A 57,671-nucleotide genomic window follows, 5' to 3' on the forward strand; every position below is an offset into this window, starting at 1 on the left:
ACTATCACCGCTACCGCGACGACGTGCGCCTGATGCGCGAGCTCGGCACCGACTCGTACCGGCTGTCCGTGTCGTGGCCGCGGATCCAGCCCGACGGCAAGGGCGAAGTCAATCCCGCCGGCCTCGACTTCTACGACCGGCTCGTCGACGAACTGTGTGCGGCCGGAATCACGCCGGCGGTCACGCTGTTCCACTGGGATCTGCCGCAGGCCCTCCAGGACGACGGGGGATGGCTGAACCGGGCGACGGCGCAGCGCCTGGCCGAGTACGCCGCCATCGTGGGGGAGCGACTCGGTGACCGGGTCGGAATGTGGATGCCGCTCAACGAGCCCGTCGTACATACGCTCTACGGTCACGCCCTCGGAGTCCACGCGCCCGGGCTGTCGCTCGGCTTCGGCGCACTGCAGGCCGCGCACCATCAGCTGCTCGGCCACGGCCTGTCGGTGCAGGCACTGCGTTCGGCGGGCTGCGGCAACATCGGAATCGCGTCCAACCACGCGCCCGTCCATGCAGCGAGCGACTCCGAGGCCGACATCGAGGCCGCCGACATCTACGACCACATCGTCAACTGGACGTTCGCCGACCCGGTCCTGCTCGGCAAGTATCCGGCCGACGAACTCGCGGCCCTGCTCACCGGACCCGTCGACGACGACCTGGCGATCATCGCCCAGCCACTCGACTGGTTCGGTATCAACTACTACGAGCCCACGATCATCGCCGCGCCCCGGGACGGCGAGGGAACGGAGGGGGTGCTCGAGGTCGATCTGCCGCCAGGGATGCCGTTCGCGCCGGTGCCGCTGGAAGGCTATCCGAAGACCGACTTCGGCTGGCCGATCGTCCCGGACGGCCTGCGGGAGATCCTCACGATCTTCCGGGACCGGTTCGGAGCGGCTCTGCCGCCGGTGTACATCACCGAGAGCGGGTGCTCGTTCCACGACCCGGATCCGGACTCGTCGGGTCGTGTGCGCGATGATCGTCGAATCGCGTATCACGCGGACCACCTGGCCGCAGTTCGCGAGGCGATGGATGCCGGCGTGGACGTCCGTGGCTATTTCGTGTGGTCGATCCTCGACAACTTCGAATGGGCCGCCGGGTACCGCGAACGCTTCGGGCTCGTTCATGTGGACTACGACACTTTGGAGCGGACGCCCAAGGATTCTTACTACTGGTTCCGCGATCTGCTCGCGAAGCGGCACGGCGGGTAGGCGCGACGGGCGGGTGGCGGGAGGCTGCCCGCCCGGAAATGAGTGAGCCCCAGCCGTGGATGGGGGGTCAGGGCTGGGGCTCCGCACCATCGGGGGGGATGGCACGCCCGACGATACATGAGGAATCCCTCAGGTTCGAATCGAGCGGGCGCCCCGGAACTCGATGGGGATCGAACGCAAGAAGGGCACCTCCAGTGGAGGTGCCCTTCTCGGTGGTGCGCGATACTGGGATTGAACCAGTGACCTCTTCCGTGTCAGGGAAGCGCTCTCCCGCTGAGCTAATCGCGCGGGTCAAAGATCGGAAGCCCGGAAAACCGGGCTCCCTTGGCCGGCTACCAGGGCCGACCGTGGAGCGGATGACGGGATTCGAACCCGCGACCCTCACCTTGGCAAGGTGATGCGCTACCAGCTGCGCTACATCCGCATGTTGTAACACTCAAGATTCTCAGCAGCATACTGCCTCGAAACTTGGTGCGCGATACTGGGATTGAACCAGTGACCTCTTCCGTGTCAGGGAAGCGCTCTCCCGCTGAGCTAATCGCGCGAGGTGGAGACGGGAATCGAACCCGTGTGCACGGCTTTGCAGGCCGTTGCCTCACCACTCGGCCACTCCACCATAAAAGGTCGAGTCCAACCTCTCGAGCGGATGACGGGATTCGAACCCGCGACCCTCACCTTGGCAAGGTGATGCGCTACCAGCTGCGCTACATCCGCATTCGCACCGGCGGGGCGTTTCCGCTTCCCCGGTGCGGTGAGAACATTAGCGGACCATTCGAGAAAGGCACAAATCAGCAGGTCAGCGGCGAAATATGGCAGACCTTCGGGTCGAGTGCGCTGGTGAACGCCCGATGAATACCGGACCGACAGGCACGAACGGTTCTTTCCGGCGTCGGCGAAGCGGGCGGAAGCGAGGCGAAGTGGCGCGCCCATCGAGGCGCTCCTGGAAGTGATTCACCCACGTGCGCGCGTGCGCGCGAGCGCATACCTGGGAGCGTGGCTGCTAGCGCCGTCCTGAGGACCTGGGTCGCGCGGTGACCGGCGCGCGGTCGGGTGCGATCGGTGAGCTTCGGTCCTACGTCGAGGCGTCGCGGGCCCGAAAACGAATAACAACCAGGGGATTCGTGTTCGCGACAAGTGCGTGTTAGTGTTTCGTCTCGTTCGACCGCGAGTGGTTAGCGCGGTTCGGTCCCGTGGCTCAGTGGAAGAGCGTCCCGTTCACACCGGGAAGGTCGCTGGTTCGATCCCAGCCGGGACCACAGAAGATAACCAAGGTCGGGGTTCGCCACGGCTGATTGCAGAATCGCCCCTCTCCGAGGGGCGATTTTTGCGTTCGGGCGGAAATCGTGGATCTGGTCACCGCTACACCCATGTCGTGGGTCTGATTGCGTTCGCCAGGTCGACCAGCGTGTATCGGTGTGTGCGCTCGGCGGTGTTCCGGGCGAGCGTTCGCAGCGCCTCCTCGGCGCCGGCGCGCAGGCTGCGCTGGGTGAACTGGGCCCCCAGGATCAGAGGCAGCGCCGCCGACCGGCCGGACTCGAGCCAGTCCACTGCCACGCCGAGCACGTGCGCGCGCATCTGCAGTGCGCGAGGTTCCGTCTCCGGTAGCCGCTCGACCCGATCGGCCGCTTCCTTGAGATCCCGTTCGCTGATCTCGGCCACCGGTAGGCGACCGACCAGGACCAATACGGTCGTCAGCCGGGCCTCGCCGAAGTGTCGGGAGTCGGGCGGTACCTGGTCGAGTATCCGTACTGCGCCCTGCCGATCGCCGCGGGCCTCGAGCTGCCGCGCGAGACCGAACGCGGCACTGACCAGGCTGTGGTCCGTCTGCCATACGGTCCCGTAGTACCGCTCGGCCACCGTGCGCCACTGCTCGTCGACCACAGCCGGGGAGTCGGTGGACAGGCGGTTGTCGGTACGTCGGTCCAGGATCAGTTCGACGGTCCCGGCCAGTGCCAGCTTCGGTGCCAATTCGCCGGGCAACGCCGAGAGCACCGTGTCGAAACGGGAGAACGCCGCCTCGTACTCCCCGCGGAGCAGGTCGCACAGGCCCTGATACCAGCTGATCCGCCAGCGGCGCGGGTGTTCCCGGGCGAGCTCGGCCAGCCGATCAGCGGCCCGTTGCGCGTCGCCCAGATCGAGGTGCGCGCGAACCTCCATCAGGGGCAGTTCCAGGCTGTCCCCGAGCCGGCCGCGGGGAGCGGCGGCACTGCGTTCACGCGCCACGCGGAGGGTGCCGAGGAGTTCGCGCGGCGTGCTGTGCATCGCTGCGGTGAGTAGCGCGGCCCCGGGATCGGCGGGATCCGCCAGCGGAACAGGCAACGCTCGACCCATTGCGAGCGCGCTCGGGCGCCCGTGGTGGGGCCGGCCGTCGACGAACACATCCGTCCGACGGATAGTCAGGTCGGTGCCGAAGCTCCCGCGTGGGGGGCTGAACTGCTGCGACAGTCCCGGTCGTGGCCGGCCGGACTCCCTGGACGTTATCTCGCGCAGGAGCGCGGTCAACTGGGTGGACATCTCGTCGATCGACGAGAAGCGTTGGGCCGGGTCCGGATTCGTGGCCCGCCGCAGCATGCGGTAGTACGCCTCGTACTGCTGGAACAGTGGTTCGTGGGCTGGATCGGGCAGGCCGTCGAGGTAGCGGCCCTGCTTCGTCGGCAGCGCAACGGTGAGCGACGCGAGGGTGCGCCCGACGGTGTAGATGTCGCTCGCCACGGTGGGCCCGGTCGCCACGATCTCGGGCGCCTGGAAGCCGGGGGTTCCGTAGATGAATCCGCAGTCCTCGAACCCGGCGACGGCGCCCATGTCGATCAGTTTGACCTGCCCCTCGCTGACCATGATGTTGTCGGGCTTGAGGTCGTTGTAGATCAGCCCGATCGAGTGCAGGTAGCTCAATGCCGGCAGGATCTCCAGGATGTAGCCGAGGGTCAGGTCGAGCGGCAGCATCCGTGCCGGTCCGACCTCGTCCGCGCTGGTGCGGAGCAGGTCCTTGAGTGTGGTGCCGCCGATGTACTCCATCACGATGTACCCGACGGGGGAGCCGTCCGCGTCGGGATGCTCGACGAAATTGAAGATCTTGACGATGCTCGGATGGGTGACCTCGGCGAGGAAGCGCCGTTCGGCGACCGTCACCGCCTGGGCCTTCGGATCGGCCGCATGCAGCAGTCCTTTGAGTACCACCCAGCGATCGTCGACATTTCGGTCGATGGCGATATAGATCCAGCCGACACCGCCGTGGGCGATGCAGCCCTGCACCTCGTACTGTCCGGCCACCAATTCGCCTGGTTCGAGCCGCGGACCGAACGAGAAACCGGTGCCGCAATTCGCGCACACACCCCGGGTCGGCGCCGTAGCGTCTGCCTGCGTGCGTCCGACAGGGTTGCGGCACTTGGTGCAGTAGCGTTTGTCCTCCGCCAGCACCGGATTGCTGAGCACCGCGGACGAGGGATCGAGCGCCGCGATGACGGGGATCTCGACCAGTCCGTCGCCGATGGTTCGGTGACCCGAGGTGACCCGGGGCCCGCCACGTTGTCCGGCTCGTCTCGACCTGGGGGGCGGCGGCACAGCACCTGTCGCGCCAGCGGTGGTGGCGGCGTCACGGGCGGTCGCCGCAGTGTCGGGAGTGGTCGCAGCAGTATCGGCGGCGGTGGTGTCCGGGGGTTCGGCGCGATCGGTGGCGGCGCTGTCGGCTGTGCCTTCCGTTGGCGGAGTCATCCGGTCAGTCCTGATAGTGGGGTGCGGGGGGACCGGGCGACGGCCCGAGCGCAGTGAGCCAACGGTTGTAGATCTGCGTCCACGTTCCGTCCTTCCCGATGCGCTCGAGCGTGCCGTTGACAGAGCGCACCAGGTCGTCGTCGTTCTTGTTCATGCCGATGCCGTACGGCGCGACCTCCATGACGGGGCCGACGATCTCCAGCGTCGGATCCTGCACCGCCATACCGAGCAGGAGGCCGTCGTCGGTGCTCACCGCATCTACCTGCCCTTGCTGGATGGCGACCAGGCAGTCACCCCAGTCGACCACGCTGACGATTTCGACGTCGGGCACTTCCCGCTGCACGGCGTACACCGCGGGGGTGTCGGCCACGGAACACACCCGCTTGCCCGCCAGGTCCGCCGGTTCGCTGATCCCGGAGTTCCGCGGCACGAGCAACCGCTGATGGGCCTCGAAATACTGGGTGGAGAAGGCGATCTGTTCAGCCCTGGCACAGGTCATCGTCGTGGACATGATGAACATGTCGACATCGGAAGTCTGTACCGACTTGATCCGGTCGGCCGGGTTGATCAGCCGGAACTCGACCTTCGCGGGGTCGCCGAGCAGATCACGGGCGACTTCGTGTGCAATGTCCACGTCGAAGCCCTCGAGCGTGCCGGTGGCGGGGTCGCGGTTGCTGAACAGGTAGTTGCGCTGGTCGACTCCGATGATCACCTTCCCCCGCGCGACGATCTCAGACACGGTGCCTCCGGGAGGAATGACGCCGGGCGGACTCGGGCGCAGGCTGGCGGTGGCATCGCAGTCCGCGACCCCGGGGACGGTCGTCGTCGGGGGAGGGACGATCGTCGCCGCGCTCGGCAGGGGCAGCGTGGTGTAGGTGCCGACAGGCGTCGGCGGCGGGGGGTGGGCGTCGGCGCATCCGACCAGCACACTTGCGCCGACCGCGCAGGCAACCGTCAACCAGCGACGTCCTTTCGGCCGCCGCGCGATGTTCGCGATGCTTCGTGCCGTCATGCTCATCATGTGGCCCCTGAAACCGTGGCCTTCTTCATCAGTTGTACTCGCTTTGTCACTGGTACTCGCTCAAACGGGGCCAGATGCCGGCGCCGACGGCGAATCCGCACAGCACGCCGAGCGTCGCACCGCCGACGTCGAGGTGGCTCAGCGACGAGGAGGAGCGCGCGATGTACTCGCTGGACTGCCCCCGCAGGCTCGCAATCCCACTTTCCAACGTGTCGTCGAGCCGGGTGAACTGCGCCGCCGCATCGTGCGGCCCGCCGCCCACTGCGACGTCGACCGCGCCGACGTAGTCTCCCGCGCCGAGTCGTTGGCGCTGGTCCCGGTGGGCGCTCTCCCAGCCGTCGAGCGCGGCGATGGCGTCGTTCAGCTGGGCATCCGCCGCATCGTTCTGTGCGGTCGTGGCCCGGAAACCGTCGAGTATCCGGGCGAGTTCCGCGGTGTGTTGGGCATATTCCTGTTCGCTCTGAGTGTCGGAATCCCGACGGAGCAGACCCAAGGTCTCGTCGGCGCGGGCCTGCTGGGCCAGGATTCGCGCCCGAACGAGCGCGTCCATCGACTCGGCGGACGCCATCTCGTTTGCGCTGGCGTTGGCCGAGAGCAGTCCGGCGATCGACAGCCAGATCGCCAGCAGGGCCATCAACGCCGAGGCCACGATCAGGCCCGGATTGAAACGGCGATGGCTGAGCCTGGTCAAATACATCTGGGCGCCGATCAGCGCGACCAGCGTGAACATACACAGCGCGATCGTGGTCCACGGCGGCCGAGCAAGGCTCTGTTGGGTGTTCGCTTGGGCGTCGGCCTGTTTGGTGTACAGATGCTGCGCCGCCGGCAGCATGGTGTCGTGCATCAGCGCGGAAGACTCGTTGATGTACGAGACCCCGACCGCGTTTCCGACCCGGCTGTTCGCACGTGCAGTAGAGGCGATTCCGGTGTACGTGGACAGGCCTCTGGAGATCTCCGCGAGCAACTCCTGCGACTGCGTGTCGTTCGCCGAGATGCCGTTCGCCGCCGAGATCAGTGCGGTCGACGCCTCGCCGATCGCCTGACGGTAGCGGTATCGGATGGCCTGCGGTGCCACTCTGCCCGAGAGGAACCCTGCCGTGGCGGCCGCATCCGCGATCGACAGCGAGCTGTAGAGCTCCTGGGCGGAGTTGGTGAGTGGCCCTGTCTCCAGATGCAGGGTGTCGATCCGCTTCTCGCGGGCGACGATCGCGACGGAAGTCAGGGCGCCCGCGAGGAGCACGATCGTGATCAACCCCACCCCGATGAGCGCCAGCTTGCCGGGCGTGGAGGAGACCAACCCGCGCGCCGACCGAGGACTGGGCTCGGGATCGATGAGACGCGTTTCGTCGAGAGTTGGGCCTGGACCGGCCGTGCCGGAACCGCGGCGGAGAAACACCGGCGTCACTCCTCCCGGGCGGTGAGGGTTCGACTTCCGACGGTGGCGATCCAATCCGCGTGATTCACCGCCGACGGTCGGGAGATGCGACAACGAATACGTGGCCGGGTCTGCCCGTACCCATCTTCCTACCGTCGGCGCCGTGGCGGGTGGATCCGGTCGACCATCGCCGTCGGTACGCTGGATCTGTCGGTAGGTCGACTGGCAGAAAACTCGAAGCGACGGTGGGTGTGGACGTGTGGGTGACCGAACTGTGAACGACCGAACGGTCGGCGGGAAGGCCGGCGCCGGGTCGGGCCACGACGGCTTCCATCCGATCGAGGCACTCGAAGAAGTCGAGAACCGCTGGCGCCGTCGACGCCGGCGGATCGCCGCGAACACCTCACTGAATCTCGCCTACCGGATCGGTGTCGGGATCGTCGGTCTCCTCGTTCTCTCGGCCGGAATCGTGGCAATTCCGTACCCCGGGCCGGGTTGGCTGATCGTCTTCGCCGGGCTGGGCATCCTCGCGTCCGAATTCGCGTGGGCGCACCGATTGCTGCACTGGGTACGCGCTCGCTACGACCGCTTCATGGTGTGGTTCTCGCGCCAGTCCGTCGTCATCAAGGCACTCGGCGTGCTCTTCACCACGATCGTCGTCATCGCGACTCTGTGGGTGCTCGGCACGTTCGGCCTGATCGGAACGTGGGTGGGGCTCGATCAGTCGTGGTTGGAGAGCCCCCTGTAGCCGTCTGTCGGCGCGACGGCGGGACGGTGCCACTGATGGCGACGCGGTGCCGATAACATGGGATCGCCCCTCATCCCGGGGCACACCCTCATACCTAGGAGCGCATCGCCGTGACCACGCCCGCATCCGCCACCCCAGCCGCACGCGTCCGAGTGCCCGCCGGGACGACCGCGGGCACGGCGGTGCGCGAGGCCGGACTGCCCGGTAAGGGCTCCGACGCCGTCGTCGTCGTCCGCGATGCCGAGGGTCAGCTCAAGGACCTGTCCTGGATTCCCGACGTCGACGTCGAGGTCGAGGCGGTTGCCGCCGACACCGAGGACGGCCGCAGCGTGATCCGGCACTCGGCCGCGCACGTCCTCGCGCAGGCCGTGCAGCAGGAGTTCCCCGAGGCCAAGCTCGGCATCGGCCCGCCGATCAAGGACGGCTTCTACTACGACTTCCAGGTGGACCGCCCGTTCACGCCGGAGGATCTGGCGAAGCTCGAGAAGCGGATGAAGAAGATCATCAAGGATGCGCAGCGCTTCTCCCGCCGCGTCGTCGACGACATCGAGGACGCCCGCACCGAACTCGCGAACGAGCCGTTCAAGCTCGAGCTCATCAGCGACAAGTCGGGCATCGACGACCCCGAGGTCATGGAGGTCGGCGGCAACGAGCTGACGATCTACGACAACCTCAATCCGCGCACCGGCGAGGTGATCTGGAAGGACCTGTGCCGCGGCCCGCACATCCCGACCACGAAGTACATCCCGGCGTTCAAGATCACCCGCAGCTCGGCCGCGTACTGGCGCGGTGATCAGAGCCGTGAGGACCTGCAGCGCGTCTACGGCACGGCGTGGGAGTCGACCGAAGCGCTCGACAAGCACCTCGAGCTGCTCGCCGAGGCCGAGCGTCGCGACCACCGCAAGCTCGGTGCCGAGCTGGACCTGTTCTCCTTCCCCGACGAGCTGGGCTCCGGCCTGCCGGTGTTCCACCCCAAGGGCGGCATCATCCGTCAGGAGATGGAGAACTACTCCCGCCAGCGCCACGTGCAGGAGGGCTACGAGTTCGTCTACTCGCCGCACATCACCAAGGGACATCTGTACGAGGTCTCCGGTCACCTCGACTGGTACCGCGACGGCATGTTCCCGGCGATGCACATCGACGAGGAACTCAACGAGGACGGCACGGTGCGCAAGCCGGGCCAGGACTACTACCTCAAGCCGATGAACTGCCCGATGCACAACCTGGTCTTCGGGTCGCGTGGCCGTTCGTACCGCGAGCTGCCGCTGCGGCTGTTCGAGTTCGGTTCGGTGTACCGCTACGAGAAGTCCGGCGTCGTGCACGGCCTCACGCGCGTCCGCGGCATGACGCAGGACGACGCGCACATCTACTGCACCAAGGAGCAGATGCGCGACGAGCTGACCACGACGCTGAAGTTCGTGCTGGGCCTGCTCAAGGACTACGGCCTCGACGACTTCTACCTGGAGCTGTCGACCAAGAACCCCGACAAGTTCGTGGGCGACGACGCGCTGTGGGAAGAGGCGACCGAGACGCTGCGCGAGGTCGGTGAGGCGTCCGGGCTGAACCTGGTGCCGGATCCGGGCGGAGCCGCGTTCTACGGCCCCAAGATCTCCGTGCAGGTGCAGGACGCACTGGGCCGCAGCTGGCAGATGTCGACCATTCAGCTCGACTTCAATCTGCCCGAGCGGTTCGACCTCGAGTTCACCGGTTCGGACGGCACCAAGCAGCGACCGGTGATGATCCACCGCGCGCTGTTCGGCTCGATCGAGCGGTTCTTCGGCGTGCTCACCGAGCACTACGCGGGCGCGTTCCCGGCGTGGCTCGCGCCCGTCCAGGTGGTCGGTATCCCGGTCGCCGAGGCGTTCGAGGATCACCTGTTCGACGTCGTCAAGCAGCTCAAGGCCGCCGGCGTTCGGGCCGACGTGGACGTCAGCGACGACCGCATGCAGAAGAAGATCCGGAACCACACCACCCAGAAGGTGCCGTTCATGCTGCTCGCGGGCGAGCGGGACGTCGAGGCGGGCGCGGTCAGCTTCCGCTTCCGTGACGGCACCCAGGTCAACGGCGTACCGGTCGCGGATGCGGTCGAGACGATCGTGTCGTGGATCGGCCGTCGCGAGAACGCCTCGCCCACAGCCGAACTCGTCGGCGGTGCCCAGTGACCGAGCAGTCGAACGGCACCAACGAAGCCGGTGCGCTCGTCGACACGGGTCCGGGTGACCCGGATCGGCTGCAGCGGCTGTGGTCGCCGCACCGCATGTCGTACATCGCGGAGGCGCCCAAGACGTCCAGCACGAGCGAGGGCCCGTTCAGCGAGATCCCGAAGATGAGCGACGAAGAGGGGCTCATCGTCGCTCGTGGCGAGTCGGTGTACGCGGTGCTCAACCTGTACCCGTACAACCCCGGTCACCTGATGGTGGTGCCGTACCGGCGGGTCGCGGCGATCGAGGATCTGACGCCGGAGGAGAGCGCCGAGCTGATGGCGTTCACGCAGAAGGCGATCCGGGTCATCAAGCGGGTCTCGCGTCCGGACGGCTTCAACGTAGGACTCAATCTCGGGGCGGCGGCCGGAGGTTCGCTGGCCGAGCACCTGCACCAGCACATCGTTCCGCGCTGGGGTGGGGACGCGAACTTCATCACCATCCTCGGGGGTGCGAAGGTGATGCCGCAGTTGCTGCGCGAGACGCGTGCGCTGCTCGCGGGGGCCTGGAACGAGTGATCGACAGAGTCGGCCGGGTCCCTCGGGGATTCGGAATGGCAGGATCGGAAGCCGGGTCCGACAGGGCCCGGCACCTCTACCGGTGGCGAGAGGGGGGAGCGGAATGCTGAGTTTCTTCGGCCGTGCGTCGGTGTCCAAGGTGACGGCGCCGATGGGTCAGGCACTGGTGAAGACCGGGCTGACGCCGGACACGGTGACGGTGATCGGCACCGTCGCGAGTATCGCGGGTGCGCTCACGCTCTTCCCGTCCGGTCATTTGTTCTGGGGAACCATCTTCATCTGGTTCTTCGTGATGTTCGACATGCTCGACGGTGCCATGGCGCGTGCCCGAGGGGGCGGCACGCGCTACGGGGCGGTGCTCGATGCCACGTGCGACCGGATCGCCGACGGCGCGATCTTCGCCGGTCTGGCGTGGTGGGCCGTCTACCACGAGAACAGCAAGAGCCTGCTGATCGCGACATTGATCTGCCTCGTGAGCTCGCAGGTGATCTCGTACGCGAAGGCGCGGGCGGAGGCCAGCGGCCTGTCCGCGGACGGTGGGCTCATCGAGCGTCCGGACCGGTTGATCATCGTGCTCGTCGGTGCCGGACTCACCGGTATCGCAGGACATTTCGACATCGGCTGGTTGCACTGGGCGGTCTACGTCGCGATGTGGATCCTCGCCGTCGCGAGCATCATCACCGTCTTCCAGCGTGTCCTCGCGGTACGTAATTCGGCGGGTGCGCGGGATCTGCTGCCGATCGCACCGAAGGGTGTCGACGAGAAGCCCGGTGGCGGAGAGGAATCCGCGTCGTGAGTTTCTCGGAACGGGTGACGGATCTCGGCTACGCGACGGGGTGGCGCGTCGTCCGAGCCCTGCCCGAGCGGGTGGCAACGGCATTGTTCGACGCGGGTGCCGACTTCGCGGCACGCCGGAACGGTGGCCCGCAGCAGTTGCGCCGGAACCTCGCTCGGGTGCTGGGTGTGCCAGCCGAGGACGTGCCGGACGAGGTGATCCGGGACTCCCTCCGGTCGTACGCCCGCTACTGGCGGGAAGCGTTCCGCCTGCCGTCGATGGATCTGGAGGCGACCGCGGCGGCGATCGATTCGAGTGTCGAGGGTCAGGAGTACCTCGAACACGCGATGGCCCAGGGCCGCGGTGCGGTACTGGCCTTGCCACACACCGGCAACTGGGACATGGCCGGCGTGTGGTGCACCCAGAACTGGGGTGGTCTGTCGACCGTGGCCGAACGCCTGAAGCCGGAGTCGCTGTACCAGCGCTTCGTCGACTACCGCGAGGGGCTCGGATTCGAGATCTTCCCACTCAGCGGTGGCGAGACCCCGCCGTTCGGCGAGCTCGCGGCACGCCTGCGGGACAACAAGATCGTGTGCCTGCTCGGCGAGCGGGACCTGGCCGCCAGGGGGGTTCCGGTCACGTTCTTCGGTGAACCGACCCGGATGCCCGCCGGGCCGGCGAAGCTCGCGATCGAAACCGGTGCGGCCCTGTTGCCCGTGCACTGCTGGTTCACGGACGACGGTTGGGGTTTCTCGGTCGATCCGCCGATCGACGTCTCGGGCGGGCTGAGCGCCGCCACCCAGGCGTTGGCGTCGCGTTTCGAGACGAACATCGCGGCGCACCCGGCAGACTGGCACATGCTCCAACCGCTGTGGATGGACGACCTGTCGGCAGCCCGCCGGGCCCGGATGGAGTCGCGATGAAGATCGGCATGGTCTGCCCGTACTCCTTCGACGTTCCGGGCGGTGTGCAGGCGCACGTCGTCGAACTGGCACAGGTGCTGATCGAACGCGGTCACAAGGTGAGCGTCCTCGCGCCGGCGTCCGAGGGCACCGAACTCCCGGATTTCGTGGTCTCGGCCGGTCGGGCCGTCGCGATTCCCTACAACGGTTCGGTGGCCCGACTGACGTTCGGCCCCGTCTCCTATGCGCGGGTGCGCCGCTGGATCGCCGACAACGATTTCGACGTGCTCCACATCCACGAACCCAACGCGCCGAGCCTGTCGATGCTCGCAATGAAGATCGCGGAGGGGCCGATCGTCGCGACGTTCCACACGTCCACCACGAAATCGTTGGTGCTCAGCACTTTCCAGGGCGTCCTACAGCCCTATCTCGAGAAGATCAGCGGCCGGATCGCGGTGTCGGAACTGGCGCGTCGCTGGCAGGTCGAGTCGCTCGGCTCCGATGCGGTGGAGATCCCGAACGGCGTGGATGTGCCGGCGTTCGCGAACGCCGTACCGCTGCCCGGCTATCCGCGCCCCGGCAAGACGGTCCTGTTCCTCGGACGCTACGACGAATCCCGCAAGGGCATGGCGGTGTTGTTGGGGGCGCTGCCGACGCTCGCCGAGAAGTACCCGGACATCGAGATTCTCGTGGTGGGTCGCGGCGACGAGGACAAACTCCGCAAGGAAGCCGGACGGTACGCCCGGCACCTGCGCCTGCTCGGGCAGGTGAGCGACGCGGAGAAGGCGTCGGCGCTGCGCAGCGCCGACGTGTACTGCGCGCCCAACCTCGGCGGCGAGAGCTTCGGCATCGTGCTGGTGGAGGCGATGGCCGCCGGGACCCCGGTCGTGGCCAGCGAACTGGACGCGTTCCGCCGGGTGCTGCGCGACGGCACCGCGGGCCTGTTGGTGCCGGTCGGCGACTCGGTGTCGCTCGCCGCCGCGATCGACGGCGTCCTCGGCGACGACGGCCGCCGTCGCGCGCTCACCGACGTGGCGAGTGTGGTGGTGGCCGAGTACGACTGGCCGGTGGTCGCCGAGCAGATCCTGCGGGTCTACGAGACGGTCACCGTCGGCGGCAGCGGCGTCCGTGAGGTTCGCTCGTGACATTCTCCGCGATGACGATCCTGATCCTCGCGCTGGTTGCCGCGGTGATCGTGACGGTCGGGGCGTGGGCCTATGCGACCGCCAATCGGCTCGACCGGTTGCACGTGCGCTCCGATCTGTCCTGGCAGGCCCTCGATGCCGCGCTCGCGCGCCGGGCCGTCGTGGTCCGCGCGATCGCGTCGGCGATGACGTCCACCTCGGTCGAGGGCAAGCGACTGTCGGCGTTGGCGGACCAGGCCGAACGGGCGGACCGGGCGCATCGAGAGGTCGCCGAGAACGCGCTGTCCGGCGCTCTGACGGCGCTCGACACCCATCGTCTGCGACCCCAGCTGGTCGCCGAGCTGGCCGACGCCGAGGCGCGGGTACTGATCGCGCGGCGCTTCCACAACGACGCCGTGCGCGACACCCTCGCCCTGCGCACGCGCCGACCGGTGCGGTGGCTCCACCTGGGCGGTACCGCACCGCTGCCGACGTACTTCGAGATCGCCGAACGGTCCGAGCCGTCGGGGCTCGAGCTCGCCGAGGTCCGGACCTCGGCGCGGGTGGTGCTGCTCGACCGCAACGGTCGGGTCCTGCTCATGCGGGGCCACGATCCCGCGACCCCCGAGGTGTCGTTCTGGTTCACGATCGGCGGTGCCGTGGAGACGGGGGAGACCCTCCGTGCGGCGGCGGTGCGTGAGATCGAGGAGGAGACCGGTCGTGTGGTCCCGCCGGACGCCCTGCGCGGTCCGTTGTGGCGGCGCGTCGCGATCTTCCCGTTCGCGGGTGAACTGATCCGGTCCGAGGAACTGTTCTTCGCCGCGCAGACCGACGAGTTCGTCCCGCACCGAGGCGGATTCACCGAACTGGAACAGCGCACGATCAGCGAACACCGGTGGTGCACCGGGGCCGAGATCCGTGCGATCCAGAACGGTGGGGAGGCGGTGTATCCGCAGGATCTGCCCGATCTGCTGGAGGAGGCGAACATGGCGGTTATCCGGATCGAAGAACCCGAGGTTCGCGCGATCCGGTGATGTGACCGACGCCACAGCAAGCCAGCTATCTGGCACTGGATATGGGTGGTTCCGCGACGGCGTCCTAGAATTGCCAATGCGCTGCGGTGCCGCGACGGCCCGTCAGCGTCAGAAGTGTCAGATCTTCATCCGAAGCCGGCGAGAACCCAGGAGTTTGCTGTGAGCACCCCCGACACCACCCCCACTACCGGCACTGCACGCGTCAAGCGGGGCATGGCCGAGATGCTCAAGGGCGGCGTCATCATGGACGTGGTCACCGCCGAGCAGGCCAAGATCGCCGAGGACGCCGGCGCTGTCGCGGTCATGGCGCTCGAGCGTGTGCCCGCCGACATCCGCGCGCAGGGCGGCGTCTCGCGCATGTCGGACCCGGACATGATCGACGGCATCATCGAGGCCGTCTCCATCCCCGTGATGGCCAAGGCCCGCATCGGCCACTTCGTCGAGGCGCAGATCCTGCAGTCCCTCGGCGTGGACTACATCGACGAGTCCGAGGTCCTCACCCCGGCCGACTACGAGAACCACATCGACAAGTTCTCGTTCACCGTCCCGTTCGTGTGTGGCGCCACCAACCTCGGCGAGGCCCTGCGTCGCATCAACGAAGGCGCGGCGATGATCCGCTCCAAGGGCGAGGCCGGCACCGGCGACGTCTCCAACGCCACCACCCACATGCGCAAGATCCGCCAGGAGATCCGCCGCCTGACCTCGCTGCCCGAGGACGAACTGTACGTCGCGGCCAAGGAACTGCAGGCCCCCTACGACCTCGTCGTCGAGGTCGCCAAGGCCGGCAAGCTGCCCGTCACCCTGTTCACCGCCGGCGGCATCGCGACCCCCGCGGACGCGGCGATGATGATGCAGCTCGGCGCCGAGGGCGTGTTCGTCGGCTCCGGCATCTTCAAGTCCGGCAACCCCGCCGAGCGCGCCGCCGCGATCGTCAAGGCCACCACCTTCCACGACGACCCCGACGTGCTCGCCAAGGTCTCCCGCGGACTCGGCGAGGCCATGGTCGGCATCAACGTCGACGACATCCCGCAGCCGCACCGCCTCGCCGAGCGCGGCTGGTGATCTGACTTCGGTCGATCGAGATCTCTGACGCGGTGAGGGCCCGAAGCGGCCCTCACCGCGTTTCTCTTTGCGCGTTGCTAGCCTGATCCATCGGCGAAAGGGACCGTCATGGCGAAGATCGAACAGATCCTGGAACTCGAGCGACTCGAGAAGGACATCTTCCGCGGTTTCGCAACCGAGACGATGCTCCCGCGGACCTTCGGCGGCCAGGTGGCCGGCCAGGCGCTGGTGTCCGCGGTGCGCACCGTGGACGAACAGTTCCACGTCCATTCGCTGCACGGGTACTTCCTGCGCCCGGGCAACCCGGTGATGCCGATCGTCTACCTGGTGGACCGGATCCGGGACGGCCGCTCGTTCGTGACGCGGCGGGTCACAGCAGTTCAGGACGGCCAGGCGATCTTCACGATGTCCGCCTCGTTCCACGTCCTCGACGAGGGAATCGAGCACCGGGACGAGATGCCGCCGGTGCCCGATCCGGAGGACCTGCCGGACGCGTCGACCCTCACGTCGGAGGAGCAGTCGTGGGAGTTCCGCGAGTGGGCCGATTGGGACCTGCGGTACGTGCCGGCCGAGCAGATCCAGCGCCGTCGCGGGGTGCCGGTGCAGCAGCAGGTGTGGTTCCGGTCCCGCGAGGCGCTCCCGGACGACCCCGTCTTCCACATCTGCACCCTCGCGTACATGAGTGACATGACGCTGCTGGCCTCGGCGAGCACCACCCATCCGGACGCGCAGATCCAGAGCGCGTCACTCGATCACGCGTTGTGGTTCATGCGGCCGTTCCGGGCCGACGACTGGCTCCTCTACGACCAGTCGTCGCCGTCGGCGGGCTTCGGGCGCGCGCTCACCCAGGGCCGCATCTTCAACCGCGAAGGTGTTCTGGTGGCCGCGGTGGTTCAGGAAGGGCTCACCCGGTTCCTGCGGCGGGACTGATCGCGGGCGTCCGGCGCGTGCACCGGCGTCCTCGCGCGGCTGATAGCGTTTCCGGGGTCAATAGCCTCGAATAGTGCAGGAATTTCACTCGTGACAAATCAACCGACGATCGGCGTGCTCGCACTACAAGGCGACGTTCGCGAACACCTCGCGGCACTCGAATCGAGTGGGGCGCGAGCGATCGGTGTGCGCAGGCTCGCGGAACTCGAATCCGTGGACGGACTGGTCATTCCGGGCGGTGAGTCGACGACCATGAGTCGGTTGCTGACGGTCTTCGAACTGCTCGAGCCGCTCCGTGCCCGACTCAAGGCCGGCATGCCCGCCTACGGTTCGTGCGCGGGCATGATCCTGCTCGCCAGTGAAGTCCTCGACACGCGGCCCGACGCCGAGCACCTCAACGGTCTCGATATGGCGGTGCGGCGCAACGCTTTCGGTCGCCAGGTGGATTCGTTCGAGGCCGATCTCGATTTCGACGGCATCGACGGCGACCCGGTACGCGCCGTGTTCATCCGCGCCCCGTGGGTGGAGCGGGTCGGTCCCGGCGTCGACGTGCTGGCGCGGGTACCGGAAGGCCCTGCCGCCGGACACATCGTCGCGGTGCGGCAGGGCGCTGTCCTGGCCACGTCGTTCCATCCCGAGGTCACCGGGGACCGGCGTGTGCACGGGCTTTTCGTGGACATGGTGCGGGGGAACTGACCCCCGCACCGGGTCACCGGCGGGCGACCGTCACCACGCGTTCAGGGTGTCCAGGATCTGGGGACGGGACTTCCACAGTTCCTCCGACCAGTACCCCCACGCGTGGGTGCCGCGGGGGGTGAAGTCGTACGTCGCGGGAATACCGAGGCTGTCCAACCGAACCTGGAATGAGCGCGTGTTCGCCCAGGCGATCGTCTCGAGTCCCATGGCGTTGGACGTGTTGAACGAGGTCACCGAGCCGGACGAGCCCAGCGATCCCGACAGGTCGGACGATCCCAGTGAGCCGAGCAGCGCACCTGGGGCGTCGTACTGTCCGGGCAGTCCGTTGCCCGACGCGATGTACAGCGACAGGCCGCGAAGCTGCGGTGCGAACACGAACGGGTCGTTGCGCATCCAGGCCCCGTTCCAGGGCGGACCCCACATCGAGTCGGAGTTGTAGCCACCGGAGTCGAGCATCGCGATGCGGATCAACTCGCGCATGCCGGGAGCCGACAGATTGAGGTAGCCGGAGTACGAACCGGCGAACTTGAACTGGTCGCGGTGATACGCGGCGAGGGTCAGTGCGGCCGAGCCGCCCATCGACAGACCGGTCACCGCGTTGTTGCTGCGCGAGACGCCGCGGGTTTCGAGGTACGCGGGCAGATCCCGGGTGAGGAACGTTTCCCACTTGTAAGTGATCTTCTGCCCGTTGAAGTTGCTGGGCGCGTACCAGTCCGAATAGAAGCTGGACTGGCCGCCGACCGGCAACACCAGGGTGACGTTGTCGAGGCGGAACTGGTCGAACGCGTTGGTCTCGAAGCTCCACGCGTTCGCGTCGTCGCGGGCGCGCATGCCGTCGAGCAGGTACAGCGCGGCGTTCCCGCCGCGCGACGCCCACTGGATCTGGACCTTGATCGGGCCCATCTCCGAATTGACGAACACTTCCTCGTAGCCGCCCGCCGGCGCGGCCGATGCGACCGGGGCCCCAGCGATGGCCGCGAACAGCGGAAGCGCGAGTGCCGCTGCTGCGACACCGATCAGACGCTTCTTCAGTCGCTTCGAGAAACCTGCTCTGTCAGTGCGCATTCGTTCGCCTTCCCCCAACGGCCCGGCATGTTGTCGTGTGCGCCCCCGCGCGAAATGCCGTTCCGTCGTCATCGATGTCCAGTCACGGATGTCCCTGGAAGGCTTCCAACGAACCGGACGGACTGTCCACCGAACCTATCAAGAGGTATCGGATCGTGACCTTCACTCGGAGGCGGTGTATCCGGCGTGGAGAGGTATGCAGGTAGCATCGAACATCCGACAAATGTGCAGTCGATTTCGTCGTGGGATTTGTCGTATCTGCCACGGCGCACTGCAGGAAGGGGCTCCCACGAATGAGCGGCCACTCCAAATGGGCCACCACCAAGCACAAGAAGGCCGTGATCGACGCCAAGCGCGGCAAAGCCTTCGCGAAGCTGATCAAGAACATCGAGGTGGCGGCTCGTACCGGTGGCGGTGACCCGGCGGGCAACCCGACGCTGTACGACGCCATCCAGAAGGCCAAGAAGACCTCGGTTCCCAACGACAACATCGAGCGTGCGCGCAAGCGCGGTGCCGGTGAAGAGGCGGGCGGCGCGGACTGGCAGACCATCATGTACGAGGGCTACGGCCCGAACGGTGTCGCGGTGCTCATCGAATGTCTCACCGACAACCGCAACCGTGCGGCCGGTGAGGTCCGTACCGCGATGACCCGCAACGGCGGCAACATGGCCGATCCGGGCTCGGTGTCCTACCTCTTCACCCGCAAGGGCGTCGTGGTGCTCGAGAAGAACGGTCGCACCGAGGACGATCTTCTGGAGATCGTGCTCGAGGCCGGCGCCGAGGAGATCAACGATCTTGGCGACTCGTTCGAGATCGTGTGCGAGGCCGGGGACCTGATCCCCGTGCGCACCGCGCTCGTCGATGCCGGCGTCGACTACGAGTCGGCCGACCCCGACTTCCGGGCATCCGTGGAGGTCCCCGTCGACGTCGAGGGCGCCCGCAAGGTGTTCAAGCTGGTCGACGCTCTCGAGGAATCCGACGACGTCCAGAACGTCTACACCAACGTGGACGTCTCCGACGAGGTTCTCGCCGAACTCGACGCGTAGTTCCACCTCGCGCAGCGGACGCTCCGGCGCCCGGCTGCGTGTTGGTACATCCACCCGCGCCCACCTCCCGCTATGATCGAACAGCTGTTCGGAAATGGCGAGAGGTGGGCGCGTGCGTGTTCTGGGAGTCGACCCCGGCCTGACGCGGTGCGGGTTCGGCGTCGTGGACTCCGGTCGAGGTCGTGCGGTGATACCCGTCGCGGTGGACGTCGTTCGCACGCCGCCGGACATGGAGCTGTCCCAGCGCCTGCTGGGGATCTCGAATGCCGCCGACGAGTGGCTCGACAGGTACCGGCCCACCGTCGTCGCCGTCGAGCGGGTGTTCTCGCAGCACAATGTGCGGACCGCGATGGCGACCGCGCAGGCCGGCGGGGTCGTCGCGTTGGCTGCGGCCAAGCGGGGGATCGATGTGTGCTTCCACACCCCCAGCCAGGTCAAGGCGGCCGTCACGGGCAGCGGAACCGCGGACAAGAAGCAGGTGACCGCGATGATCACCCGCATCCTGGGGCTCGATACCGCGCCCAAACCGGCCGACGCGGCGGACGCGCTCGCGCTCGCGATCTGCCATTGTTGGCGCGCTCCGATGCTCGATCGGATGGCCGCGGCCGAGGCCGCCGCCGCCGAACAGAAGCGACGGTACGAAATGCGGCTGAAGCAAGTCGCCGCGGGGAAGGCAGGAACACGGTGATCGCTTCGGTACGGGGTGAGGTCCTCGAGATCGGGTTGGACCACGCGGTGATCGAGGCCGCGGGCGTCGGCTATCGCGTCAACGCCACACCCGCCACGTTGGCGACGCTGCGCCGCGGTGACGATGCACGACTGCTGACCGCGATGATCGTCCGTGAGGATTCGATGACGCTGTACGGCTTTGCCGACGCGGAATCCCGGGATCTGTTCGGCCTCCTGCAGACGGTGTCCGGTGTCGGCCCACGGCTGGCGATGGCGATCCTCGCGGTGCTCGAGCCCGTGGCCCTGCGCAAGGCACTCGCCGAGGGCAATGTCACGGCCTTGACCCGGGTGCCCGGCATCGGCAAGCGCGGCGCGGAGCGGATGGTCGTCGAGTTGCGGGACAAGGTCGAGGCCGTCCCGGCTGCCGGGGACCTGCCGGGCGCGGCGCCGGGCGGATCTCCGAGTGTCGTGCGCGATGACGTCGTCGAGGCGCTCACCGGACTGGGCTTCCGGCTCGACCAGGCCGAGAAGGCGACCGACACGGTCGTGGCCGCCGACCCGACCGCCACGACGTCGGTCGTGCTGCGCTCCGCGCTGGCGCTGCTCGGTAAGACACGATGAATTTCGACGCCGGGCACGGCGACGAAGCGTCGGACATCCACGCCGACGGGTCTGCCGGTTCCGAGGTCACCGCCAACTTCGTCGCGTCGGACGGTGAGATCGAGGCCAGCCTGCGGCCCAAGAGCCTGACCGATTTCATCGGCCAGCCGCGGGTGCGTGAACAGCTTCAGTTGGTGCTCACCGGCGCGAAGATGCGCGGCGGGACGCCGGACCACATCCTGCTTTCCGGTCCGCCCGGGCTGGGCAAGACCAGCATGGCGATGATCATCGCGGCCGAACTCGGGACGTCGCTGCGCCTCACGTCCGGGCCGGCGCTCGAGCGTGCCGGCGATCTCGCGGCGATGCTGAGCAATCTCGTCGAGGGCGACGTGTTGTTCATCGACGAGATCCATCGGATCGCGCGTCCCGCCGAGGAGATGCTGTACCTGGCGATGGAGGATTTCCGGGTCGACGTCGTGGTCGGCAAGGGGCCGGGTGCGACGTCCATTCCTCTCGAGGTGGCGCCGTTCACGCTGGTCGGGGCCACGACGCGGTCCGGCGCGCTCACCGGCCCGCTGCGCGACCGGTTCGGCTTCACCGCTCACATGGACTTTTACGAGCCCGCCGAGTTGGAGCAGATCCTGCTGCGGTCGGCGGGCATTCTCGGCGTCGATCTCGGACCCGAGGCGAGCGCGGAGATCGCCGGCCGATCGCGGGGCACACCCCGTATCGCGAACCGTCTGCTGCGTCGCGTCCGCGACTACGCGGAGGTGCGGGCCGACGGCATCGTCACCTGCGAGGTGGCCCAGGCGGCCCTCGCGGTGTACGACGTGGACGCTCTCGGTCTCGACCGTCTCGACCGGGCGGTGCTCGGCGCACTCGTGCGGAGCTTCGGCGGCGGACCGGTCGGTGTTTCGACGCTCGCCGTCGCGGTGGGGGAGGAGCCGGCGACGGTCGAGGAGGTGTGCGAGCCGTTCCTGGTGCGGGCCGGCATGATCGCCCGGACCCCTCGCGGTCGAGTCGCGACCGCGGCGGCGTGGGCGCAGCTGGGGTTGACCCCGCCACCCGATGCCGCAGTCGGCGGAATCGAGGTGCGTGCCCGGGAGCCGCAGCTGGGATTGTTCGACTCGGGGGAGCCCGACACCGAGGAACGCTGAGCGGGTTCGTCCGGCGCTCCCGTGACGCTTGTTCGGTATAAGCGAAATGGGATCGGTGCCGAATTCCCTTTCGACGGCCCTGCTAATGGCACACTGGTGGGTGGCGCGGCACCGACCCGGATCCGTGCCGTAGAAGTGTGTGACAACCCTGAGGACTGACTTTCCGATGCTCGAGTTGCTGTTTCCCGTTCTGATTCTCGCTCTGCTGGTGCCGATGTTCCTCGGCATCCGGCGCCAGAAGAAGGAGATGGCCAAGACCGCTGAACTCCAGGATTCCCTGCAGATCGGTGACCGGGTGATGACGACGGCGGGGCTGCACGCCACCGTCGCCGGCCTCGGCGACGGAACCGTCGACCTCGAGATCGCTCCCGGTGTCGTCACGACGTGGTCGCGCATGGTCATCCGTGAGCACCTCGTCGACGAGGACGCCGCCGGCGACGACGTGGTCGACGAGTCTGACGAGACGCCCGATGAAACGCAGCGTCGTCTGAACGGCGAGTAGTGCGTCGGCCGCCCCCGTAGGCAGGTTCAAGCCTGCCTACGGGGGCGTGTTCGCGCCTGGCTCGCCGAGAGGCAGTGAGAATCTGCGACCCATTGCGTCATTCACCTGAACCGCACGTACCGAGGAGACAGACAGACCGTGGCACCTTCGACAGGATCGGTGCATCCAGTGCGCGCGCTCGCCGTTTTCACGACGATCGTCGCCGCGCTGTATGCGTTGGTCTTCTTCACCGGAGACAAGTCCCCGACCCCGGAACTGGGGATCGACCTGCAAGGTGGGACACGAGTCACACTCACCGCGCGAACGCCTGACGGCAGCACTCCCAGCCAGGACAGCCTGCGTCAGGCACAGCAGATCATCGAGACCCGCGTCAACGGCCTGGGTGTCTCGGGCTCCGAGGTCGTGATCGACGGCGACAACCTCGTCATCACGGTCCCCGGCGACGACAGCTCGCAGGCCCGTTCGCTGGGACAGACCGCGCGTCTGTACATCCGTCCGGTGCTCGCCTCGCAGCCCGCGGCCGCGCCCGGCGCGCCGGTCCAGGCGCCGAACACGCAGGCCCCTGCTCCGACGGAGCCGAACACGACTCCGGGGGCGGAGGAGCCGGCGGCGCAGGAGCGCCCGTTCCCGGCGCAGAATCCCACCGAGCCGGCACCGTCGCCGACTCCGGTACCCGAGGCTCCTGCCACCCAGGCGCCGGAGCCCGGTTCGCCCGAGGCCGCGGCTGCGGAGATCTCGAAGGCCAAGGCCACCCGTCAGAGCGAGGACCCCGCGGTCCAGCAGCAGGCGATGGCCACGCTCGACTGCTCGGCGCCCGACCCGCTCCAGGGCAACGACGATCCGGCGCTGCCGTTGGTCGCGTGCTCCACTGACGGCACCACCGTGTACCTTCTCGCCCCGAGCATCATCGACGGCCAGGAGATCTCCGACGCGTCGTCCGGCTTCAACGCGCAGCAGTCGCGCTACGAGGTGAGCCTGAGCTTCAAGTCCAGTGGCAGCTCCACGTGGGCGCAGTTCACGTCGGCGAACATCGGTAAGCAGGCCGCCTTCACGCTCGACTCGAAGGTCGTCAGCGCGCCGGTCGTGCAGGGCGCGACCCCGGTCGGCAGCTCGACGTCGATCACCGGTCAGTTCACACAGACCCAGGCGCAGGAGCTCGCCAACACACTCAAGTACGGTTCGCTGCCGCTGTCGTTCGAGGCGTCGGAGGCCGAAACCGTCTCCGCGACCCTCGGCCTCCAGTCACTCGAGGCGGGTCTGATCGCGGGCGCCGTCGGTCTCGTGCTGGTGCTGGTCTACTGCCTCGTCTACTACCGCATGCTCGGCGTGCTCACGGCGCTCTCGCTCGTGCTGTCGGGCGTCATGGTGTACGCGGTGATGGTTCTGTTGGGCCGGTACATCGGCTTCACCCTGGACCTCGCCGGCATCGCGGGTCTGATCATCGGTATCGGTATGACCGCGGACTCGTTCGTGGTGTTCTTCGAACGCATCAAGGACGAGATGCGTGAGGGCCGCAGCTTCCGTTCGGCGGTGCCCCGCGGTTGGGCGCGCGCACGTCGGACGATCCTGTCCGGCAACGCGGTCAGCTTCATCGCGGCCGCGGTGCTGTACGCCCTCGCTGTGGGCCAGGTGCGTGGCTTCGCGTTCACGCTCGGCCTCACGACGATCCTCGACGTGGTCGTGGTGTTCCTGGTGACGTGGCCGCTGGTCTACATGGCGTCGAAGTCGCGCTTCTGGTCCAAGCCGAGCGTCAACGGGCTCGGGGCCGTCCAGCAGGTCGCCCGCGAACGCAAGATGGTCGCCGCGTCGACCTCCGCATCGTCCGACATGGAGGCATGAAGCAATGAGTGAGTCGAACACCTCCGCCGTCGACACGAACGTCACCGACGCCGGCGTCAACCAGGCACTGCTGCCGCACCACAGCTGGCTCCAGCGCCTGTACACCGGCACCGGTGGCTTCGAGGTCATCGGTCGCCGGAAGTTCTACTACCTGCTGACCGGCGCGATCGTCGCGTTGTCGCTGCTGAGCATCGTCGTTCGTGGATTCACACTCGGAATCGAGTTCGAGGGTGGCACTCGCATCCAGTTCCCGACGCCGGCCGGTGTCACCACCGAGCAGGTCGAGACGGTGTACTCGGACAGCCTCGGCAACGAGCCGGTGTCGGTCCAGACCGTGGGATCCGGTTCCAGTTCGTCGATCGAGATCCGCTCCGAGGCACTCGACGTCGCGCAGGTGGCCACGCTGCAGAATGCGCTGTTCGATGCGTTCCATCCTGAGGACAGCAACGGCAACCCGTCGAAGAACGCCATCAGTGTCGCGGACGTCAGTGAGACGTGGGGCGGCCAGATCACCCAGAAGGCGCTGATAGCGCTCGTGGTGTTCCTGATCATCGTCAGTATCTACATCGCGGTCCGGTTCGAACGCGACATGGCGATCGCGGCGATCATCTCGCTGTTCTTCGACATGATCGTCACCGCCGGCGTGTACTCGCTCATCGGTTTCGAGGTCACGCCCGCCACGGTGATCGGTTTCCTGACGATCCTCGGCTTCTCGCTCTACGACACCGTCGTCGTGTTCGACAAGGTCGAGGAGAACACCCGCGGCATCCTGCACCTGAACCGCCGTACCTACGCCGAACAGGCCAACCTGGCCGTCAACCAGACCCTGATGCGGTCGATCAACACGACGGTGATCTCGATCCTGCCGGTGCTCGGCCTGATGGTCGTCGCAGTGTGGCTCCTCGGTGTCGGCACGCTGAAGGACCTGGCGCTGGTGCAGCTCGTGGGCATCCTGGTCGGTGCCTATTCGTCGATCTTCACCGCGACCCCGATGCTGGTGAGCATCAAGGAGCGGTGGGGTCCCGTCGCCGCACACACCAAGAAGGTGCTGGCCAAGCGTGAGGCGGCGTCCGGTGTGAAGAGTGTTTCGGCCGAGCGGGTAGAGCCGCGGGTGCGTCCGACCGCGGGCGGTGCGCCCAGGCCGGGAGCCACGCCGACCGGAAAGCGCAACAAGAAGAGGCACTGACATGCCGGATGCGAAAACCTCCCGTCGTGCCCCCCGTCCCACCCGCCGCGTCGTCAGGTCGATCGTTGCCCTGACGGCCGCGGCGGCGGTCGGTGCGACCGCCGCCTGCGGCGAGCCCGCCGATCAGGTGCCGTCGCTGGGCTTCGCGATCGACAACGTCGTGACGACCTACAACGGCAACACCGTCGAGGGCGCGGCGACGGGTGCGCGGCAGGCGCTCGGCCGGGTGCTCACCGGCATGAGCTACACCGGTCCCGCCGGTGGGCCGGTCGCGGACACCGATTTCGGCACGGCCAGCGTGCTTCCCGGCGACGTGCTCACCGTGCAATACCGGCTCAACCCGGCATCGGTGTACTCCGACGGTGTGCCCGTCTCCTGCGACGACCTCGTGCTGACGTGGGCGGCGGGCAGTGGACGGTTCACCCGGCCCGGTGACGGCGGCACCGGACCGATGTTCGAGGCGGCCACGAGGGCCGGCTACTCCGACATCGACCGCGTCGACTGCCAACCCGGATCGAAGGACGCCACCGTCGTCTTCAAGCCCGGCCGCGGCTACCTGGACTGGCGTTCGCTGTTCGGGGCGACCGAGGTGATGCCGGCTCACGTCGCGGCGCAGGCCGCGGGTGTGCCGGACCTGGTCGGTGCAGTCCATTCGGGTGATGCCGACGCAGTCGGTCGCATCGCCGACTTCTGGAACACGGGCTGGACACTGACGCCTGGTGAACCGGATCTGACGAGACTGCCGTCGTCGGGTCCGTATCGGATCGACTCCTACACCGCCGACGGCGGGCTGGTGCTCGTCGAGAACGAGCGCTGGTGGGGCAACAAGCCCGCCACGTCCCGAATCGTGGTGTGGCCCAAGGGTTCGGATGTGCAGTCCCGCATCGACGACGGTGACATCGAGGTCGTCGACATCGGTTCCGGATCGATCGAGGGCCTGAATCTGGGCGACGGCTTCGACGTCGTGGACCAGCCGTCGCGCAGCGTCGAGCAGTTGGTGCTGGCTACGCGCGGCACCCTCGGCTCGGTCGAGGCCCGGCGGGCGTTGGCATTGTGTCTGCCGCGTCAGCAGTTGTTCGACCAACTCGGTCATCCCGGTTTCGACGTGCCGACCGGGCTGGGTTCGGGCGTGGTCGACTCCCGGATCACGGCGCCCGACACGCTCTTCTACGCGTCGGCAGTCGCCGCCGAGGGCGGGATCTACACCGATCCGGACATCCCCGGCGCGACTGCGGCGCGGGAGGAGACGGGGCAGCAGCACCTCACGGTGCGTGTCGGCTACCTCGGACCCGACGAGCGGCGCGCGCAGACCGTTCAGGAGATCGCCGCGTCGTGCGCGGGTGCCGGGATCACCGTCGAGGACGCCGGCTCGCCCGACTTCCGGCCGACGGCCCTCGGCGCGGGCCAGGTCGATGCCGTGCTCGCCGGAACGGGTTCGGCGGCGGGTGCCGCCGGCGTGAGCGCGACGACCGACGCGGCCTTCGCGTTGCACTCGGGCAACGGCGACAACTTCGGCGGGTTCGCCAATGGTCGCTTCGATCAGATCGCCGATCAGCTCGCGGTCGACGGTTCCCTGGCGGCGCGGATGTCGCTGGCGGGGGAGGCGGAGGCGATCCTCTGGAACGAGATGCCGACGATTCCGCTGTTCGACCAGCCGCGGACGACCGCGCATTCGAAGGGGATGCACGCGGTGGTGCCGAACCCTACGAGGTCCGGTGCCGGGTGGAACATGGACAGGTGGATACTTCTCAGGTGATTTCTCAGATGGATGCGCCTGAAGCTGCCACGCCGAACCTCGCGACTGCGCTGGAGAAGGCCGGCGAAGCGGTGTCGCGTCTGACGCGCTGGTGTGACGACTTCCCGACGCCCGGGGTTCGGTTCGCCGACCTGACTCCGGTCTTCGCGGACGGTCCCGGTTACCGCGCCGTGATCGACGGTCTCGCGGCGGCGGGCACCGGTGCCGACCTCGTCGCGGGCGTCGACGCTCGGGGCTTCCTGCTCGGTGGCGGCGTCGCGCTCGAGTTGGGCTGTGGTGTGCTGGCGGTGCGCAAGGCGGGCAAGCTGCCGCCGCCGGTGTATGCGGAGAGCTATGCGCTCGAGTACGGCGCGGCGACGCTGGAGATCCCGTGCGACGCGCCCGACCTGAAGGGCCGGCGGGTGTTCGTGATCGACGACGTCCTCGCCACCGGCGGAACGCTGTTGGCGGCCGCCGAACTGCTGGCCCGGGCCGGTGCCGAGGTGGTCGGCGTCGCGGTGGTTCTCGAGATCGAGGAACTGGGTGGCCGGGAGCGGTTCGAGCGGTACCCGCTGACGTCGCTCGTGCGAGTCTGAGGACTACAGTTGTGCCTGGTGGTGTTGCAGTGCCGCCGGGTCCCGAGGGACCGCCCGCAGCGCGGTGGCAGGAGGTGACGGCATGACCCAGCATCTTGATCGGTCTCAGAACACAGGTGCACCCGGTACAGGGGCGACGCCACCTGCGGAGAAGTCCGCACCCGCGCCCGTACCGACCTCCGCGTCGCGACGGGTGCGCGCCCGGTTGGCACGGCGCATCACCGGTCAGCGCAACGCCCCGGTCCGCCCGGTGCTCGAACCGCTGGTGACCCTGCACCGCGAGCTGTACCCCAAGGCCGACTTCTCGCTGCTGCAGCGGGCGTACGACGTCGCCGAGCAGCGGCACGCCACGCAGTTCCGCAAGTCCGGCGACCCGTACATCACCCATCCGCTCGCGGTCGCGAACATCCTCGCCGAACTCGGCATGGACACCACCACCCTGGTGGCGGCGCTCCTCCACGACACCGTCGAGGACACCGGGTATTCGCTCGAGGAACTGACCGCCGAGTTCGGTGAGGAGGTGGCGCACCTCGTCGACGGCGTCACCAAGCTGGACAAGGTGGTCCTGGGATCGGCTGCCGAGGGCGAGACGATCCGCAAGATGATCATCGCGATGGCGCGCGATCCACGGGTGCTGGTCATCAAGGTCGCCGACCGGCTCCACAACATGCGCACGATGCGGTTCCTGCCGCCGGAGAAGCAGGCGCGCAAGGCCCGCGAGACGTTGGAAGTGATTGCGCCGCTGGCGCATCGACTCGGCATGGCGACCGTGAAGTGGGAGCTCGAGGACCTGTCGTTCGCGATCCTGCATCCGAAGAAGTACGAGGAGATCGTCCGGCTGGTCGCGGACCGGGCACCGTCGCGCGACACCTACCTGGCGAAAGTGCGGGCGGAGATCAACGCGACCCTGTCGGCGTCACGGATCAATGCCGTCGTCGAGGGCCGCCCCAAGCACTACTGGTCGATCTACCAGAAGATGATCGTCAAGGGCCGCGACTTCGACGACATCCACGACCTGGTGGGCGTGCGGATCCTGTGCGACGAGATCCGCGACTGCTACGCCGCGGTCGGCGTCGTGCACTCGCTGTGGCAGCCGATGGCGGGCCGGTTCAAGGACTACATCGCGCAGCCGCGGTACGGGGTCTACCAGTCGCTGCACACCACCGTGATCGGCCCCGAGGGCAAGCCGCTGGAGGTGCAGATCCGCACGCGGGACATGCACCGCACGGCGGAGTTCGGTATCGCCGCGCACTGGCGCTACAAGGAGACCAAGGGGCGGCACTCCGGCGATGTCGCCGAGGTCGACGACATGGCGTGGATGCGTCAGCTGCTCGACTGGCAGCGGGAGGCCGCCGATCCCGGTGAGTTCCTCGAGTCGCTCCGGTACGACCTCGCGGTCAAGGAGATCTTCGTCTTCACGCCGAAGGGCGATGTGGTGACGTTGCCCGCCGGCTCGACGCCGGTCGACTTCGCCTACGCGGTGCACACCGAGGTCGGACACCGATGTATCGGTGCCCGCGTCAACGGCCGGTTGGTGGCGCTCGAGCGCACGCTCGAGAACGGTGAGGTCGTCGAGGTCTTCACATCGAAGGCGGCCAACGCCGGGCCGAGTCGGGACTGGCAGTCGTTCGTGGTGTCGCCGCGGGCGAAGACCAAGATTCGGCAGTGGTTCGCGAAGGAACGCCGCGAGGAAGCGCTCGAAGCCGGCAAGGACGCCATCGCGAAGGAGGTTCGCCGCGGTGGACTTCCCTTGCAGCGCTTGATGAATGCCGAGTCGATGACGGCGATCGCGCACGAGTTGCGGTATGCCGACGTCTCGGCGCTCTACACCGCGGTGGGCGAGCACAACGTCTCGGCTCAGCACGTCGTGCAGCGCCTGGTCGCGCATCTCGGCGGCGTCGGCGCCGTCGAGGAGGAGTTGGCCGAGCGGTCGACGCCGTCGACCATCCCCACCCGCCCGCGTGGCACCGGCGACGTGGGCGTGCTGGTGCCCGGAGCGCCGGGCACGGTCGCCAAGCTCGCGAAGTGTTGCACCCCGGTGCCGGGCGACGAGATCATGGGCTTCGTGACGCGCGGCGGTGCGGTGAGCGTGCACCGCACGGACTGCACCAACGCGGCCTCGCTGCGACAGCAGTCGGAGCGGATCATCGAAGTCCAGTGGGCGCCGTCGCCGTCGTCGGTGTTCCTGGTGGCCATCCAGATCGAGGCACTCGACAGGCATCGGTTGCTGTCGGACGTGACCAAGGCTCTCGCCGACGAGAAGGTGAACATCCTGTCGGCGTCGGTGACTACGTCGGGGGACCGGGTCGCGGTCAGCAAGTTCACGTTCGAGATGGGCGACCCGAAGCACCTGGGTCATGTGCTGAACGTGGTGCGCAACGTCGAGGGCGTCTACGACGTCTACCGCGTGACGTCGGCCGCCTAGCGGGTTCGAGCCTCCGGAACGGGCTGAAGGGGCCCTTCGTGCGCTGTGAGCGTACGAAGGGCCCCTTCAGCTGTGCAGGGGAGGCGTGTCAGCCGAGTTTGGCGGTCTCGATGGTGACCGGGTTGGTCGGGGCGCCGTCGCCGGGCGACGTGGAGCCCTTCACGCCGGCCGCGGCGATCTTGTCCAGGGTGGCGAGCCCCTCGTCCGAGATCGTGCCGACCACCGTGTAGTTCGGCTGGAGCAGCGAGTCCTCGAAGACCAGGAAGAACTGGCTGCCGTTGGTGTCGGCGCCGGCGTTGGCCATCGCGACGGTGCCGCGGGGATACACGACGGGGTTGTTCAGCGCGGGATCGTTCGCGGCGAACTGATTGGTCGGGTACTCGTTGGCGTACTGGTAGCCGGGTCCGCCGCTGCCGCGTCCGGACGGGTCACCGCACTGCAGCATGCCCAGGCCGGGGACGGTGGAGATGCGGTGGCAGGGGGTGCCGTCGTAGTACGCCTGCTCGGTGAGGCTGACGAAGCTGTTGACCGTGCAGGGTGCCTTCGCGCGGTCGAGGGTGAGGCCGATCGGACCCGCATCGGTGGCGAGAGCGACCGGGACGGTGCCCTCGGTCGAGACGCCCGTTCCGTTCGGAGCCTTCACGTCCTTCGCGGCCGGACCGGCCGGGGCGTAGCTGCAGTCGACCGTCGGCGCGGCGGGTGCGGCGGCCGCGGGCAGGGCCGCGAAACGGGACATGTCGATCGACGGCGCGGCCGGTGTCGTCCAGGTGCTCGATGCGCTCGTGGAGGTGTCGGTGGAGCTGTCGTTGTCGGAGGAGCACCCGGTCAGGACGAGTGCCACGCCCAGTCCGACTGCGGCTAATGCTGTGCGCTTCATCAGTCCAGTCTCACACTCGTGATCTCGACGGGCAGGTTCGGCTTGCCGTCACCGGGCTGGTTGGACGCGTCGTTTCCGGCCGCGGCAACCTTGTCGAGGGTCGCGAGGCCGGTCTCGTCGATCGTGCCGAACACGGTGTAGTCCGGCGGCAGCTGCGAATCGCCGTAGACCATGAAGAATTGGCTGCCGTTGCTGTTCGGCACGGCGCTGTGCGCCATCGCCAGGGTGCCGCGGGGGTACAGCGCGGGCGTGCTCAACGCGGGATCGCCCTCGGCGTACTGGTCGGTCGGGAACTCGTTGGCGAAGCCGTAGCCGGGCCCGCCGGTCCCGGTCCCGGTGGGGTCGCCGCACTGCAGGACCTGCAGGCTGTCACCTGTGGTGAGCCGGTGGCAGCTGGTGGCGTCGAAGTAGCCCTGCGAGGCGAGGCTGACGAAATTGTTGACCGTGCAGGGCGATTCGCCGTTGTTCAGCGTCAGGCCGATGTTGCCCTGCGAAGTCTCCATGCTGGCGCTGACAGTCGCGACGGTGGTGTCGATGCCCTCGGTGCGCGGCGGAGTGTTGGGCTTCGACGGCGCGCTGCCGTCGGGCGTGTAGGTGCAGTTCACGAGATTCGCGAGCGCCTCGGCGCGACCGGCCGGCAACGCGCCGGCGGTCTGCGTCGGGGAGGCCGCGGTGTTCTCGGAGGACTTGTCCTCGTCCTTGCCGCTCAGCGTCACCACGACGGCCCCGACCGCGACCACGACGATGACGCCGACGATCGAACCGGCGATCGTCAACTGCTTGCGCTTTCGTGCGCGCGCGGCGCGCCGTTCGAGCTGGCGTTCCAGCTTTCTCTTCGCTGCTTCCCGGCGCTGCTGATTGCTCGGCACTGCGGTAGTCCTCCCGTACGTCTCGTTCGGTTTGTTCCGGAATATCTCGTGGCACCCGTCGCCGCCCGAGGGCTTCGGGCGAGTCTGTCATTCCAACCTGAGAAGATCCTGGCGCGACGACAGCCTAGGCTGTATGCGGTCCGCAACGGACCCCGTAATCGACCCGTACTTTAGGAGCTGCCGCCGTGCTCGTCACCGGATTCCCGGCCGGGATGTTCCAGACCAACTGTTACATCCTCGCGCAGGACGACTCGACGGACTGCGTTGTCGTCGATCCCGGCCAGGACGCGGCCGAACCGTTGGCGCAGTTCCTCGCCCAGTCGGAGCTCGAGCCCCGGGCGGTGCTGTTGACACACGGCCATCTCGATCACACGTGGTCGGTGCAGCCGGTCTGCGAGCGGTACGGCATTCCGGCCTACATCCACCCCGAGGACCGGTACATGCTCAGCGATCCCGCGCGCGGGATCGGACCGACCATGAACCAGTTCATCGCCGGGGTCGAGTTCCGTGAGCCGGCCGAGGTGATCGAACTCGCCGACGGTGACGAGTTCTCCGTCGCCGGGATCGACTTCGTGGTCGACCACACCCCCGGGCACACGCAGGGTTCGGTCGTCTTCCGCACCGAACTGTCGACCGATGACGGACCGCTGCAGGTCGCACTGACCGGAGACACGCTGTTCCAGGGTTCGATCGGCCGCAGCGACCTTCCCGGGGGCAACCACGAGCAGTTGCTGCGCTCGATCGCGCGCAAGTTGCTCGTGCTCGACGACAGCACCGCAATCCTGCCCGGCCACGGTGGATCGAGTTCGATCGGCCAGGAGCGTGCCGCGAACCCGTTCCTCGTTGGACTGACCGCCTCCCAGTAAGGAAAAGTAAGCACCGTGAGTAAGTCCAGCACCTTCTCGGCCCCCAAGGGCATTCCCGACTATGTCCCGCCGCAGTCCGCGGAGTTCGTCGCCGTGCGCGACGGGCTGACCCGCGCGGCGAGGTTGGCCGGCTACGGACACATCGAGTTGCCGATCTTCGAGGACACGGGTCTGTTCGCCCGCGGCGTCGGTGAGTCCACCGACGTCGTGTCGAAGGAGATGTACACGTTCGCCGACCGCGGCGATCGTTCGGTGACGCTCCGGCCCGAGGGCACCGCCGGTGTGATGCGCGCCGTGATCGAGCACGGCCTCGACCGCGGCCAACTCCCGGTCAAGCTCAGCTACGCCGGCCCGTTCTTCCGCTACGAGCGCCCCCAGGCGGGCCGCTACCGTCAGCTGCAGCAGGTGGGCGTCGAGGCGATCGGCGTGGACGATCCGGCGCTCGACGCCGAGGTCATCGCGATCGCCGACGCCGGTTTCCGGTCCCTCGGACTCGACGGTTTCCGGCTCGAGATCACCTCGCTCGGTGACGAGACGTGCCGCCCGCAGTATCGGGAGCGGTTGCAGGAGTTCCTGTTCGCGCTGCCGCTGGACGAAGAAACGCAGGCACGAGCCCGAATCAACCCGCTGCGCGTGCTCGACGACAAGCGCAAGGAGGTCCGCGAGATGACGGCGGACGCCCCGCTCATGCTCGATCACCTCTCGGAGAGTGCGAAGTCGCACTTCGATCAGGTCCTCGCACACCTCGACGCGCTCGGTGTGCCCTACGTCGTGAATCCGCGCATGGTGCGCGGCCTCGACTACTACACCAAGACCACGTTCGAGTTCGTCCACGACGGTCTCGGTGCACAGTCCGGCATCGGCGGCGGTGGTCGCTACGACGGCCTCATGGAGCAGCTCGGCGGTCAGCCGTTGTCCGGTATCGGCTTCGGCCTCGGTGTGGACCGCACCATCCTGGCGCTCGCGGCGGAGGGCAAGTCCGCCGGCAACCCCGCGCGCTGCGAGGTGTTCGGCGTGCCGATCGGTGACGCGGCGAAGGCGCGGATGGTCACGATCGCGCGGGACCTGCGGGCGGCCGGCATCCGCGTCGACATGGTGTACGGCGATCGCGGGATCAAGGGCTCGATGAAGGCGGCGGACCGTTCGGGTGCACGGTTCGCGCTCGTGCTCGGCGACGAGGACCTCGCGGCCGACACGATCGGCGTCAAGAACCTGGGCACCGGCGAACAGACCTCGGTCCCGTTGGAAGATATTGTCGCGCAGATCGGTTCGATTCTTGCCGACGCCTGACGGCGCGGGTGGGGAGCAGTTCTCCCTCGACCTCATCCCGGCGTCGATGTTGGCGCCCCGCATGCGCCGGATCGCCGTCGTCTCGATCGTGATCGGGATCGTGGTGGGCGCCGTGGTGGCGTTCTTCGCCGACCCGCTGGTCGCCGTCGCCGTCGGCGCGGTGATCGGCCTGCCGACCGCGCTGTCGGCGCTGCTGGCAACCCGGCGCCGAATGTGGTTGGACGGCACCGTGATCCACGCATCGAACGGACTCCGGCACCGTCGGATCGAGGTGGGCAAGGCGGTCAGTGTCGAGTTCGTCGTCCGGGCCGGGCGGATCAGTCAGGTCGCGGTACGGATCGGGGACGGCCGGGCTGCGCAGACCGTGCCGCTCGCGCTCTACACCGCGGACGGCGGGCGCGAACTCGAGGTGCTCGGGTTGCGCAAGCTCGCCGACGCCCTCTCCGCGAGCGAACTGGCACCCGCGGCCGCCGCGGCATCGCTGCTCATCGAGCAGTTGCGAGCGGAGGCCCGGGGTGCCGGTCTGGAGGAGCGCCCGCTGTACCGAGCGGTCGTACTGGTCCGCGATGCGGGCCGGGTCCCGCAGACCGTGCTCACCGACCAGGAAGTCGCGACCCTGTCGATCTGACGTCCGTGCGCCGAGACGGACTGACCGGGCGGTAACTCCCTGGTTGCGGGTTCGGCCGTTCGCTTCGCTGCGCCGCCGGACAGGATTATCGTTCGAAGCATGGTCGGACTCTGGCCCGTCCTCGATCGCAAGGCTGTCTTCGAGGACGCAGAGGAACTGCTCCGCAACGGCACGTCGTGCGGAGTGGTGCTGGTCGGTACCGCCGGGGTCGGCAAGACCACGATGGCGCGGGAGTTGGTGGGTTCGCTCACCGGTGACGCCCGATGGATCGTCGGCACCGAGTCCACCCAGTCCATTCCCCTCGGGGCGTTCGCGCCGCACCTGGCCCGCACCACGTCGCGCGACCCCGTCGTCGCGCTGCGCGCGGTGCGCGACCTGCTCGCCGAGGACGGCTCGGCTCCCGACGGCTGGGTGGGGATCATCGGGGTGGACGACGCGCACCTGCTCGACGAGTTCTCGGCGGGACTGGTCCACCAGTTGGCGGTCGGCCGCGATGCCCGGCTGGTCGTCACCGTCCGCAGCGGTGCTCCCGTGCCGGGGGCGATCGAGGCGCTGTGGAAGGACGGCCTGCTCACCCCGTTCGTGGTCCCGCCGTTCACGCGGCAGGAGATGGACGAGGAACTGCACGCGGTTCTCGGCGCTCCGGTCGAGCGGTTCAGCGCGGACGAGATCTGGGAGGCGTCGGAGGGCAATCCGCTGTTCCTGCGGCACCTCGTGGAGGGCGCGCTCGACGGCGGCACACTCCGCAAATCGGGGGGTGTGTGGCAGTTGCGGGGTCGCCCCGGGGTGTCCGCGGCCCTCGCGTCGCTGCTCGAGTCGCGCTTCGCGCGGACACCGCGCGACGCCCTCGACGTGGTCGACTACCTCGCCTTCTGCGAGCCACTCGAGCTCGAGGTACTCAGCGAACTGGTGAGCCGGCGGTCGATCGAAGAGGCCGAGCGGCTGGATCTGGTGCGCATCCGGGACGTGGGAAACGCGCACGTCGTGCGCCTGGCACATCCGCTCTTCGGTGAGGTGATCCGCGATCGTGCCGGTGTGCTCGCCGCGCAGCGTATCAAGCGGCGACTCGTCGAGGTGCTGCGCGCGTCACCCGATCCGGGCGTGGTGACCTCGATGCGCATCGCCGAGCTGGCGATGGAGTCCGGAATGGACCCGGATCCGGATCTGCTGGTGCGCGGTGCGGAGGACGCGATCGCGATGGCCAGCCTCGATCTCGGTGCGCGCCTCGCGGGTGCCGCCGTCCGGCGCGGAGCCGGCTTCGACGCGTCGTTCGCGCTGGGTCGGGCCCTGATGTGGCAGGGCCGGGGCGACGAGGCCGAGAAGGTGTTCGCGGCCGTCGACCCGGACGCGTTGAGCGAGTACGACGTCGCCCGTTGGCTCCTGACCCGCGTCGCGAGCCTGTATCTGGAGGCCGGTCGCCCGCAGGAGGCGGTCGCGCTGTTCGAGCGCGAACGGGGCCGGATCACCGACCCCATGCTCGCGGTGTCGGTGGTGGCACTGGACGCGGTCCTGCACCTGTACGACCGTCGGCCCGCGGAGGCGATCGCACTGGCCCGGCAGGTGGGGGCGGCGCCGGAGGCCCACCCGTGGGCGCGTGCCAGCGCGGTGTTCGCGGGTGTCGCGGCGCTGACCGTGTCGGGCCGCGGCTTCGAGGTGGGCGCGCTGGCCTCGTCCGCGTGGGAAGCGATCTCGCACGGCGACGGCCTGCTGCGATTCCACATCGGTTACTTCGAGGTCCAGGCACTCACGCTCGTCGGCCGGTTGTCGGCGGCACAGCAGACGGCCGCCCGGTACCGCGACCTGGCCGCCGGACAGCCGAACAGCGCCGCCCTGGCCGACGTGGCGTCCGGCGTCGTGGAACTGACGAGCGGCAGGCTCAACGATGCCGCCGAGCACCTGACGGAGGCCCTCGCGGTGCTCGACCGCGAGACGCGATCGGAATGGATGCTGCTCGCGGCCGTGAGCCTGTGCGAGGTGCGGGCCGCGCAGGGGAAGCCCGACGACGCCACCGCCGCTCTCGCGATCGCGGAACGCCATTCCGGCCCCGAACTGGCCTTCTTCGACCCGCTCATCGACATCGCCCGGGCGTGGGTGGCGGGGGCGGCGGGGGAGGTGTCCGCCGCGGTCCATGCGGCGCGCCGCGGTGCGGACCGGGCTGCGCAGTCCGGCCAGTTCGCGGTGGAGGCGCTCGCGCTCGACGTCGCGACCACGTTCGGCGACTACTCCACCGTCCAGCGGCTCGTCGAGCTCGGGTCGGTCGTGGACGGGCCGTTCGCGAAGGTGGCGGCCGAGCGAGCACGCGCGCTGGCGAAGGCGGACGGACCCGCACTCGACCGGCTCGCCGCCGAGTTCGAGCGCGTCGGCGCCCTGATCGCGGCGGCGGACATGTACGCGCAGGCCGCCACCGCGTACTCGCGGTCGAGCGACCGCCGGGGTGAACTGTCGGCGGCGGCGAAGGCGCACTGGTTGTCGTCGCGGTGTGACGGGGCGACCACGCCCGCCCTGGCGAAGGCGGCCCGCCCGCTGCCGCTGACCGATCGTGAACGGGAGATCGCGGTTCTGGTCGGTCGCGGACTGTCGAACAAGGACATCGCCAGCCGACTGGTGCTGTCGGTGCGCACCGTCGAGGGCCACATCTACCGGGCGTGCGAGAAGCTGGCGCTGAGCCACCGCAGCGACCTCGCCAAGCTCGTCCAGGTGTGAGCCGTTCCACAATCGTCGATCGACGTGTGGTGTGACCGATCTCCTTCTCCCGCTGCCGGATTCGTGGCTACGGTGGGAAGTGTCGATGACGACGCGAGGAGGCGGCATGAGCACTGCACCTGTCGGTAACGCACCAGCCACTGTCACGGTCACCGGGGCCTCCGGGCAGATCGCGTACGGTTTGCTCTTCCGGATCGCGGCCGGCGACATGCTCGGTCCCGAGACCCCGATTCGCTTGAGATTGCTGGAGATTCCCGCTGCGGTCAGATCCGCGGAGGGTGTCGCGATGGAACTCGAGGACGGTGCGTTCCCTCTGCTCGACGGAATCGAGATCACCGACGATCCACTCGTCGGCTTCGACGGGTCCGACATCGCGATGTTGGTCGGGGCGCGTCCCCGCACGAAGGGCATGGAACGCGCGGACCTGCTGTCGGCGAACGGCGCGATCTTCACCGCGCAGGGCCGGGCGATCGAGGCCCGCGCATCGGACGACGTCAAGGTACTGGTCGTGGGCAATCCCGCGAACACCAACGCGCTGATCACGATGAACAATGCTCCCCGCGTGCCGCGAACCCGGTTCTCGGCCCTGACCCGGCTCGACCACAACCGGGCCATCGCGCAACTCGCGCACAAGACCGGTGAGCCGGCCGCCAGCATTCGTCGGATGACCATCTGGGGTAACCACTCGGCAACTCAGTACCCGGACCTGTTCCACGCTTTCGTGGGCAACAAGCCCGCGGACGATGCGGTCTCGGATCCTGCCTGGATCGAGGACGACTTCGTTCCCACCGTGCAGCAGCGGGGGACTGCCATCATCCAGGCCCGTGGGTCGTCGTCGGCGGCGAGCGCCGCGAGCGCGGCGATCGATCATGTCCGGGACTGGGTCCGCGGAACCGCCGACGGAGACTGGGTCTCGATGGCGGTGTGCTCGGACGGCTCGTACGGCGTCCCGGAGGGTCTGATCAGCTCGTTCCCGGTGACTTGCGCGAACGGTGAGTTCACCATCGTCCCGGACCTGGAGATCGACGACTTCTCGCGCGGACGGATCGCCCGGTCCGTCGCGGAACTCGAGCAGGAACGGGACGCGGTCCGCGCGCTCGGCCTGATCTGACGACGGGCCGAGCGCACGAACGGCGATCAGCGCGGGTCGAACTCGTCGGCCCCCAGCTCGCCGGGGTCGACGCCGCCGATGACCGCCGGGGCCACCATCGGCAGGTCGCCGACAACGTCGTTGCTCCGCGCCGCATCGACGAGGTAGCTCGGTGTGCTGCGATCCACGGTGTCGTCGTAGCCGCTGCGAGCCCCGGAGCCCATTCCGCCGGGCGCGAAGCCGCTGCCCGTTCCCGACGCGGCGGCGCCCAGGGCCGGTGCGGTCGGATTCGCAGGTCCGGCGGCGGGAGTGCCGGCCGGCACCTGTGCGGCAGCCGGTCCGCGCCCCGCCGAACCGGCGGCCGCAGCGCTGCCGCTTCCGATGCTTCCGAGGAAGCCGGACGTGGCGGAACCGCCTGAGCCACCGCCACCTCCGACACCGCCGCCGGCGGGGGTTGTCGGCGCTGCGGTCGTGGTGGCCGCGAAGTCCCCGGCGCCCCCGGTGATGCCCGCGGCCAGGGTGGGCGCCGCGACGGAATCCCCGAACTGTCCGGTGAGCGTCCCGACGAGGGGTTTTCCGACCGATTCGAGAAGTGAACTCGCGACCGCGATCGGCGACGGCCCGCCCCCGGGCGTGAGACCGGCTGCGGGAGCGGGCGCCGGCGGAACCGGGATCTCGGCCCCCAGTGCTGCCATCGCCGACTGGTGCCCGGCGAGTTCGGCGCGGGTTTCGGCGATCACGGTCAACGCGCGCTGGAGATGATCGGCAGCGGCCGCGATGAGCATGGTCTGTCCCGGCGGGGTGAGAGCCACCGGCCCGGCGGCAACGGCGGTCGCGACGAACGATTCGGCGACGGCAACGAGTTTCGCGTTGCCGCGAGCCACTGAGCCCGCGGCTTCCTGCGTGACCGTGGCGATCTCGTTTCCGCGTCGGCTGAGCTGCTCACCGGCGAGCTGGGCCTGCTGTCCCTGGGACTGGGCGGCGAGCGCGGCCCGACCGTCCCACGCCTGATCGAGGGTCTTCAATCCGGACAGCCCCACGGACAGTGCGGTGTCGATGATCGACGACGACTGCTGCAGCAACGCCGTCGGATCGAAACCGCCGACCGTTCCGGTGCCGAACGCGCCGGCGAGCTCGGAGATCGGTTGCAGCAGTTGATCCAGACCCGGCAGCGGCGGCAGCGTGGGAAGCGGCGGCGTTGCGGGCAGTGGTGGGAGCGGCGGCAGGGCGCCCGCCGCGATGTCGGTGAACGGTGTGTCCAGCAGCGGCCCGAGCGGCGACGCGGCGAGCGCCTCCATCGGGGTGCGGGGGACCGGCATGTCGAGCACCGGTGCGACCGGTGACGCCTGCAACAGATCCAGCACCGTCGGCTGATCGCTCCCCGATGCCGTCGAATCCGAGGCCGTCATGCGTTCTCCCCCAGAGCATCTCGTGCGGCGCCGAGTGCGGCACCGGTGGACCGGTCCGCGCCGTCGTAGGCCGCCGCGATGGTGTGCGCGACCGAACTCGTGCCCGCGTACACGTTCGCCAGGGCCGCAACCGATCTCGCGTGCGTCACCTGCGTCGTGGCAAATGTCGCGAGGAAGTCGGCGCCGATGACACCGAACACCGGCGCCAGTGCCACGACGTTGGCGGCGGCGTCGAACGCGCCGGCCGCTCCGATGTTCGCGGCAGTCTCCGCCGCTATGTCCCCGTACGCGCGAATCTCGTCCGGCGCAGCCGTGAATCCGTCCATGTCGACCCCCCAGTCAGTGATTCCGGTGACACTGTAGCGGAGGCGGTGGGGCGTGCGCGCAGCGTCGGGGCCGGGCTGTGGACAACTCTCGGCAATCAGCTTTCGGGTATTCGGTCGAGGAGGGCCGTTGCCCGTCTCGCGATCTCGTCCGTCGGACCGGTCCAGCCCAGGGCCCGTAGGGCCGCGTCGGCGACCGCGTCGGGGGTGAGCGGCGACGTGGTGTCGTGCACCGCGGCGTCCGAACGGGAGCTGATGGTCGCCTCGACGAGCCGGAAAGGCAGTTCGAGGGGGACGGAACCGCAGTCGGGGCCGGCGATCGCGTCGCGGGCGTCGTGCGCGAACGCCGCGTACCGCGCCATGAGGTCCGCCCGCAGTCCGCGGAACTCGGCGAACCGCTCCGTCGTCACCTCGGGCAGTAGGTACAGGGCGCCCAGATTCCAGCGGGACGCGACGAGCTGCCCGGCATCGAAGAGCGCGAGGGCGTACATGCCCACGACGGGATCTTCACAGTCCCGGCGCAGCTGTTCGGCGCACTCCACCGGAGCCGCGACGGTCCCGAGCAGGAGGGCGGCGAGGATGTCGTCCTTGGTGGCGAAATGGTGGTACATCGACGCCTGCCGGATCCCGACGGCGTCGGCGATCATCCGCGTGGACGTTCCCGTGAAGCCGCGGGTGGTGAACAGTTCCGCCGCCGCGTCGAGGATCTCCTCGCGTGCGGTCGCGCCGGGCCGTTTGCGCGTCGACAGTCTCGGCCGGCCGGCACCAGTTGTCGTCATGGATCCATCCTTACAGGAAAGCGACGCAGTGCGATTCGCGAAGCGCGGTCAGTCGGCGGGTGGGCCCGCATACGACAGCCGTCGCTGCACGCCGGCGATCTCGCGGACCGCCTCGGACAAGAGGCTCCGGAACAGCGGAGTGAGCGACCCGGCCGCGATCTCGTCGGTGACGGCGTGGCCCTGTTCGAGGATCTCGCACTGGTGTCGGAGCCGGATCTGTTGCACGACCTCGAACGATTCGGACAGTACGCGGGCATCGTCGTCGAGCAAGAGTCCGGTGCCGGCCGCCGCCCGCAGGCGTCCGGTCGTCGAGCGGTCGCTGACGCCGGCGCAGATCCCGGCCCATCGCGCGATGTTCACGACGGGCATCGCCGCATCGGCCTTGAGGTCGATGTTCCCCGTGCGGCGGGTCAGGAGGCGGCGCAGCGGGTGCAGGCGCGCGGGTTCGTCCACGGCCTGGCGCAGCAGCAGCCTCGTCGCGGCGGGGGCGGTGCGCAGTCGAGTCGCCACCCACTCGGCGAGGTGGGGACGCCCATCTCCCCAGGTCTCCCGGCTGTCCGCGAGCATCGACAGCATCACCAGACCGCGATCGGTGAACGGGTCGGCGATCCACCCCTCCACCGCACCGAGCCAGCGCTGGTGCGATCGGGAGAACCGGGTGCGGTCGGCGGTCGCGCCCTTGGCGTCCGCGCGAAGCCCACACGAGTCCAGGAGATCGTGAACCCGAGCGGCGAGCGCGGTGACGGTGTCGGTCTCGATGTCGGCGCCGACGACGACCGCGGTGTCGAGATCGGAGTTCGGTAGCGCCTCGCGCCGAGCGACACTGCCCAGGCTCAGCCAGGTGAGGTCCGGCGCGGCGCGCGCGGCCACCAGATCGAGTGCTCGTGCCACGGTCGCGTCGACGATCACCGACAGGATTGCGCTGACGTCGGTCGGTGCCACCCGCGCTCGATGTAGGTCCAGGACCAGGGCGGGGATCTGCCTTGCGGTGGCGATGAGCTGATCGGTGTCGGCGGTGCGCGCCACGGCGCCGCGCAGCAGGAAGCCGCCGCGCGCTGCGCCGGCGAGGAGATCGGCGTCCTCGACGATGCCGAGCACCTCGCCCCGTGTCGAGAGCACCGGCATCGTGCGAACCCCGCATTCGAGCATGTCGCGCAGGGCGTCGGCGCCCAGTCGGTCGGCGGGACACGTGTGTACCGGGCTGGTCATCGCGGCGGTGACGGGCGTGTTCGGGCCGAGGCCCGCGGCGACGACCCGCCGCGTGAGGTCGCCTTCGGTCACGATGCCGTGGGATCCGTCGGCCAGTGGCACGAGAACGCATCGCCGGCGCGTAGTTGTCATGAGAACGGCGGCGTCGCGGACGGTCGCCGTCGCCGGACACAACGGTGCGCGTCCCCGCAACAGCTCGCCCACCGGCCGGATCGCCGGGCTGGTCGCCACCGACGGACGCCGGTCCACCTGTTCGTCCACGATGTCCATCCTGGCAGTGGTACCCCGCGCCCGGATCGCCGCGCCCGTGACCTGCGCGTGTGAGTGGTTCGTCATCCGCAGGTGACCGATGACACGGGACTGCAACCGAAGACGTCCACCTGGACTCACGTTTGCAACGTCGGCGACATCGACCGCGTCATTTGGCTCGGAAAACTGTCGAGTGACAGAAACCGGTACCCGGGGCGGCCCGGGAGAGGTGACGCTTCCGTCCTCTGCAGGAGAGTTCATGACGACTACCGCGCCGACAGCGTCGAACGACCGGGGCGACCTGGCCGAGTTCGGCTACGAGCAGCAGTTGCACCGATCCCTCGGGAAGTTCGCGTCCTTCGCGGCGGGCTTCTCCTTCGTCTCGATCCTCACCACGATCTTCCAATTGTTCGGTCTCGGTTTCGGATTCGCCGGTCCGGCCTTCTTCTGGACGTGGCCCGTGGTGTTCCTCGGCCAGTTCATGGTCGCGCTGTGCTTCGCGGAACTCGCGGCGCGCTACCCGATCTCGGGAGCGGTCTATCAGTGGTCGCGTCGGATGGGCGGCGAGATCGTCGGGTGGTTCGCCGGCTGGTTCATGATCCTCGCGCAGATCGTCACCGCGTCCGCGGCCGCGATCGCGTTGCAGGTGGTGCTGCCGTCCGTCTGGAGAGGCTTCCAGGTGATCGGCGAGGATTCGGCGCTCACGTCGCCGAGCGGTGCCACGAACGCCGTCCTGCTCGGGTCGATCCTGCTGGTGCTGACGACCACCATCAACTGCGTCGGTGTGAACTGGATGTCCCGCATCAACAACATCGGAGTGACCTGCGAGATCGTCGGTGTCGTCGCGGTGGTGGGCATGCTGTTCACCCACGCCGAGCGTGGGCCCGAGGTCGTGTTCGACACGGGTGCCGCCGGCACCCAGCCCGGGTACATCTGGGCGTGGATCGTCTCGGGCCTGATGGCGGCGTACGTCATGGTCGGTTTCGGGTCGGCCGGTGAACTCGCGGAGGAAACGCGGAACCCTCGTCGCGTCGCCCCGCGCACCATCCGGTTGGAGCTGTCGGTGTCCGCACTCGGCGGTGGCCTCATGATCGTGGGTGCACTGATGGCGGCGCCGAGTCTCACCGACGGCCGCCTGGCCGCCGAGGGTCTGCCGTACGTGCTGACGTCGATCCTGAGCTCGCCGTGGGGAACCCTGCTCCTGGTGGACGTCGCGATCGCGGTGTTCGTGTGCACGCTCGCCATCCAGACCGCTGCCTCCCGGCTGATGTTCTCGATGGCACGCGACGGCCGGTTGCCCGCCAGCGGCGCGCTGTCGAAGGTCAACGGCAGGACCGGTACCCCGATCGCGCCGTCTGTGCTGATCGGTCTGGCATGCATCGTGGTCCTCGCCGTGAACGTCGGTAACTCGGCGATCTTCACGACGCTGTCGAGCGTGTGCATCGTGCTGATCTATCTCGCCTACCTGATGGTGACCGTTCCGCTTCTGGTCCGCCGGCTGAAGGGGTGGCCCAACGGCGGCGCACAGGTCGACGCTGACGGGCGAAAGTTGTTCTCGCTCGGCGTGTTCGCGATCCCGGTGAACATCGCAGCCGTCGCCTATGGGCTGCTGATGGTCGTCAATCTGTCCTGGCCTCGCGCCGAAATCTTCAACCCCACAGGGGAATTCCCGATCCTCCAGTGGTCCGCGCCGATCACCGTGGTGGCAGTGGTGCTCGTCGGAGCGCTCTGCTATCCGCGCAGCAAGGCCGTCCCGAACCCCGTCACGATTGGAGCCTGAAGTGACCACCACCAGCCCCGCCGAGCTGTCGACCTCCACCACGAACGGAGCCAGGGCGCACGCCCGCGCCCAGGCCGGCACCATCACCGATTCGATGCCCATTCTCCCGGCCTCCGCCTGGCCGACCCCACCCGCCGGTATCCCCGCCGAGCGCCTCACGTGGGCCGAGACGGTGCCGGGCGGACGCTACACCTCCAAGGTGCTCGCTCGCGGAACCCGGATCCGGCTGCGCGACATCGACGGAGCGGCCTGCGCCAACGTCCTGCTGTACCGGGCCGACGCCCCGTGGGAGCGGCTCAACGTCGCCGACACGGTCAAGGTGCCGTGGCAGGCCTACCTCGGCGTCGGGCACCCGCTGCTCTCCGACGCGGGCCGGGTGCTGGCCACCGTGGTCGCGGACACCTCCGGTCGGCACGATGCGCTGTGCGGTACCACCAGCCGTGCCGGGAACACCGCGAAGTACGGGTCCGGGTCGGTGCACTCGCCGTCGCCCGCGGGCCGGGAGCTGCTGACCCTCGCCGCCGCGAAGCACGGACTGGAACCCCGGGACCTGCCGCCGGCGCTGTCGTTCTTCCACGGCGTCCGCGTCGAAACCGACGGCGCGCTGACGAGCATCGGCACCGCCGGCGCCGGAGCGTACGTGGAACTGCTGCTGCATCTTCCGCTGATCGTGCTGATCGCCGACGCGGCGCACCCGCTCGATCCCGACCCCGAGTTCTCCACCACCGCCCTCGAGGTTCTCGCGTGGTCCGCCCCCGACGACCTCGACACCCTCCCCACCGACGACCCCGAGTACCGCCGGGCCGTTCTCAACACCGAGGACGCCTGGACCGCGCTGCACCCCGGAAAGGACGCGTGATGACCACCATGCTGCCCGCCGCCCACACCCTGGCCCTCGTATCCGGCGAGGTGGTCCTCGACGAGACGGTCGCGGCCCGCGGCCCGTGGTCGGCCGTGATCGCGGCCGGCGACGTGCTCACGATCGTCGACCTGCACGGCAACCAGGCCGTCGACACCCTCGTCTACGCCGCCGACGAGCACTCCCGCAGGTACTCGGCCGCGGCGACCGTCGTCGCGCAGCGCAACCTGTTCCTCACCACGGGCAGCGTGCTGCGGGCCGGCGACGGCGGCGCGCTCATGACGATCGTGGCCGACGAGGTGGGCAATCACGACACCGTCGGCGGCGCGTGCTCGCAGGAGTCGAACACCCTGCGATACGGCCACCACACCCGCCATCAGCACGCGTGCGTCGAGAACTTCCTGAGCGAGGGCGCGCGCTGGGGACTCGGCAAGCGGGACCTGGTCTCGAACATCAACTTCTTCATGAACGTGCCGGTGGATCCGGACGGCGCGCTCGGCATCGTCGACGGGCTGTCCGCGCCGGGCAAGCGGCTCGCACTGCGAGCCGACGTCGACGCGCTGGTGCTGGTCTCGAACTGCCCGCAGATCAACAACCCCTGCAACGGGTTCGATCCCACCGCGGTCCGGATGATCGTCACCCGACCCTCCGGATTCGCGGAGGTGCGGTCGTGACCGCGAAGTGCACAGTGCTCCGTCCGGGTATGGGCACCACCGTCCAGGACTACCCGGGCCGCACCGGCTACTGGAAGATCGGGGTGCCGCCGTCGGGTCCGATGGACGACCTGTCGTTCCGTCTCGGCAACGTCGCCCTCGGAAACCCGGAGGGGGTCGCGGGATTCGAGGCGGTCATGGCGGGCCCCGCGCTGCGTTTCGACGAGCCCACTCAGGTGTGCGTGACCGGTGCGCCCACCCGGGTGACCGTCGACGGAGTGATGGTCCCGCAGTGGCGCCCCGTCGCGGTGCCGGCCGGGGGAGTGCTGGACGTCGGTGCCGTCTCCGGGCCGGGACTGCGCATCTACGTGCTCGTCGCGGGCGGGCTCGACGTCCCCGAGTTCCTCGGCAGCGCGGCGACGTTCACACTGGGCCGGTTCGGTGGACACGAGGGCCGCACGCTGCGCGAGGGCGACACCCTGGCGCTGGGCGAGACACCCGAGGCGCGGCCGAATCCCGTTCCCGCCGAAGCGGTGCCGGCGCTGTCTCGGCACTGGGAGATCGCCGTGACGGAGGGGCCGCACGGGGCGCCCGAGTTCTTCACCCGCGCCGACATCGAGACCCTGTACCGGACCGACTACGAGGTGCACTTCAACTCCGACCGCACCGGCGTGCGACTGATCGGCCCACAGCCCGACTGGGCCCGGCCGGACGGCGGGGAGGCCGGACTGCACCCGTCGAACATCCACGACAACGCGTACTCGGTCGGCGCGCTGGACTTCACCGGGGACACCCCGATTCTGCTCGGCCCGGACGGACCCAGCCTGGGCGGCTTCGTCTGCCCGGTCACGGTCGTCGCCGCGGACCGGTGGAAGCTGGGGCAGCTCGCACCGGGCAACACGGTGCGGTTCGCGCCGGTGCGGGCCGAGCATGCGGCGTCGCGGCGTGAGCTGGGCCTGGGCCGCCGGGCATCGCTACCGGCGGTGCTCTCGGCCGGCGGCGACGGCGACGACGGTGTGATCGCCCGCCGCGACGGCGACACCGCGGTCACGTACCGGCGCTCCGGCGACGACAACGTCCTCGTCGAGTATGGCGACATGACCCTCGACCTGGCGCTGCGGTCCCGCGTGCACGCGCTGCACCAGCACCTCGCCGCGGATTCGACCGCCGGACTGCTGGACCTGACGCCCGGCATCCGGTCGCTCCAGGTCCGTGTCGACCCCGACGTCCTGCCGGTGTCGACGCTGCTCGGCCTGCTCTCCGAGGCCGAGGACGCGATCCCGGCCGCGAACGAACTGGTGGTGCCGAGTCGGACGGTGCGGATGCCGCTCTCGTGGGACGACCCGGCCACCCGGGAGGCGATCGCGCGGTACATGCACGGCGTCCGGTCCGACGCGCCGTGGTGCCCGTGGAACATCGAGTTCATCCGCCGGATGAACGGGCTCGAGTCGGTGAACGACGTCTTCGACACCGTCTTCGGCGCGGACTACATGGTCCTGGGCCTCGGCGACGTCTACCTCGGCGCCCCGGTCGCGACGCCACTGGATCCGCGGCACCGGTTGGTGACCACCAAGTACAACCCGGCGCGCACCTGGACCCCGGAGAACGCGGTGGGCATCGGCGGCGCCTACCTGTGCATCTACGGCATGGAGGGCCCGGGGGGCTACCAGTTCGTCGGCCGCACCACCCAGGTGTGGAACCACCGGCATCCGCAACGGTCGGGTCCGTTCGAGGACGGGACGCCGTGGCTGCTCCGGTTCTTCGACCGGATCTCCTGGTATCCGGTCGAACCCGAGGAGTTGCTGGACCTGCGGGCCGATCTCGCGGCGGGACGCGGCGGCGGCGTCGAGATCGGCGACGGCAGTTTCTCGCTGGCCGAACACGAGGCGTTCCTCGACACCAACTCCGACTCGATCGAGGCATTCCGGGCACGGCAAGCGGTGGCGTTCGGCGACGAGCGGCGACGGTGGGCGGAAGCCGGCGAGTTCGCGCGCGGATGAACCGCTCGGTTGACGTCCCTGGGAGTGGGAGGCGATTTGCCGCGGGGTGGTGAATGGGTGTTCACTCGGGGGTGAACGCCCATTCACCGCATTTACTGTGCCACGCAGCTCGGAGATGATCCATTGTCAGCACGACCCGCGACCGCGCCGCTCTCGCAGCCCCCGTCCCCGACCCGCCGTTCCAGCGCGCTCATCACCGCGGTCCTGTGCATGTGCGGAACGATCGTGTCGCTGCAGCAGACCCTCGTCGTCCCGCTGCTACCGGATCTCCGAGACATCCTCGGAGTGAGCGCCGACGACGCGTTCTGGCTGGTCACGATCACTCTGCTCACTGCGGCCGTGGCCACCCCGATCGTCTCGCGCCTGGCGGACATGGTCGGCAAGCGCCGCATGATGCTGGTCGCGATGGGGATGATGGTCTGCGGTTCGCTGGTCGCCGCGCTCGGTGGCACGTTCGTCGCTGTGCTGATCGGACGCGGTCTGCAGGGCTTCGCGTCGTCCCTGATCGCGGTGGGCATCGGGATCATGCGCGACGAACTGCCCCGTGAGAAGGTCCCGGCCGCGACCGCGCTGATGAGCGCGACGCTGGGCCTGGGCAGCGCACTAGGACTCCCGCTGGCGGGCGTCATCTACGCGAACCTCGGGTGGCATGCGATCTTCTGGATCTCCGCCGCGGCCGGGGCGCTGCTGTTCGTGGCCGTGGTGCTGGTGGTTCCCGAATCGAAGGTGCGGACGCCGGGACGGTTCGACTTCCCGGGCGCACTCATCCTGTCGGTCGCGCTGGCATCGCTCCTGCTGGGCATTTCCAAGGGCGGGTCGTGGGGCTGGGGCAGCAGCCGAACGATCGGCTGCTTCGTGCTCGCCGTGGTGGTGCTCGCGATCTGGATGCCGTACCAGTTGCGGGTGAAGGATCCGATGGTCAACCTGCGGACCTCGGCGCGGCGCCCGGTCCTGCTCACCAACCTGGCATCGATGATCGTCGGGTTCGCGATGTTCGCGAACATGCTCTCGACCACCCAGCAGTTGCAGATGCCGGAGGGCACCGGCTACGGCTTCGGGCTCAGCGTGTTCACCGCCGGACTGTGCATGGTGCCGGCAGGTCTGGCGATGGTGGTCTTCTCGCCGCTGTCCGCGAAGATCACCACGCGATTCGGCGCCCGGATCACGCTCATCACCGGCGCGCTGATCCTCGCCGTCGCGTACGTGGTCCGGGTCCTGTTCAACGGTTCGATCGAGCTGATCATCCTGGGCTCGATGATGGTCAACATCGGTACGGCGATCACGTACTCGGCGATGCCGATCCTCATCATGCAGGCCGTGCCGATCTCGGAGACCGCCGCCTCCAACGGCCTGAACTCGCTGCTCCGCTCGATCGGAACCTCGACCTCGAGTGCGGTGGTCACCGCCCTCCTGACCGCGATGACGCTCGACGTCGCCGGGGTCCAACTGCCCACGCTCGCCGCCTTCCAGACGGTGTTCGCCGTCGCCTGTGGCATGGCGATCCTCGCAGCCGTCGTCGCGTGGTTCATCCCGCGGACGGCACGGAAGGTGCCGGTGTCCACGGTTGTGGAGGCGTCCGCCGAGGCGCGGGTGGAGACAGCGTCGTGACTAGGGTTGGCCACGTGAGCGGAAAGTCCACGCGAGAGAACATCATCGACGCGGCGCGTGCCCTGTTCGCCGACCGTGGCTACACGGCCACCACGATCAAGGACGTCGCCGAACGTGCCGGGTGCTCGCCCGCGATGGTGATGAAGCTGTTGGGGAGCAAGGCCGAACTGTACTCGGCTGCAGCGCCGTCGCTGCCGTCTGCCGCGGATGATCCGCACGTGTGCGAGGACGAGTCGGTGGGTCTTCGGCTGGTGCGCAACATCGTCGAACGGCGCGACGCCGACGCGTCCGAGCCGTGGGTGATGATGCCGTTGCTCATCCACGAGGCGCCTGATCGCGACGCCGCCCAGGCCGAGGCGCGGGAACGCTACGTCGGCGCCATCTCGTCGAAGATCGGCGACACCTCCGAGGATCGACTGCCCACCCAGATGGTGGTCTCGGTGCTCCTCGGGCTCGCGACGGGACTGCGCACGGTCGGCCTGCTGCCGGTGGACGCACTCGACAGCGACGAGCTCGTCCGACGCTACGGCGCGGTGGTCCAGTCGATCATCGACGGGATCGACCGGCCGTAGGCCGCGATCGGTCACCTCGCTCGTGGCGTCCGACGACATTCTTCTGCGAATCCAGCAACTAACTCGTAAACAGTCGGAAACGACCATCACCGACTGCCTCTGTCACCCGCCGGACACTGCGCTCTTCCGCTTCTTCCGACGTGTCGAGGACGTGGCCATCGAGCTCGCCGAGGTCGGAGAACTGATCCCACATCGTGAGGATCGGTCCCTCGTCGATCAAGGCGCTCGGAGCGGTCCGGGCTTGGGCTCGCTTCAGCGTGATGTCGCGCTGCGGTCGGAGCACGACGTAGTGGACCGCCAGGTCCGGGTGCTGCGCTGCGTGGGTTCGGAAGTTCCCGAGCATCCAGGGCCCCACGATTCCGTCGATCACCGTGGTGAAGCCGCCGAGCGCATAGGTGTAGGCGGCACCTGCGATCACATCCATCACCGTCTGGTTCTGTGCATCCGACGCGGGGTCGTACGGAGGTATGGCACCCGTAACGATGTAGTGCCAGAAATCGTCCGTGTGCAGATGAACGCCCTTGCTGTAACTGCGGGCAACCTTCGCGGCGAGTGTCGACTTGCCGGCTCCGGGTGGGCCGGTCAGGATGATCACTCGTCCGTTCACGGACGTCAAGCTACCCCGGTCCTGCTGTATTGAGCATCCGAGATTTCCCGTTCTGGTCGGTGTCGGGAAGGCAGGGGAAGGCAGGGGAAGCGTTGAGCTGCGAGGTCTCTGGATCAACCAGGCCACGGCGATCGTCAGAACGTTGCGGGATTCCAGACGAAGAACGGCAGCGGCACGACGATCTGCGCGCGGTTGATGCGGTGTTTGTTGCCCCAGGGGTCGATCTGATAGATCTCGGTGACGCCGTGCCATGACGCGCAGTGCATGTCGGCAGTGCCGAAGGGGCTGAGTACGACATTCTTGGTGGGGGTGTCCGGCTCCCACGGGAGTCGGAACTGATTGCTGCAGGGCTGATACTGCCCGAAGCTGCCGAAATCCTGAGCCGCTGCTGCCGGAGCGAGAACGCTACTCAGTCCGATTGCGAGTACCCCAGCGGCGACAAACCCTGAAGACTTCATCCGACCCCCACAACAGTCGTAGTTGGTGTGTTTCTCGATTCGGGGAGCGGCGGCGTTACACGCCCCTGGTCCTTCCCGGATCACATGGTGAAACCGCGGGTGAATCTCGAGCCGACATCTCCGATCCGGACACTCGGGGCCTTTCCATCGGTATGGTCCACCACCGATGCCGTGTCCAGGGGGAGCGGCCCGGCATCCGGATCGATCGCCGTCCGTGCGTACGTCCAGCGGCACGCGGCGTCTGCAGGTTCTCAGGGGAGGAAATTCGCATGGGGAGTTCGACACTCGGGTGCGCCCGCGTCCTGGCCGCCGCGGTGGCCGTGTCCGCTTCACTGCTCGCGGTGCCGGCGACGGCGTCCGCCGGTGGTGACGCTTCCGGTACGAGAGCCGCCGCCGCGTCGGACGTTTCGGCTCCCTACCTGGTGAGCACCACGAAGAACTCCGACCGCAAGGTCACCATCTCGGTGTACTCGGCTGCGATGGACCGCAAGATCCCGCTCGAGGTCATCCTTCCCGCGGACACCAGCCAGCCGCGCCCGACGCTCTACCTCCTCAACGGCGCAGGCGGCGGCGAGGACTCGGCCACCTGGCAGCGCAAGACCGATGTCATGAACTTCTTCCGGGACAAGAACGTCAACGTCGTCACCCCGCTCGAGGGTGCGTTCAGCTACTACACCGACTGGGTGAAGGACGACCCGACGCTCGGTCGCCAGAAGTGGCAGACCTTCATGACGCAGGAACTCCCGCCGGTCATCGACGAGGCCTTCGACACCAACCGGGTGCAGTCCATCGCCGCAATCTCCATGACGGCGACCTCGGTACTCAACTACGCGATCGCCAAGCCCGGCTTCTACAAGAGCGTCGGCTCCTACAGCGGCTGCGCCGAGACCAGCACCTGGGCAGGCAAGAACGCCATCCAGATCGTGTCCGGCGTGCGCGGCGGTGTCGACGTCACCAACATGTGGGGTCCCCTCGACGGGCCCGGCTGGGTGGACAACGATCCTGTCGTCAACGCCGAGAAGCTGCGGGGCACCGAGCTCTACATCACCACCGGTTCCGGGCTGCCCGGCCCGCACGAGACGTTGAACGGGCCCGGTATCAACGGGCAGGTGGGGACGCTCGCGAACCAGGTCATCGTCGGCGGGGTGCTCGAGGCGGCCACCAACTACTGCACTCACAATCTGGCGAACCGTCTCGCCCAGTTGAACATCCCGGCGACGTTCGACTTCAAGCCGGGCGGCACCCATTCGTGGGGCTACTGGCAGGACGACCTGCACAACAACTGGCCGACGATCGCTCGGTCGATGGGAATCTAGCCCGCCGATTGCACCGCAGTGCGCCGCGTCCGGATCCGCGAACGGTCGCGTCCGGCTTCCGTTTTCGGCGCGATTCGGGGTCGGCGCCGCGTGCCGGCCGGGCGCACGCGCTCGAGCAGCGCGAATACGGTAGCCGAATTCGCGTGTGCGTGTCGGATGCCGGAGGAACTGAAACGAATCGGTCGCCGGATCGCTCAGTCATTGCTACCGTCACCGCACACAAGGAAACCGACAGGACTGGTGCGCGGGGTTGCGCCATCCCCAACGAAAGGCGGACCCGCGCAGATGATGTCGATGCCGCGTCTCCGTACGGCTCGACGACTGATTCCCGGGGACGTCGGATCCTGTTCCACCCGTGATCGAACGGGCTCATTTTCTTGTGGTTCCACCGATCCGATTCGGATCTGATTCGACCTTCGAGAAGGGTGCACGCATGGGAAGCGCGAAGTTGCGGTTGGGATTCCGGCGGTTGGTTGCAGGTGCGTTAGCAGGTGCAGGGCTGACGACGGCCCTCGTTATCGGTTCCGCATCGACCGCATCGGCGCAACCCGCGCTTCCACCCTTACCAGGATCGGCTGACGTGGCGCGGTTTCTGAACGATGCAGCCTCCACGTTGAACAACGTTGCAGGAGCGCTCCAGAGCTTCGACCTCGGCTCCAGTTCGGGACTGCCCTTCGGCAGCCTGGGTGGTCTCGGCGGCGTCGTCAAGCCGGCGTCCGGTCCGATCACCACCCGTTTCGGCGGCGGGCACCTGGGCATCGACATCGCTGCCAACATGGGGGCGCCGATCTACGCGGTGGCCGACGGCACCGTCATCAACGCCGGTCCGGCGTCGGGCTTCGGTCTGTGGGTCCGGGTCCGGCACAACGACGGCACCATCACCACGTACGGCCACAACGACGCCAACCTCGTCTCGGTCGGTCAGCGCGTGTCCGCGGGCCAGCGCATCGCCAACGTCGGCAACCGTGGAAACTCCACCGGCCCGCACCTGCACTTCGAGGTCGACCTGCCCGGCGGAATCAAGACCGACCCCATCGGCTGGCTGGCGATGCGCGGCGTCCTCATGTTCTGACGCATGTTCTGACGCGACCGGGACATGACCGGGACATGACCGGGTCGTCGGACGGTTCGGGCCGCACCGCCGAGGAGACCTCGACGGTGCGGCCCGAGACGGCTTCGCCGTGCGCTCAGTCGGTGACGACGGCGTCGGCCTCGATCTCGATCAGCAGGTCGGAATCGATGAGCGCGCTCACCTCGAGAATCGTGGTGGCGGGGCGGATCTCGCCGAAGACCTCACCGTGGGCGAGGGCGGCGTCCTCCCACTTCGACATGTCGCGCAGGTACATGCGGGTGCGGATGACGTCGTTCAGCGACGCGCCGGCCTCGGTCAACGACGCCGCGATGGTCGCGAGGGCACCGCGCGTCTGCTCCTCGAGCGTCGCGCCGGGGGAGGTGGTGCCGGACACCGCGATCTGGTTCCCGATCCGCACTGCGCGGGAGTAGCCGATCTTGGGCTCCCATTCGGAGCCGGAGGAGATGTTCTTTCTGGTCATGGTCGGAGATTCTGGCAGTCCAATGTTTCGGGCATGTGGCCTGACCTCCGTCCGGATGTCTCGAACATTTCTTCGAAGAATTGGTTGACATGGTTTAGTACACATGTTCGACTGGGTTCATGAGGTGGCAGGGCCAGACGCTCGACGCGGACGACGGCGCACTTCCAGGTCTCGAGCGTGCAGGCCTGGTGCGGAGTATTCAGACGCCGGAGTTCGAGGGAATCACCTTTCACGAGGTGCTCTGCAAGAGCGCGCTCAACAAGGTGCCGGAGGGTGCGTCGCTGCCGTTCGACTTCACCGTCAACGCCTTTCGTGGATGCAGTCACGCGTGCCGCTACTGCTTCGCCCGTCCGACCCATGAGTATCTGGACCTCGATTCGGGGCACGACTTCGACTCGCAGGTCGTGGTGAAGATGAACATCGCCGCCGTGCTCCGGCGAGAGCTGTCGCGTCGATCGTGGAAGCGGGAGCACGTCGCGCTCGGCACCAACACCGACCCGTACCAGCGCGCTGAGGGGCGCTACCGGTTGATGCCGGGCATCATCGGCGCGCTCACCGAATCGCGCACGCCCTTCTCGATTCTGACCAAGGGCACGCTGCTGCGCCGGGATCTGCCGCTGCTGCGGCAGGCGGCCGAGCGCGTGTCGGTCGGCGTGGGGGTGTCGCTCGCGATCCACGACCCGGAGTTGCAGAAGGCCGTCGAGCCGGGGACACCGTCGCCGCGGGCGCGGCTCGACCTCATCCGCGCGGTCACCGATGCCGGGCTGCCGTGCAACGTCATGGTGGCCCCGGTAATCCCGTATCTGACCGACTCGACGGCGCACCTGGACGGGCTGCTGTCGGCCATCGCCGAGGCCGGCGCGGCCGGCGTGACGATCTTCCCGATGCATCTACGGGGCAGCACCCGTGGCTGGTTCCTGAACTGGCTCGCGTCCGAGCATCCCGCCCTCGTCCGGCGGTATCGGCAGCTCTACGGACGCGGTGCCTACGTCACCCCCGAGTACAAGGCATGGCTCCGGGCGCGGGTGGAACCGATGGTCGAGAAGTACGGTCTCGGCGGGCGTTCCGAGCATCGTGCCGTGCCCGCGCCGGACCGCCGCGAGTTGGTGGGGGCCGGCGCGGCGCCCGCACTGACCCTCTTCTGAGTGCTGCGGTCAGCCCAGTCGCTCGACGATCAACATGTTTGCGGTGCCGCCGCCCTCGCACATGGTCTGCAGGCCGTACCGTCCGCCGCGGCGTTCGAGTTCGCTCAGGAGCGTGGTGAACAGCTTGGTTCCGGTGGCCCCGAGGGGATGACCGAGCGCAATTCCACCGCCGTTGACATTGACGCGCTCCGGATCCGCTCCGGTCTCGGACACCCACGACAACACCACCGATGCGAACGCCTCGTTGATCTCGATCACGTCGAAGTCGTCGATGCGCATCCCGGTCCTGCGCAGCGCGTACTCCGTGGCCGGAATCGGCGCGCTGAGCATGAAGACCGGGTCGGCGCCGCGGGCGCTGACGTGATGGATCCGGGCGCGGGGGACGAGGTTGTGCGCCTCGACGGCCGCCTCGGACGCGACCAGTACGGCGCTGGCGCCGTCCGAGATCTGGCTCGCCAGCGCGGCGGTGAGCCGTCCGCCCTCGCGCAGCGTCGGAAGTGCCGCCATGGCTTCGAGGCTCGTGTCACGGGGGCATTCGTCGACCGCGAACGTGCCGACCGGGACGATCTCGGTGTCGAACCGTCCCGCGCTGATCGCGTCGTTCGCCCGCGCGTGACTGCGCAGGGCCCAGTGCTCCATCTGCTCGCGGCTGATATCCCACTTCTCGGCGATCAGTTCCGCGCCCCGGAACTGGGAGATCTCCTCCGCGCCGTAGCGGCGCTCCCATCCGATCGAGCCCGAATGCGGATCCTCGAAGCCGAACTGCAGTCCGACGGTCATTGCCGAGGAGATCGGGATCCGGCTCATGTTCTGCACGCCGCCCGCCACGACCAGATCGGCTGTGCCGCTCATGATTGCCTGCGCCGCGAAATGCAGCGCCTGCTGGCTGGAGCCGCACTGGCGGTCGACGGTGACTCCCGGGACCGTCTCGGGCAGGCCGGCAGCCAACGCGGAGGTGCGCGCGATGTTGCCTGCCTGGCCGCCGATCGCGTCGACGCAGCCGAAGATCACGTCGTCGACGGCCGTCGGATCGATGCCGGTCCGGTCCACGATCGACCGGATCACGCTCGCGCCCAGGTCGATCGGATGGACGCAGGACAGGCCGCCGTTCCGGCGGCCCACCGCGGTGCGAACCGCATCGACTACGTATGCCTCGGCCATGGCCCGACCTCCTCGGTCGCCGTCGTCGCGAGCGGTGTCGGATCGACGGTTTAATTGGTTAGATGATTAATCTATACCAACCGACGGGGTAGATGTCCACGGTTGCCGGGGCGGGGCCGTCACCGGGAGTTCGCGGACGTCCAGTACGGCGCCCGCAGGAGGCGCTTGGTGAGTTTGCCCATGTTGCTGCGTCCCAGCGACTCTCGGAACTCGATCGTCCGGGGAATCTTGTAGCCCGCCAGCCGGTTTCGGCAGTGGGCGAGGAGCGCATCAGGGTCGGGCCGGTGGTCGACGTCCCGCGGCACGACCAGTGCCCACACCGACTCGCCCATGTCGGTGTCCGGAACCCCGATAACCGCGACGTCCGCGACCTCCGGATGCGCCATGAGGACCTGCTCGATCTCGGCCGGGTAGACGTTGATGCCGCCGGAGATGATCATGTCGGTCTCGCGATCGGTGACGAAGATGAAGCCCTCGTCGTCGACGTACCCGACGTCGCCCAGGGTGAACAGTCCCGGTCGGATCAGGGCCTCGGCCGTCTTGTCGGCCGAGTTGAGATAGGCCACTGATCGCCCGTCCCGTTCCTCGAACGCGAGCCGTCCCTCGGCTCCGGCGGGCAGTTCGCGGCCGTCGTCGTCCACGGCCACCGCCCGCACGAACGGTGGTCGCACCCGCCCGACGCTGCCTGGCCGCACCAGCCAGTCGGCGCTGGAGATCCCGCACAGCGGCCCGGATTCGCTGCCACCGTACGAGTCGAACAGCACCGGCCCGAACCAGTCGATCATGGCGCGCTTCACGTCCTGCGGGCACGGTGCGCCGGTGTGGGTGACGAGCCGCAGCGAGCTCACGTCGTACCGGGCGCGGACTGCGGCGGGCAACGACAGGAGACGGTGGAAATGCGTGGGCACCATCAGCGTTGTCGCGATGCGATGCCGCTGGACCGTCGCGAGCACGGTTTCGGCGTCGAACTTTTCGAGGACCGTGACCGGCCTGCCGGACGCGACCAGTCGGACACCGGCGAGGGGGCCGGTGTGGTGCAGCGGGCCGACGACGAGATGTCCGGGCCACTGCGCCAGCGGCAGCGTGCCCATCGAGCGGACGTAGTCGTCGACGGTCGCACCCGGATCGGGGCTCCCGGCCAGGCTGTTGACGCCCTTGGGCCGGCCGGTGGTGCCCGACGTGTAACTCAGGAACGGCATCGCCGGGACCTCGGTCGGGGGAGCGGCATCCGACGCCGCTGCGAGCCACTCGTCCCAGTCGACGACGGCCTCGCCGGGCACCCGCCAGCCCACGACCAGCGGTACCCCCGCCGCGCGGGCCGCCGCCGCACCGATCGCGGCCGTCTCGGGACCGACGAACAGGGCGTCGGCGTTCGAGTCCTCGAGGATGTAGGTCAACTCCCGGGCCGTCAGGTGGTAGCTCGCCGGCACCGGTGAGCTGCCCGCGTAGATGATGCCGACGTGGGCCAGGATGGTCTCGGTCGAGTTGCGGGCGAACACTGCAACCCGGCGATCGGGGCCGACGACCACCTCGCGGAGTGCGTTC

The 57,671-nt window shown here is 68.4% G+C and carries 49 protein-coding genes, 6 tRNA genes and 1 pseudogene (2 of these 56 only partly in view); 36 read left to right on the forward strand and 20 right to left on the reverse strand.

The genetic code is table 11. The features are described 5' to 3' along the window. Positions 1-1,205, forward strand: the 3' portion of a protein-coding gene (locus HUN07_RS11875) for a GH1 family beta-glucosidase (RefSeq protein ID WP_254622981.1). Its footprint begins 181 nt before the window's first position; only the last 1,205 of its 1,386 coding nucleotides appear in the window; its start codon lies beyond the left edge, outside the window; the stop codon is at positions 1,203-1,205. A 213-nt stretch (positions 1,206-1,418) separates the two neighbouring features. Here the strand turns inward: HUN07_RS11875 and HUN07_RS11880 are convergent. The 5 genes from HUN07_RS11880 to HUN07_RS11900 all read right to left on the reverse strand — a co-directional run bounded on the left by HUN07_RS11880 (position 1,419) and on the right by HUN07_RS11900 (position 1,919). Then, positions 1,419-1,493 (reverse strand) — tRNA-Val (locus HUN07_RS11880). 60 nt (positions 1,494-1,553) lie between these two features. Further along, a tRNA-Gly gene (locus HUN07_RS11885) sits at positions 1,554-1,629 on the reverse strand. Positions 1,630-1,674: 45 nt separating this feature from the next. Beyond that, a tRNA-Val gene (locus HUN07_RS11890) sits at positions 1,675-1,749 on the reverse strand. A gap of 1 nt (position 1,750) precedes the next feature. Then, positions 1,751-1,821 (reverse strand) — tRNA-Cys (locus HUN07_RS11895). Positions 1,822-1,846: 25 nt separating this feature from the next. Then, positions 1,847-1,919: transfer RNA gene (locus tag HUN07_RS11900), tRNA-Gly, on the reverse strand. A gap of 470 nt (positions 1,920-2,389) precedes the next feature. Between HUN07_RS11900 and HUN07_RS11905 the strand changes: the two genes are divergently transcribed. Further along, positions 2,390-2,461 (forward strand) — tRNA-Val (locus HUN07_RS11905). A 103-nt stretch (positions 2,462-2,564) separates the two neighbouring features. On the opposite strand, the gene HUN07_RS11910 is transcribed toward HUN07_RS11905, so the two are convergent. Genes HUN07_RS11910 through HUN07_RS11920 form a run of 3 tightly spaced genes read right to left on the reverse strand, consistent with a single transcriptional unit; the run spans position 2,565 to position 7,234 of the window. After that, positions 2,565-4,916, reverse strand: coding sequence for a serine/threonine-protein kinase (locus tag HUN07_RS11910; protein WP_174909852.1), 2,352 nt, complete (start codon positions 4,914-4,916; stop codon positions 2,565-2,567). A 4-nt stretch (positions 4,917-4,920) separates the two neighbouring features. Further along, entirely contained in the window at positions 4,921-5,928 is a 1,008-nt protein-coding gene (locus tag HUN07_RS11915) for a transporter substrate-binding domain-containing protein (protein WP_254622907.1), read from the reverse strand. Positions 5,929-5,983: 55 nt separating this feature from the next. Continuing rightward, positions 5,984-7,234, reverse strand: a complete 1,251-nt coding sequence (locus tag HUN07_RS11920; protein WP_254622908.1) for a hypothetical protein — start codon at positions 7,232-7,234, stop codon at positions 5,984-5,986. 415 nt (positions 7,235-7,649) lie between these two features. Here HUN07_RS11920 and HUN07_RS11925 point away from each other — a divergent pair, with 415 nt between their 5' ends. From HUN07_RS11925 to pdxT, 10 genes are all read left to right on the forward strand, one after another. Then, positions 7,650-8,060 carry a TIGR02611 family protein gene (locus HUN07_RS11925; protein WP_174914651.1) on the forward strand — a complete coding sequence of 137 codons (411 nt, stop codon included), beginning with the start codon at positions 7,650-7,652 and terminating at the stop codon, positions 8,058-8,060. Between the two features lie 110 nt (positions 8,061-8,170). Further along, the gene (gene thrS, locus HUN07_RS11930) at positions 8,171-10,222 is read left to right on the forward strand and encodes a threonine--tRNA ligase (protein WP_114724174.1); all 2,052 of its coding nucleotides are present in this window, start codon (positions 8,171-8,173) and stop codon (positions 10,220-10,222) included. Continuing rightward, positions 10,219-10,779, forward strand: a complete 561-nt coding sequence (locus HUN07_RS11935; protein WP_302675483.1) for an HIT family protein — start codon at positions 10,219-10,221, stop codon at positions 10,777-10,779. Before thrS ends, HUN07_RS11935 begins: the two co-directional genes overlap by 4 nt. A 103-nt stretch (positions 10,780-10,882) precedes the next feature. Next, the gene (gene pgsA / locus HUN07_RS11940; protein ID WP_114724172.1) at positions 10,883-11,575 is read left to right on the forward strand and encodes a phosphatidylinositol phosphate synthase; all 693 of its coding nucleotides are present in this window, start codon (positions 10,883-10,885) and stop codon (positions 11,573-11,575) included. Continuing rightward, on the forward strand, positions 11,572-12,477 hold the full coding sequence (locus HUN07_RS11945; protein ID WP_174909858.1) for a phosphatidylinositol mannoside acyltransferase: 906 nt from the start codon (positions 11,572-11,574) through the stop codon (positions 12,475-12,477). The genes pgsA and HUN07_RS11945 overlap by 4 nt, the downstream gene beginning before the upstream one ends. Further along, positions 12,474-13,601, forward strand: coding sequence for a glycosyltransferase family 4 protein (locus HUN07_RS11950; RefSeq protein WP_114724170.1), 1,128 nt, complete (start codon positions 12,474-12,476; stop codon positions 13,599-13,601). The genes HUN07_RS11945 and HUN07_RS11950 overlap by 4 nt, the downstream gene beginning before the upstream one ends. Further along, positions 13,598-14,614: an NUDIX hydrolase gene (locus HUN07_RS11955; protein WP_114724169.1), complete on the forward strand. Its 1,017-nt coding sequence runs from the start codon at positions 13,598-13,600 to the stop codon at positions 14,612-14,614. The genes HUN07_RS11950 and HUN07_RS11955 overlap by 4 nt, the downstream gene beginning before the upstream one ends. Positions 14,615-14,773: 159 nt before the next feature. After that, complete coding sequence (gene pdxS / locus HUN07_RS11960; RefSeq protein WP_174909860.1) at positions 14,774-15,676, forward strand: pyridoxal 5'-phosphate synthase lyase subunit PdxS; 903 nt, start codon at positions 14,774-14,776, stop codon at positions 15,674-15,676. A 108-nt stretch (positions 15,677-15,784) separates the two neighbouring features. Further along, positions 15,785-16,606, forward strand: coding sequence for an acyl-CoA thioesterase (locus tag HUN07_RS11965; protein ID WP_174909862.1), 822 nt, complete (start codon positions 15,785-15,787; stop codon positions 16,604-16,606). A gap of 90 nt (positions 16,607-16,696) precedes the next feature. Beyond that, entirely contained in the window at positions 16,697-17,302 is a 606-nt protein-coding gene (pdxT, locus tag HUN07_RS11970) for a pyridoxal 5'-phosphate synthase glutaminase subunit PdxT (protein WP_174909864.1), read from the forward strand. 30 nt (positions 17,303-17,332) lie between these two features. On the opposite strand, the gene HUN07_RS11975 is transcribed toward pdxT, so the two are convergent. Next, entirely contained in the window at positions 17,333-18,367 is a 1,035-nt protein-coding gene (locus tag HUN07_RS11975) for an alpha/beta hydrolase (RefSeq protein ID WP_174909866.1), read from the reverse strand. 293 nt (positions 18,368-18,660) lie between these two features. Between HUN07_RS11975 and HUN07_RS11980 the strand changes: the two genes are divergently transcribed. From HUN07_RS11980 to HUN07_RS12025, 10 genes are all read left to right on the forward strand, one after another. Beyond that, complete coding sequence (locus tag HUN07_RS11980; RefSeq protein ID WP_114722626.1) at positions 18,661-19,413, forward strand: YebC/PmpR family DNA-binding transcriptional regulator; 753 nt, start codon at positions 18,661-18,663, stop codon at positions 19,411-19,413. A gap of 112 nt (positions 19,414-19,525) precedes the next feature. Next, positions 19,526-20,101, forward strand: a complete 576-nt coding sequence (ruvC, locus tag HUN07_RS11985) for a crossover junction endodeoxyribonuclease RuvC (RefSeq protein ID WP_114722627.1) — start codon at positions 19,526-19,528, stop codon at positions 20,099-20,101. Then, the gene (gene ruvA / locus HUN07_RS11990; protein ID WP_114722628.1) at positions 20,098-20,703 is read left to right on the forward strand and encodes a Holliday junction branch migration protein RuvA; all 606 of its coding nucleotides are present in this window, start codon (positions 20,098-20,100) and stop codon (positions 20,701-20,703) included. Before ruvC ends, ruvA begins: the two co-directional genes overlap by 4 nt. Next, a complete protein-coding gene (ruvB, locus tag HUN07_RS11995; RefSeq protein ID WP_254622909.1) occupies positions 20,700-21,839 on the forward strand; it encodes a Holliday junction branch migration DNA helicase RuvB in 1,140 nt (379 codons plus the stop codon). Before ruvA ends, ruvB begins: the two co-directional genes overlap by 4 nt. 166 nt (positions 21,840-22,005) lie before the next feature. After that, positions 22,006-22,341 (forward strand): preprotein translocase subunit YajC, encoded by a 336-nt coding sequence (yajC, locus tag HUN07_RS12000; RefSeq protein WP_114722629.1) that lies wholly within the window; start codon positions 22,006-22,008, stop codon positions 22,339-22,341. 138 nt (positions 22,342-22,479) lie between these two features. Beyond that, positions 22,480-24,180, forward strand: a complete 1,701-nt coding sequence (gene secD / locus HUN07_RS12005; RefSeq protein WP_174909868.1) for a protein translocase subunit SecD — start codon at positions 22,480-22,482, stop codon at positions 24,178-24,180. Between the two features lie 4 nt (positions 24,181-24,184). Then, positions 24,185-25,366: a protein translocase subunit SecF gene (gene secF, locus HUN07_RS12010; protein ID WP_114722631.1), complete on the forward strand. Its 1,182-nt coding sequence runs from the start codon at positions 24,185-24,187 to the stop codon at positions 25,364-25,366. A gap of 1 nt (position 25,367) precedes the next feature. Next, positions 25,368-27,122, forward strand: coding sequence for an ABC transporter substrate-binding protein (locus tag HUN07_RS12015; protein WP_114722632.1), 1,755 nt, complete (start codon positions 25,368-25,370; stop codon positions 27,120-27,122). 8 nt (positions 27,123-27,130) lie between these two features. Then, a complete protein-coding gene (locus HUN07_RS12020; protein ID WP_114722633.1) occupies positions 27,131-27,697 on the forward strand; it encodes an adenine phosphoribosyltransferase in 567 nt (188 codons plus the stop codon). Between the two features lie 82 nt (positions 27,698-27,779). Then, positions 27,780-30,122 (forward strand): RelA/SpoT family protein, encoded by a 2,343-nt coding sequence (locus HUN07_RS12025; RefSeq protein WP_174909870.1) that lies wholly within the window; start codon positions 27,780-27,782, stop codon positions 30,120-30,122. 88 nt (positions 30,123-30,210) lie between these two features. Here the strand turns inward: HUN07_RS12025 and HUN07_RS12030 are convergent, their stop codons facing one another. Next, a complete protein-coding gene (locus HUN07_RS12030; protein WP_174909872.1) occupies positions 30,211-30,999 on the reverse strand; it encodes a peptidylprolyl isomerase in 789 nt (262 codons plus the stop codon). After that, complete coding sequence (locus tag HUN07_RS12035) at positions 30,999-31,868, reverse strand: peptidylprolyl isomerase (protein WP_174909874.1); 870 nt, start codon at positions 31,866-31,868, stop codon at positions 30,999-31,001. The genes HUN07_RS12030 and HUN07_RS12035 overlap by 1 nt, the downstream gene beginning before the upstream one ends. 185 nt (positions 31,869-32,053) lie before the next feature. Between HUN07_RS12035 and HUN07_RS12040 the strand changes: the two genes are divergently transcribed. From HUN07_RS12040 to HUN07_RS12060, 5 genes are all read left to right on the forward strand, one after another. Further along, the gene (locus HUN07_RS12040) at positions 32,054-32,734 is read left to right on the forward strand and encodes an MBL fold metallo-hydrolase (RefSeq protein WP_114722637.1); all 681 of its coding nucleotides are present in this window, start codon (positions 32,054-32,056) and stop codon (positions 32,732-32,734) included. Positions 32,735-32,749: 15 nt separating this feature from the next. Then, the gene (gene hisS, locus HUN07_RS12045) at positions 32,750-34,024 is read left to right on the forward strand and encodes a histidine--tRNA ligase (protein ID WP_174909876.1); all 1,275 of its coding nucleotides are present in this window, start codon (positions 32,750-32,752) and stop codon (positions 34,022-34,024) included. Positions 34,025-34,070: 46 nt separating this feature from the next. After that, positions 34,071-34,652 (forward strand): hypothetical protein, encoded by a 582-nt coding sequence (locus HUN07_RS12050; RefSeq protein ID WP_174914655.1) that lies wholly within the window; start codon positions 34,071-34,073, stop codon positions 34,650-34,652. A 99-nt stretch (positions 34,653-34,751) separates the two neighbouring features. Next, positions 34,752-37,355 (forward strand): helix-turn-helix transcriptional regulator, encoded by a 2,604-nt coding sequence (locus tag HUN07_RS12055; protein WP_174909878.1) that lies wholly within the window; start codon positions 34,752-34,754, stop codon positions 37,353-37,355. Between the two features lie 106 nt (positions 37,356-37,461). Beyond that, the gene (locus HUN07_RS12060; protein WP_174909880.1) at positions 37,462-38,466 is read left to right on the forward strand and encodes a malate dehydrogenase; all 1,005 of its coding nucleotides are present in this window, start codon (positions 37,462-37,464) and stop codon (positions 38,464-38,466) included. A gap of 26 nt (positions 38,467-38,492) precedes the next feature. On the opposite strand, the gene HUN07_RS12065 is transcribed toward HUN07_RS12060, so the two are convergent. The 4 genes from HUN07_RS12065 to HUN07_RS12080 form a co-directional block, all read right to left on the reverse strand. Next, positions 38,493-39,854, reverse strand: coding sequence for a hypothetical protein (locus tag HUN07_RS12065; protein ID WP_174909882.1), 1,362 nt, complete (start codon positions 39,852-39,854; stop codon positions 38,493-38,495). Continuing rightward, a complete protein-coding gene (locus HUN07_RS12070; RefSeq protein ID WP_114722641.1) occupies positions 39,851-40,180 on the reverse strand; it encodes a type VII secretion target in 330 nt (109 codons plus the stop codon). The genes HUN07_RS12065 and HUN07_RS12070 overlap by 4 nt, the downstream gene beginning before the upstream one ends. Positions 40,181-40,275: 95 nt before the next feature. Beyond that, positions 40,276-40,956, reverse strand: a complete 681-nt coding sequence (locus HUN07_RS12075) for a TetR/AcrR family transcriptional regulator (protein ID WP_174909884.1) — start codon at positions 40,954-40,956, stop codon at positions 40,276-40,278. Positions 40,957-41,004: 48 nt separating this feature from the next. Further along, complete coding sequence (locus HUN07_RS12080; RefSeq protein WP_254622910.1) at positions 41,005-42,435, reverse strand: putative nucleotidyltransferase substrate binding domain-containing protein; 1,431 nt, start codon at positions 42,433-42,435, stop codon at positions 41,005-41,007. 238 nt (positions 42,436-42,673) lie between these two features. On the opposite strand from HUN07_RS12080, the gene HUN07_RS12085 reads away from it, so the two are divergent. From HUN07_RS12085 to HUN07_RS12110, 6 genes are all read left to right on the forward strand, one after another. Next, a complete protein-coding gene (locus HUN07_RS12085) occupies positions 42,674-44,194 on the forward strand; it encodes an amino acid permease (RefSeq protein ID WP_174909886.1) in 1,521 nt (506 codons plus the stop codon). A 25-nt stretch (positions 44,195-44,219) separates the two neighbouring features. Beyond that, a complete protein-coding gene (locus HUN07_RS12090) occupies positions 44,220-45,053 on the forward strand; it encodes an urea amidolyase associated protein UAAP1 (protein ID WP_114722746.1) in 834 nt (277 codons plus the stop codon). A gap of 8 nt (positions 45,054-45,061) precedes the next feature. Continuing rightward, positions 45,062-45,727: an urea amidolyase associated protein UAAP2 gene (locus tag HUN07_RS12095; protein ID WP_441346819.1), complete on the forward strand. Its 666-nt coding sequence runs from the start codon at positions 45,062-45,064 to the stop codon at positions 45,725-45,727. Beyond that, entirely contained in the window at positions 45,724-47,706 is a 1,983-nt protein-coding gene (locus tag HUN07_RS12100; RefSeq protein WP_174909890.1) for a 5-oxoprolinase/urea amidolyase family protein, read from the forward strand. The genes HUN07_RS12095 and HUN07_RS12100 overlap by 4 nt, the downstream gene beginning before the upstream one ends. Positions 47,707-47,829: 123 nt before the next feature. Beyond that, positions 47,830-49,314 carry an MFS transporter gene (locus HUN07_RS12105; RefSeq protein WP_254622911.1) on the forward strand — a complete coding sequence of 495 codons (1,485 nt, stop codon included), beginning with the start codon at positions 47,830-47,832 and terminating at the stop codon, positions 49,312-49,314. A 14-nt stretch (positions 49,315-49,328) separates the two neighbouring features. Next, entirely contained in the window at positions 49,329-49,886 is a 558-nt protein-coding gene (locus tag HUN07_RS12110) for a TetR/AcrR family transcriptional regulator (protein ID WP_254622912.1), read from the forward strand. A 58-nt stretch (positions 49,887-49,944) separates the two neighbouring features. Here the strand turns inward: HUN07_RS12110 and HUN07_RS12115 are convergent, their stop codons facing one another. Together HUN07_RS12115 and HUN07_RS12120 are read right to left on the reverse strand one after the other, a co-directional pair. Next, positions 49,945-50,493 carry an AAA family ATPase gene (locus HUN07_RS12115; RefSeq protein WP_174909894.1) on the reverse strand — a complete coding sequence of 183 codons (549 nt, stop codon included), beginning with the start codon at positions 50,491-50,493 and terminating at the stop codon, positions 49,945-49,947. A 134-nt stretch (positions 50,494-50,627) separates the two neighbouring features. Further along, on the reverse strand, positions 50,628-50,951 hold the full coding sequence (locus HUN07_RS12120; protein ID WP_114722647.1) for a hypothetical protein: 324 nt from the start codon (positions 50,949-50,951) through the stop codon (positions 50,628-50,630). Positions 50,952-51,220: 269 nt separating this feature from the next. On the opposite strand from HUN07_RS12120, the gene HUN07_RS12125 reads away from it, so the two are divergent. Then, a complete protein-coding gene (locus HUN07_RS12125) occupies positions 51,221-52,267 on the forward strand; it encodes an alpha/beta hydrolase (RefSeq protein WP_174909896.1) in 1,047 nt (348 codons plus the stop codon). 664 nt (positions 52,268-52,931) lie between these two features. Further along, a pseudogene (locus tag HUN07_RS26940) lies at positions 52,932-53,339 on the forward strand (M23 family metallopeptidase); the annotation flags it as partial. A 115-nt stretch (positions 53,340-53,454) separates the two neighbouring features. On the opposite strand, the gene HUN07_RS12135 reads toward HUN07_RS26940, so the two are convergent. Next, positions 53,455-53,820, reverse strand: coding sequence for a RidA family protein (locus HUN07_RS12135; protein WP_174909900.1), 366 nt, complete (start codon positions 53,818-53,820; stop codon positions 53,455-53,457). Between the two features lie 119 nt (positions 53,821-53,939). On the opposite strand from HUN07_RS12135, the gene HUN07_RS12140 reads away from it, so the two are divergent. Further along, positions 53,940-54,965: an Rv2578c family radical SAM protein gene (locus HUN07_RS12140; protein ID WP_114722650.1), complete on the forward strand. Its 1,026-nt coding sequence runs from the start codon at positions 53,940-53,942 to the stop codon at positions 54,963-54,965. Between the two features lie 9 nt (positions 54,966-54,974). On the opposite strand, the gene HUN07_RS12145 is transcribed toward HUN07_RS12140, so the two are convergent. Continuing rightward, positions 54,975-56,126, reverse strand: a complete 1,152-nt coding sequence (locus tag HUN07_RS12145; protein ID WP_174909902.1) for an acetyl-CoA C-acetyltransferase — start codon at positions 56,124-56,126, stop codon at positions 54,975-54,977. A gap of 119 nt (positions 56,127-56,245) precedes the next feature. Beyond that, positions 56,246-57,671, reverse strand: the 3' portion of a protein-coding gene (locus tag HUN07_RS12150; RefSeq protein WP_174909904.1) for an AMP-binding protein. Its footprint extends 113 nt past the window's final position; only the last 1,426 of its 1,539 coding nucleotides appear in the window; its start codon lies off the right edge, out of view; its stop codon occupies positions 56,246-56,248.

This window comes from Rhodococcus sp. W8901 (genome assembly GCF_013348805.1).
Classification (GTDB): domain Bacteria; phylum Actinomycetota; class Actinomycetes; order Mycobacteriales; family Mycobacteriaceae; genus Prescottella.

Coding starts and splice junctions, on each gene's coding strand:
- HUN07_RS11910 (WP_174909852.1), bottom strand. CDS start 4,916: ATGACTCCGCCAACGGAAGGCACAGCCGACAGCGCCGCCACCGATCGC.
- HUN07_RS11915 (WP_254622907.1), bottom strand. CDS start 5,928: ATGACGGCACGAAGCATCGCGAACATCGCGCGGCGGCCGAAAGGACGT.
- pgsA (WP_114724172.1), top strand. CDS start 10,883: ATGCTGAGTTTCTTCGGCCGTGCGTCGGTGTCCAAGGTGACGGCGCCG.
- HUN07_RS11950 (WP_114724170.1), top strand. CDS start 12,474: ATGAAGATCGGCATGGTCTGCCCGTACTCCTTCGACGTTCCGGGCGGT.
- HUN07_RS11965 (WP_174909862.1), top strand. CDS start 15,785: ATGGCGAAGATCGAACAGATCCTGGAACTCGAGCGACTCGAGAAGGAC.
- HUN07_RS11975 (WP_174909866.1), bottom strand. CDS start 18,367: ATGCGCACTGACAGAGCAGGTTTCTCGAAGCGACTGAAGAAGCGTCTG.
- HUN07_RS11980 (WP_114722626.1), top strand. CDS start 18,661: ATGAGCGGCCACTCCAAATGGGCCACCACCAAGCACAAGAAGGCCGTG.
- ruvB (WP_254622909.1), top strand. CDS start 20,700: ATGAATTTCGACGCCGGGCACGGCGACGAAGCGTCGGACATCCACGCC.
- yajC (WP_114722629.1), top strand. CDS start 22,006: ATGCTCGAGTTGCTGTTTCCCGTTCTGATTCTCGCTCTGCTGGTGCCG.
- secF (WP_114722631.1), top strand. CDS start 24,185: ATGAGTGAGTCGAACACCTCCGCCGTCGACACGAACGTCACCGACGCC.
- HUN07_RS12015 (WP_114722632.1), top strand. CDS start 25,368: ATGCCGGATGCGAAAACCTCCCGTCGTGCCCCCCGTCCCACCCGCCGC.
- HUN07_RS12020 (WP_114722633.1), top strand. CDS start 27,131: ATGGATGCGCCTGAAGCTGCCACGCCGAACCTCGCGACTGCGCTGGAG.
- HUN07_RS12025 (WP_174909870.1), top strand. CDS start 27,780: ATGACCCAGCATCTTGATCGGTCTCAGAACACAGGTGCACCCGGTACA.
- HUN07_RS12030 (WP_174909872.1), bottom strand. CDS start 30,999: ATGAAGCGCACAGCATTAGCCGCAGTCGGACTGGGCGTGGCACTCGTC.
- HUN07_RS12050 (WP_174914655.1), top strand. CDS start 34,071: ATGTTGGCGCCCCGCATGCGCCGGATCGCCGTCGTCTCGATCGTGATC.
- HUN07_RS12055 (WP_174909878.1), top strand. CDS start 34,752: ATGGTCGGACTCTGGCCCGTCCTCGATCGCAAGGCTGTCTTCGAGGAC.
- HUN07_RS12060 (WP_174909880.1), top strand. CDS start 37,462: ATGAGCACTGCACCTGTCGGTAACGCACCAGCCACTGTCACGGTCACC.
- HUN07_RS12065 (WP_174909882.1), bottom strand. CDS start 39,854: ATGACGGCCTCGGATTCGACGGCATCGGGGAGCGATCAGCCGACGGTG.
- HUN07_RS12070 (WP_114722641.1), bottom strand. CDS start 40,180: ATGGACGGATTCACGGCTGCGCCGGACGAGATTCGCGCGTACGGGGAC.
- HUN07_RS12075 (WP_174909884.1), bottom strand. CDS start 40,956: ATGACGACAACTGGTGCCGGCCGGCCGAGACTGTCGACGCGCAAACGG.
- HUN07_RS12080 (WP_254622910.1), bottom strand. CDS start 42,435: ATGGACATCGTGGACGAACAGGTGGACCGGCGTCCGTCGGTGGCGACC.
- HUN07_RS12085 (WP_174909886.1), top strand. CDS start 42,674: ATGACGACTACCGCGCCGACAGCGTCGAACGACCGGGGCGACCTGGCC.
- HUN07_RS12095 (WP_441346819.1), top strand. CDS start 45,062: ATGCTGCCCGCCGCCCACACCCTGGCCCTCGTATCCGGCGAGGTGGTC.
- HUN07_RS12120 (WP_114722647.1), bottom strand. CDS start 50,951: ATGAAGTCTTCAGGGTTTGTCGCCGCTGGGGTACTCGCAATCGGACTG.
- HUN07_RS12125 (WP_174909896.1), top strand. CDS start 51,221: ATGGGGAGTTCGACACTCGGGTGCGCCCGCGTCCTGGCCGCCGCGGTG.
- HUN07_RS12135 (WP_174909900.1), bottom strand. CDS start 53,820: ATGACCAGAAAGAACATCTCCTCCGGCTCCGAATGGGAGCCCAAGATC.
- HUN07_RS12140 (WP_114722650.1), top strand. CDS start 53,940: ATGAGGTGGCAGGGCCAGACGCTCGACGCGGACGACGGCGCACTTCCA.
- HUN07_RS12145 (WP_174909902.1), bottom strand. CDS start 56,126: ATGGCCGAGGCATACGTAGTCGATGCGGTTCGCACCGCGGTGGGCCGC.